This window comes from Collinsella tanakaei, from assembly GCF_016900375.1.
In the GTDB taxonomy this organism is placed as follows: domain Bacteria; phylum Actinomycetota; class Coriobacteriia; order Coriobacteriales; family Coriobacteriaceae; genus Collinsella.
Map to the genome: position 1 here is coordinate 1 of NZ_JACJKB010000005.1, position 57,671 is coordinate 57,671.

Sequence of the window (57,671 nt, forward strand, 5' to 3'; positions counted from 1 at the left end):
CGTCCGCGGCCGGTACCGAGGCGGAATACCGGCGGTATCGAACGGGAATATCGGCGTGGGCGCGAGGCGGTATCGATTCGCGCTGCACCCGGTACCGAGAAGGACGATTACTCACTCACCCCCTTCAGCAGCTGACGCACGATCTCCTTCTTAGTGGCCATACGGGCCTCCTTCCAACGGGCGAGGGCGCCCGGATGGTGCCCTCCTCGCTGAAAGGTTATCGGGTTCACCGGCCGGTACCGCATATGCGGAACGGCGGTGCCGCCCTTGTGGAGCGCCGGTACTAACTAGGTGCAGTACTCACTCTCCGCAAAGGCAGTGGGGCGGCTTTTTGTCCCAAGTGATTCTGCCTTTGCGTTTTCCATGCTGGCCTTTTGGCGATTTGCGCCACCGGCTGGATTAGATAGTGCGGCGGCGCTGGCCCGCCGGGTGCGCGGGCTCGCGTTGCCGTCCTACCGATCTCCGCGCGAGCCCCCATGTGGTCTGGTGGCTATGTCTTCGGCGAGGCCTGCGATAGAGTCTCCTTGTCCAAGCAGGTATGGCTTCCAGTCCGTTTGCTTCGCCAGGTCGTATTCGGCGGCAGAGCGCTGCTTGAAGAGCAGGACCTTCCGTTCTTTCCATGCAAGCAGGGGATGGAGTATCTCACCGGTGCTTTCGATCGCGATTTCCGGCTTCAGCGTCGGGAGCTCGTAGTAGGAGCCCCGCGTCGCGCCTCTCAGGCTCTCAAAGTCGCGGCGCTCCTCCAGCGTGTCCGCTTCCCTCTCTAGACCTCGCCAGATCCTGAAGTAGGGCTGCGGGGCGAAGTCGGTCCCTTCGGTCTTCAGCAGCGTCCGGAGCCTTGTGCGGATCTCGTCCCTCCCTCTATATTTCACTTTCCGCTGCGCCTCGTGCTCGACCTGCACTTGCGCGATGTTCGATAGGCCGAGTCGTCCCGCCACGTAGTCGTCGTTGCCGAGGAAATACTCCTCGATGAGGTCCCAGCGCTCCTCCGTGCCCATGGTTGTCATGAAGAACCCCGTTATGACTCGCTCGGCATAGTCGTGCCTCTCGTTCTGTTCCTTTAAAACCGCATTGCTGTACCTCGGATTGTCCGAGAGGGCCTTCAGCTTGTTGGGATCGTTGAGACGGATGAAAATCTCAGGGTTCTCGCCCCCTCGCGCCTCGTACGTGGCGAGGTCGAGCGCCTGGAGCAGCTCGGCGAGGTCATAGCGCGCTCCTAGCGCATTGGGATCGAGATATCGCGTGCATGCCTTCGATTCGCCGGGGTTGAGGAGGTGGAGGGCCCGCATGGCCTCGTTGTAGAAGACGGATGCGTGCTTCGCATTGACCTGATAGCTATGGCGGGCTGTCGCGCTGCTCCCGCTCGGGGAGGTTTTCCGAAAGACGAATTTGAGGATCCCCTTCCGGTTGCTTTGCGTTGTTCCCGATGGCTTTACGAAAAGGTCCAGGAGCGCCTCGGCGCTCCTGATTTTGGGCGTTGATGCGTCGAGGCGCTCCTCAAATGCACGCGAGAAATCCCGTTTGCTGAACTCTCCGTCTCTGGCGAGAGAGAGCAAGGCGTCCCTGATGGCTGTCAGATAGGCGGCGAACCGCTTTTCCACCGTTGTGAAATCTTCGGTGTAAGTAACTTTCAGCACGAGGCGCGGGGACAGGGTGGGCACCCCCTCCATCGGGCTGATGTTTCCGGAAAACAGGTCGTGTTTGAACATGCCGAACGTCCTGTCGGAGAATTCCTCCTCCCACATCTTGTCAGCATGCAGGAGGTAGATGCTGCCGAGGTCTTGGATCCTGACGGCGTTCTGATTCGGGACGGTCTCGTATCGGACATGGGCGTCGTCAAGTTTCCTAACGTATTTCCCGTATCTTGAGAGGAACCAGCTCTCAGTCTCTGAGTTGATGCAGACATACGCTGTCGTGTAGGTCGGCTTTGGCCGAACGACCATGACCGGGAAATTGTAGGTCTCCTTGAGGTCTTGGGCGATCATCATGAGCGCCGCCTTGATCTTGTTGGGCTTGACCTCTTCCCGTTCATGCGCGAACAGGTAGGAGAAGGAGTCGGGGGACACCAAGATGTTCAGGCTGCGGTTGCCGCGCGGCTTTGACGCGTAGATCGAGTACAGCTTGCCCATGATTTCCCGAAGCTGCCATTGCGCAAAACGGGACATGGCGTAGAGGCGCCTGGCGTAAGAGCTGTCGTTTTTGAAGAAATCAATGGCGGCTATGCCGCGTAGCTTCTTGTCACGTGCTGCTCGTCCGATCTCCTGCACGTAATCGGCGAGGTTTCCGGTCGGAGCAAAGTGGTAGATCTTCGTGATGTCGCCTATGTCGACGCCCATTCCGAAAGCCTTGGTTGCAACCAGGACCCTACAGGATCCTTTTCTGAATGCAGAAGTCACAAGATTGCGGTACTCCCTGTCTTTGTCGCCGTGGAAGCCGAGGACCCGTCCGTCCTCTTTGCCGACGGCGTCCATGATCCTGTCCACATGGGATTTGTAGGGACAGTAGACAATCGCCTTGTCTCCGTTCGCCACCGCATCGTTGATCCAGTTGACGGCAAGCTCGCACTTCACCTCGTCCGTCAACCCCCGGAAATTGGCCTTGTTGCGAATTTGGATGGAGAAGGAGATGTTCTCGCGACGGGGATTTCCGAGGAAGGGCTTGCACGACCCAAGCTCCAGGTCCCCGATCGTCCGATTGACCATATCGTCTCTTCCGCCGTAGACGGCTGTGGCCGTGAGGCAGAAAACCGGGAAGAGCATCCCGTGCCGGCGCAACTTTGAAAGGTAGGGGCCTAGATACCAGTAGTCGGGCCTGAAATCTCTGCCCCAAGAGGTGACGGTGTGGACCTCGTCGATAACGACGAGCCCGAGTTTCCTGCCGCCCAAGATATCATCGATGTTCGAGGAGAGCAGAAGCTCCGGCGACAGGTAGATGATGGACACCTCGCCACGCCTTACGCGGTCGAGCTCGTGGCGGCGCTCATCGAAGGAGATGTCCGAATTTATCGCCGCGACAGATTTGACCCCCTTTGCCCTAAGGCCGCTCACCTGGTCGTCCATGAGCGCCTTGAGGGGCTCGATGACCAACGTGGCTACGCCATAGGTCTCTGCCAGGTAGAGGGCGGCGAGCTGGAATAGCAGTGATTTCCCGGCACCGGTGGGCGCCGTCACGAGGACGTTCGTGAAGTTCTCCGAGCCTTGGATTGCCAGCTCGGCCTGCTTGACCACATACTCGGAAATCAGGCCTTGGGAGACCTCCGTCATCTCGTTGTTCTTATCAGGGTTCTTGTAGAGGCTCAGCATGCGGAAAGACGCCCCGTCGCCCCAATAGCGCTCGAGGAGGGGGAGGAGCCTTTCGCCTCCATGGGGATCTTGCTCTCGGGTGCTTGGGCTAACGATGCTGCAGTCGGCTCCGCAATCCAAGAGCACGCCGGCAAGCGCCAGCAGCGTCTCCCCATCGGGGCCGAGCTCCCCCATGGATGCGTCCCCCAGATCGAAGGACATGCTCTCGATCGTTCTGTGTGAGACCGCGAGGCGGGCCGCGAGGTACTGGGGTCCGGGAACGCTAACGGGATCCGTGAGCGCTTCTCCGCCGTAGATGTCATCCACGCCCTCGATGAGGTCGATGGATTCGCAGGGAATCTCATCTTCGAAACGGATGGGGGACACGAGATAGTGCCCTCCGACCTCAGACACCTGGCCGTAGCATTGAGCGGAAGGGGGCTCTTCGCCTTGACCGCCGTCAAGATGGGACATGAGTTCCTCCATGTCCTGTCTGCCGCCCGGGCAAGGGTATCCTTCCGAGTCAAGGAACAGGTTGTTTCTGACGATGACAACTTTACCGTCATAAAGTTCGGCAAGCGAACCCCTGATGCCCCCCAGCTGCTCGTAAAGCAGAAGCTGGGGCCCGTCTGTCAGATTGAGCGAGCGGAAGGTGCGTTTTCTAGTTGAGGAGAGAGCGCGATAGTCAAGGTGCCCCTCGTCGTCGAGAAGTTCACGGACGGTTTCTACCGTTTGGTCGCATCCTGCTAGGAGCTTGGCTTGAGGTGCGCTCAAGCCAAGGAAAAAGATTGCAGCGTCTTCTTCCTCATATTTCCGGACGATGCTGCGGATCCTGTCCAGAAGCCAGATATCGAAAGGGCGGGGATTTGTCATGGCGCACCTCATCATTGTCGATTGGGACGAAATAAAGTCTACACCCCAGAACCCATAGAGCCGATGTGCCGCCCATATGGGGCTCTGAATCGCCTAGCGGAATTACCGGCATACGGAAGGGTGCGCATCGTCTAGTCGCAAATTGGGGGACGAGGGATTCGAAAGCGGCGGGGCAGACAGAAAAGCCCTGCAAAAACTGCATTATGTTCGGCATTCGCCGGAAGCTACCTCCCCCCGCAACCGGGTGGCCCCTCCGCTGCGCGGCGTCAAGGGGGCCCACGAGACCTCGCACAAATCTCCGCTGCGCTCCGATTGGTGGAGGTCGTCGCGGACTTCCCTTGACCCCGCTTCGCTCCGGGGCGGCTTTGCAGAGAGCAAAGCCAAGGCGGCGCGGGGCGTCGCCTAGGGCTTTGCCCGCAAGGGCGAGATGATGGACCGAGAGGCCCGGAAGGGAGACGGAGATGCACGAGCTGATGCCGAGGGAGATCGCGGAGACGGTGCCGGCACTGTACGCTACCGAGGAGGAGGACGACCCCATCGCGCGCGCGAGGCTGTTCTCGTGCCTCGGCGGGTGGACGTGGCTCGTCACCGAGTACGACCCCGAGAGCGGCGAAGCGTTCGGCCTCGTGAGAGGGTTCGAGGAGGAGTGGGGCTACTTCTCCATCCGCGAGATGGAGGAGCTGAACCGCTCGAGGGGATTCAACGTCATCGAGCGCGATTTCCACTTCGAGCCCGTGCCGGTGAGCGAGGCGAGGTAGGCGCGGAAGGCGGGCGCCCCGGCCGGTTGGGGGCCGGAGCCGGGGCGCCCGCCTTCCCCATGGTAGACCAGAGAGAGGAGCAGAGGATGGCGACGTTCGGTGAACATGGCAGGCTGACGGAAGGCGGCGCGCCCGAGTGCGCGGGCGAGATGCCCGTCGTCGAGTACGTGACGGGCTGGGGCGAGCGCGTAATGCTGGCGGTGTGCGCGGACGGGTACGAGCGCGGAGGCGGGCTGGCGCTCGTCGCCCTGAACGTGACAGACCCGGACGACGAGGAGGGGTATCTGGAGATCTGGAACGTCGTCACCGTGAACCTGCCGGGCGACTCCGTTGCCGCCGCATGGTGCTCGCGGCCCGGGCACGTGGTCGTGGACGCCAACAACGTCCCTGCCGCGCTCGTCGATGCCCTCGTCGATGCGGGTGTCCTCGAGCTTTCGGGGCGCTCGGTGCGTTCGGGGTTCTGCTCGTATCCCCTCGCGGCTGTACCATCCCGCGTTTTCGGGAGATTGGTTCCCCTCTCCGCCGCTATGGCGTTATCCGAGCGGGTGTGGGCTTGGTCCGCATAAAGGACGCACAAGGAAGGCGCCCGGCCGCATGGCCGGGCGCCTTCCTTGTGCGTCGGCATCCAAATCGTTTGCCCGCTAGTTTCCCTCCACTCGCGGGGGCTGCGCGCCGGGTTCGTCTTGGTCCAGAACGATCAATGCGCTCTCGATGAGGCCGTCGATGTAGCCGGCGTCCCACATGCCGTTCATCCCCGCCTCGATGTGCCTTTGCGCCTCCTCCAGAAGCCTGATCGCCACTGCCTTCTCGTTCACGGGACTCTCCTCTCTCGCTTGTTTCCCCACGGCGCTCGTTGCCGTCGGGCCATTCTAGCTAGGGTAGCGGAGGCCCCGGTCCTTCGGCTTGACGCGGTACAGGTCGAGTTCGACCCCCTTCTCATGCAAGAGGTCGCGGATGCACGACCGGTGCCGCCCGTCGGCGGCACCGACGATGTGCAAGTATCCGTCAACGCCCTCACGTCCGTTTTCGCGCTCGCGCAGCAGGGCTGCGGCGAGTCCAAGACAGTACGCGGGCCTCGCCCTCGGGCCGCCGAGGTCTGGAATCTGCATCCTCTCGAGGTCGCGCGGGAGGTACTCCTCCAGCGGGCAGTACCCGTAATCGACTTTGCAGCACTCCCTCGGCCCGAAGGGCCCATGCTGCACTGCGCGCCTCCTGACGGGTGGAACGATTTTCTTGCGAATCTTCATCTTCAGTTTCCTTTCGATAGCTTGCCTATGCTGCATGCGGCTGATGGGTGGGACATGCGAAGTGGCTTAGAGGAGGAGAGCAGGATAAGGCGCGACTACGCCGCGCCGGGGATACGGTGCAACCCGGCGGGCCGGGTTCGGGTCCGCGCAGGCGGCGGGCGGTGCCGCCGCCTGCGCGGCGGTGCCCGGTGCCGTAAACGCTCGGGGCCGGGGCGACTACGGATCGGTCTTTCCTGCAGATAGCGGGCGCTTACGGGGCGCCTTGAAGCCCTCCGGCACCCTGCCGCGCGGCGCTTCCCTGTCTTCTGGGGTAGGCACCTGTCCGGTGTCCTTCCCCTTTTCCGGGGCACGCCCTGCCCCTTTCTTCTTGGGCTTCGGTTTCGGCTCGGGCTCCGGCGGCTGCCACAGTTCGGGCGGCTCCCCGTTGCGGTCGGGGCGGTCGGCGAGGGTGCTCACCATCATCGCTCGCTCGGCTTCCGGCGACGTCATGCCGAGCATGCGCCCGACGAACGTCTCTGAGACGTCGGCGCTGGGCACCGCGATCACGCGCGAGCCGGCGATGCAGAGCGCGCCGACCGTTCTGCCGGTCCAGCGCATGAGCTCGGCGGGCGCGATGAGCGGGCGGCGGATCAGGCTCTCGCCGGTGTTGGTCGACCCGGAGTTCGCCCCTCGGGTGACGCTTCTCGACTCGGCGACGGCGGTGTAGTCGCCCATGGCTGCCGACAGCATGCGGGCGGTGTCGGCGTTGGAGCAAGAGAGGACGATCTTATCTTTGAGGAGGTCCAGAATCGTGCTCGCCTCGTCCCTCGAGTAGCCCGCGACCGACTGTAGCTGTAATAACGACTGGCATACCAAGAGCAGATGGAGGCCCTCGCTCCTCATCTCACCGAGATCCTGGACGAGGCGCTCCGATCGACCGAGGGAGGCCGCCTCGTCGAGCACGAGGACGGTCTCGACAGGGAGCCTGCCTGCGTTGCGCGCCGCACACGACCGCAGCGCCGAGAGCGACTGGGACACGAACGTCTGCACGAGCCGGGCATATGAACCGGTGGCGGAGCTCGAGGAGACGAAGACCGCGGTCGGCACCTCGCCGACCGAGTCTAGGTCAACTTCGTCGTCCCGCAGCATGCGGCAGACGTTGCGGTCGGCGTACTCGACGAGGTACGTCGCCAGCGTCGTGATGACGCTGGCCCCGCCGCCGCCCTCCGTGGTGGACGCAAGGAACTCGAGCGCGGGGTCGCCCGCCGGAATCGTCTCCGCGAGCGCGGAGACGCGCGCTGCCGGCCCCTTGCCCCCGCGTGCCGCGAGGAGGCCCATCACCGTCGACACTGTCCGCTGACCGTCGGGGACCTCGGGGCTCGAGATCACGAACAAGCACAAGCCGACCAGCAGGTTCCGGGCGGCGTCGGCGAAGAAGGGCTGGGATTCGTTGGTGCCCTCGGGCACGACGCAGCGGGCGAGCTCGCGCAGCTCCCTCGTGGCGCCGCCGGCGCCCTCGGAGGCGTACGCGGCCCTCGCCCTCGCGAGCGGGTCGAAGCGGATCGAAGCGGCGGGGGCGTCGAAGCTCACGCGGACGACGCGGTGGGTCCCGAGGGACTCGATCCACGGGCCGGTGAACGCGTAGAGCTCGCCCTTGATGTCGTTGACGACCAGAGAGCGGCCCTGCAACGCGTTGGCGCAGATCGTGGGGATGGCGACGCGCCGGCTCTTGCCCTCGCCCGATTCGGCCAGCACGACGGCGTGCACCGAGTCGAGGAGCCTGACCGAGCCCCCGAGGACCCCGACGGCGACGGTGCCGCCCTCGGGGGCGGCGCTCTCCTCCCAGCCGCGGGTGAGCGCCCGGACGCGGGCGGGCGATGCCTCGAGGCGGGCGTCGCCGTGGACCGGCCGCCCGGGAGCGCGCGAGCCGCCCACCCACGTCCCGTCGTACAGCGAGGCACGCCACCTCAGGTGCGTGACCGCGGCGGCGACGAGGCAGGCGACAAGGGCGGCGACGCACCATGTGGCGAGCTCGGCGGCCCTGCCCTCGGAAACGGCGCCAGCGACCGCCTCCCAAGGCGTCTCGAAGGCCGCGGCGGGCTCCGGGCCGGGGTTCGGCGGTGCCGGGAGCCCCAGCCCCTCGAAGGCGGCGGATATCGACCAGGCCGTGTCCGCCAGCCACCACGAGGCGCTCCGCCAGACGGCTGGGACCGCCACGGCTGATGCGGCCGCGCCCCAGACTGCCCCCGCGGCGAGGTCTGACCTCAGCCGCTCATCGGGTTCGATGTTGAACGACTTCTCCATCTCCGATGCTCCTTTCGGTTGAGTGCTTGCTTTTGACTGGATGCTCTAGTGCCTCTTCGGGCCGACGGGATCTCCGCTCGATCGCCGCTGCGAGTGCGGACCCGCCGACCGCGGCGATGAGCCTGAGCGTCTCGCGGCCGACCTCGTCCGAGAGCTGTCTCGATTCGTCTGAGGCGGCGGTGAGCGCTCTTGCCGCCTTCCGAAGTGCGGCAGATGCATACCCGCTACGCCCATGCGTATCCCCCGGTCCGCTTTCTCGGGGCATTGGCGCGGGAATCCTCATCCTGAGCGACCCCGGGCCGTGATCCGGCGCGGGCTCCAAGCGCCGTTGCGGGGCGCCTCCCTCCCGCGGCAGCCTCGTCCTGTCGGGCGCGACGACACGGAGGAGTGCGTTGGCGAGCCTCGCGTCGAGGTCGCGAGCGGCCTTCTCCGCGACCCGCTCGGCGGCATCGCCCTCGAGGCCTCGGAGCCACGCGCATCGCAGCACGGCCTCCCGGAACGACGACCTGACATCCTCGATCTCCGGGCGGGCAGCGGACAGCCGGTCGAGCTCGGAGGCGACTCTGGCTGCCGCGTCCGGGTGCCAGCGTCTCAGGTGCCCGTACGAGATCCTGCCGTCTGGCGGCAGGCCGAGGTCCCGGACATCCGCCGCGGTGACCTCGCGCATCGCGGCGATCGCGGCGTCGCGGGCGGCGTCACGGTCCGCCAGCGCCGCGGGCATCGCGGGCGCGAGCGCCGCGGCGGCGAGTGCGCGTCTGCCCTCGGCAAGATCGCGCCGGCCGACGAGGGCGGCGAAGCGGCCGGACGCCGACCACGCGATGACGTGCACGTGCTCGCCCGCGGTGAGGTCCCCGCCGGCGCCCCTCTGGCCGCCGTGCTCGGCAGCGACCCACCGGACGTCCGACTCGGGGACGCCCATCATCCGCGCGAGCGCCGGGTCGAGCTCGCTGCGGAGGTAGCGCTCCCAGTCGCGCTTGCACGCGAGTCGGAGCTCATCTGCCTCCTCGCGCCTCACGCTCATGACGAGCGTGAGCAGCGCCCCGTCCGCCTGCGCGACGGCGCGTTCGGCTGCGGCGACCGCTACCGCGCCGTCGCGGTCGAACAGCGCGGTGGACCCGGGCCGAGCGCCCGCGTAGCCAGCGAGGCCGGCGCGGGCCTCGTCCTCGGGCGTCGGCCCGCGGTCGGCTCCCTCGCGCGTCGCGATGTAGCCGACGCCGCCCGCCGAGGCTGAGGCGCGGCCGGGAGAGCCCGGGAGGTGCACCCGGGCGCTCATGAAGAAGCTGCCCCTACCCGGACGCACGCTCGATCGCCTCCTCGAGTGTCATGCCCGCCTGCACCATGCGCGCCCGCTCGTCGTAGGCGGCGTACACGTCCGCGAGCGGCACGTCCGCGAGGCCGGGGTACGCCTCCTTGAGCAGCTCACAGGATGCGATCGCCGCTGCGACCGAGCCGCGCGTCGCGCGGTGCACGACGCGCGCGATCCTGTCTTCCTGCTCGGCGTTGCGCCGCTCGAGCGACCCGTCGATCTCCTCGATCAGGGGGCGCATCACGCCACGCAGGTAGGCACCGAGTTCGGTGGAGTAGAGCTCGAGCCCGTCGCGGGCTAGGCCCGCTGACAGCAGTTCGCGCGCGGCGGCGCTATCGGCGATTCCCCTCGACGAGGCGTATGCGCGCAGGCGGCGGTGGGCGTCCTCGTCGAGCCTCAGGCTCATGACGCGCTTCTTGGTTCCCATAACGAACTCCTTTCATGTAAAGGGTTCTAGCGGTAGGTCGCCCGCCGCTAGAAGGGAATGTCGTCGAATACGATGGGATAGCCCTCCGGTGCCGCGTCTGCGGGCAGCGCCCGAATCACCTCGAAGGAGTTCGTGTTGCGCTCGATTTCCGAGCCGAACGCGGCGAGGTACTTGTCCGGTTGCTCTTCCGCGCCGTAAGCCGTGCGGGCGAGCTTCGTGAACTTGTCAAGCAGGAAGGGGACGAGCTCCGCGTCGGGAATGCGGAGGTGACTCGTGATCCGTCGCAGCAGACCGCTGTCGACCGTCCCGTGCCAGTTGTCGCCGGGGTCGATGAGCATCACGACCGCGCCGGGACCGCTCGAGAGCGGCCGGACCGGGCGGATCATTACCGCTCGGTTCGGCGTGTACTTAGAGTTCTCGGGGTCGTATTCGATCACCTTTGCATCGCCCTTGGCGACATATGTGCGAATGGCGTCGCCTACGGTGAGCGTGATCTCGGTATTGCTGTCGCCGGTAATGTGAACCTTGTAATCCATAGCGTATATCCTTTCAATCTGAGACAAGGGATGCTTGGTTGGAGCTGTGGTGGCTTGGTTTGGTGAAAGGAGCCGGATGCCTGCCTACTTTTTTGCCGGCTCAGATCGCCGAAAGCCGATTGGGCAACGAATGGGTGCCGGTTGGGTGCCGATGTCGGGCCCTGCGGCTCCCCGTCTTCACCTGCTTTCGTGCGCTGTTTTTCCGGGTGCCCATGGTGCCGATGTTTTTCGAGGAGTTGGATACGTTGCTCCTTGCTGAGATGCGAGGAAAAGACCGGCGCTATCGGCACCCTGATGAAAGGCGCCTGATAAAAGGGGCTACGAGGGTGCCGCACGGACAGCCGAGCGGCACCCTCTGCGGCACCTAATCCCTATCTTGATGTTGATGGGACCAGCACCTTTGCTTTCCGTAGCCGAGGCAGAGCCTCTTGCCGCTCGCGACCCATCCCGGGGCGTCGTTGGTGAGGATCCGTGCAACGTGCTTGCACAGCGCCAAGGTCGGTGTTGTTTTCAGCCCTCGCTCGATGACCTCTCGAGTGCAGATCGGATGGTCTGTATTTCGCGCGAGGTACCCCAAGACGGGGTGTACGAGTGGGTCTTCCTCCCGGAAATTATCGCGCTGCCTGGCCGCCTCCATCTCCATTTTTGGAGATAGGGTCAATCGAAAGCGCTCGTCGCCCGATTTCATCCAGTACACGACCTCGGCCCACACCTGCTCGGCGACATGGTGGGAGTTGGGCGCGAACAAAGAAGAGGTCGGACGGTTGATTCCGCATGCGACCGGTAGGAACCTTCGTGCTCCGCTGGTTTTGTCGCTGATGAAATCGATATCATTGGTCGTTGCGAGAAAAACCGCTCGACGCGGGAAGATGTTCGTACGACGGCAGTATGCGCCACGATACTCATCCGCCTGCCGGGTCAGTCCGGCTTTCACGCCTTCGAGAGCCCGCCCGGAGATTCCAGAGAGCTCGGCGAGCTCGACGATCCACTTGCTTCTGATCAGCTCCCCGCAGCGTTTGACGTCGCTGAGATCGTTAACCGAGTCACAGTAGAGTTGGTCCTCAAGAGCCATCAGCCGAGCGAAAGTGCTTTTCCCGATTCCACCGGGTCCTGCGAGGACTGGCGTGTAGTCGCATTTCGCACCGGGATGGTATGCGCGCGCAACTGCTTCGCATAGCCATAGCCGCTCAACTTCCACATTGTATTCTGACTCATGAGCGCCAAGGTACATTGAAAAAAGGGAGCCTGCGCGCTCCGCCCCATCCCAGTGCAGCGAGTCTAAAAGATTGACGAGTGGGTCATAGCTTCGATTGTCCGCGTAGATTCGGACGGCGTGCTCGTAGTTCCGGTCTGAGCGAAGGCCGATGTCGGACTGAAGCGCTGCGTACAGACGGGAATCGTCTGTGTCGGTCCAGGGCCTCTGTAGATTGCTTGGGGCCCATGGCAGCGGACCTGTCTTGAACGGCTCCCGGACCAGCATGTTGAATCCGAGTTCGATGCCCATGTCCTCAAGGTGGCCGACGATGTCAATGATTGAGGGATTGCGGCTTGGGCCCATCTCGTCGTCCTGCCGCTTCATTGCAGAGCTCCTGACGCTTGATGCTGCATAACTGCGCGCTTCTCGAGCTCCTCGATTCGAAGTTCCAGGACGAGGAGCTTGAGGGCCAACTCCCTCCCATGGACTTGCGCGTCGTCCGCAAGTCCATGCTCCTTCAGGACGCTCTCGAGATGTAGCCGGTTGATAGTGGTAATATCAATCATGGCGTCTCCCATCTATATATTCGTTTGTCAACAATTGGGTGGCGATTGCCGGGCCGCTAAGTCCCTGCCAGGAGATCGCTAGCGGCCCTTCTCTGCGCCTGCCGCGGTCGGCTTGAGTCCAAGCGCTTCGCAAAGCTTGGACTCGGAAATCATCCAAGTCGAGCCGACCTTCAGAAACGGCAGCTCCCCGCTGCGTGCAAGCCGATACATTTTTGCCGGCGAGCAACGGGCGATAGGTGCGGATTCACCGAGAGTAAGCATCTTGTCCATACATATCACCTCCTGACTATGTTTAAAGTAATCTCATAAGACTAAGAACATTATAGGCATACTTGATCCATAAAGGCAAGAAATGTTCAAAGTCATAGTACAGCTCCATAAACATAAGCAGCTATAATACTAGTAGTACGAAATCGATAAGGGAGGATCCAATGAGTTTGGCGGCAATCGCTACCAATGAGATTGGTATGCACGTGCTCGTGCGGGCATGGCCAAAGGGCGAGGAGTGGTCGGCGGGCAACGCCCCGCTGACCATGAATGCAATCAACAGCTTGCTCGCCGCGAAGAAGCCGCGTGAGCTCGCTGCCGCGGTGTCTGCATTCCCGCCGCTGCTTCCAATGGGGGTCAATCTCGAGGGCGGTCGAGGGCCGAGGTGCGCTTCCATAAGCGACGCCCTGTCGGAGCCGGGGTCTCTCAGGCTGGGCCCCGTTAATCCAGAGCTTCTCCAGTATGAGTCCCATTTCGATGTTGGCGCGACACCGAAGAACGGGTTGTCTGCGGCGAGGAACGCGCAAAAGGCGTGTTCGTTTGGCTCTGAATGGCTGCGCTCGATATCCGATTCGCGCGAGGTCAATGGGTGTGAATTGGTGATTGAGCCTTTTGCTGATTGGGCCTTTGTAAGGAACGTTGCAGGCTTGGTCTCCAAACTGCTCGCTCTGATTTCTTCGGGCAGCGATTCTCCGATGATCTCGGCGGGGTTTACGAAGAGGGACAACGAAACGTTTGGCGGCGAGGTATGGATGATCCCCTTTGCCTACAACCCATTCTTTGCACCTTTGAAGGCCAATCTCTCGTCTCTTGCCGCGAAGCTCGGCGACTATTCCGATTATCAAGTTCTGATGTCTGCGATTACGCGAGGGGAGAGGGTGGCGGCTCGTTCAAGCTGGATTGCTCAGATTGCAGAAAAGGTAATCGCGAGGTGCTTTGGACCTGAGTGCCTCGACGGCGGTAAAGCGGTGTTTCTCCTGACGGCTCCGGTGGCATCAGGAGACTATATCTCACTTCTCGGCGGATGGAGAACCGCAGACGAGAGGAGGTACATGCTCTGCACCATGGCGAATGAGGGGGAGGAGGCCGTCGCGAAACGAGTGGCATCCGCTTTGGTTGATGCCGTGGCGGGGTGTCGCCTGCAATCAGAGGATGGGGCCATAGCGAATCTTGGATGGTCTGAATGTGCTGAGACAAGATTCGATATTCCTCCGACCCTATCCATGCAGAGGCATTCCGTTTTTGCTGATATCGTTTATCAAATCGTTTATCGAGGAAGCAACAGGATTGCGATTTGCGCGAATTGCGGCTGTGCGGTTATCCAGTCAAACATGGGTCCATTGAAAGAGTGGTGCGGCCCGGCATGTCGGATGAGCATGATCAGGCGAGCGGAAAAAGCTTCGAGATAAGGTGGCGAAGGAAGCCATGACGCGTGTTCCGAATTGCAAGGGCTCCTACTACCGAAGAAAAGATGGAAGCTGTCAGATAAAGTACCCTTTGGGGTACAGCGAGAGTCTGCACAGATATGACAGCCATATCGAGACGTTTGGAACGGAAGCCGAGGCCATCGCCGCGATCAAAGAGATCAACGCGTTCGTCTATCACGGCGGAGCGATCTCCGAGATTCGGGAGCACCGTAAAACAGTTACCGGAAGAGACTCGGCTTCAACGATGACGTTTGCGGAGTTTGCCGAGAAGTTTGTCGCGGACAGGGCGGCTCAGGGCAACGTTGCCAACCGTACGCTTGAAGACTATCGCGTCCATATCAAAAGAATCAGCCCTTATTTTGGGGATGTGGCCGTATCTTCCATCGATCCGATGCTCGTGAACGAGCTCTATACGGGACTTAGGAGCAACGACTCTCGCAACGGAGGGGCTGCCCCCATCGGCGGAACGTATCTCCAGCATATCCACAGCACCCTCTCGCTTATCCTCGACCGTGCGGTTGCATACGGCATGCTCAAGGCAAATCCGTGCAATAAGGTGGATAAGCCAAAGAGGGATACGAAAGAGCGTGAGGCGCTGACTGTGGCCCAGTGCAGGAACTTTCTCGAATGGGTGCTCGCTGATGAGCTCGAGGCGAAAACCGTAGGCTTGCTCATCTGCTTGTTTACCGCTTCGCGTTTGTCGGAGATGCTGGCGCTGACGTGGGCGGATGTCCGTGACGAGGGGCTGTATATCACGAAGTCGATGGTGAAAGATACGCAACAGGTCAAGTCGACCAAAACCTGCGACGAACGTGTAGAACCGTGCCCCGCCATCTTGATTGAGGCCTTAGGGAAGTGGAAGGCAATTCAGCGAAAGGAATTCGCGGAGAAGGGTCTCAAATGGGGGCCCGATACCCCGATCGTGAGTAATCGCAAAGGGACCCATACCCTGAAGACAACGTATGAGAAGTGGTTTAGGAGGAGTAAAGCTAAATACGGCCTACCTGCCGACTTCACGATCCATGGCTTTCGTCATACGGTAACGACGATACTGCAGAAGGACGTCGGCACGGACATCGCCACAACCATGAGCATCACCGGTCACAAGACGATGCAGATGCTCAAGCGATATTCCCATACGGATCATCAGGCTAGGCGCGAGGCCCTTGATGCGCTCGGCAGGCTTTTGTCCCCTGACGACGAGGAGATGAGGTGCCGCAATTGCGCTCTCTGGTCTGCATCCCCGAGCAATGGCGCCATTGGAGCTTGCTGGGCCAGGATGGATGAGGGGTTTGTGGCGGTCGTCTCAGGGGCATCGAGATGCGAGACGAACGAGTTTAGGGCTAAAAACGGTGGGTGAGAGGTCGAAAGGACTGCGAAGAAACCGCGATGAATCTTCCGTCAAGGGCGGTGCGACGAATTCGCGATGAAGAATCTGAGCGAAGTTTATCAGCGTCTGCCTTGGATAACTTGCTATACCCACCATCGATTATGCTAGGCAAACCCGGGAGCAGGGCTCATAACCCGGAGGTCGTAGGTTCAAATCCTGCCCCCGCGACCAAGAACTTGCAGCTCGGAGGTCTTACGGCCTCTGAGCTTTTTCTTTGTGAAAGTTCGGGGACAGGCACCAAACTTTCATCGAGCGAGCTCCGGGATGCGCGGCAAGGGGGGCGGTACCAAAAACGCGACTTTTGAGAGGGTTATCAACTAAGCAACGCAGTGTAACTTAACTGAATGGATAAGCAAGTAGCTTTACCTGCTGCGATGCTGTTCGTCGTGCATAAAAACAGCCCGATTCAGCTTCCGATAAACCCACTAATATGATGAGATATCTCAAAAGTCGCGTATTTGGTCCCGAGCTATCTGCAATGGGCGGGAAAGCCGAAAGCCCTATACATGAAAGCCCGGGGACAGGCCCCAAACTTTCATTAGGGGTGGCAGCGCCCACAGGGATCGTACCCAAGGGCGATGGCTTCGTCTCGGGTGCCAGTGAACTCCTGCTTGTTGTGGTCGGCCATCTGGTCCACCGATGAGCATGACGGCAGGTGGAACTTGCCGGTATTGGTGTTGAGGATGTATGTGACGCTCGGGCTTTCGGGTTCCGTCGTGCCGGCGTCCCGTGCGGGCGTCTGCTCCTGCACGGGTTCTGCCGGCGCCGCCTTGACGGTCGTCGAGCTGTAGCCGACGGCCGATGCGCCCGTATAGTCAATTTGGTACCCATTCGCCGCATTGAACACGAAAACGCGCTGGTCGATCGACGCGTCATCGGAGCGCATGTCGATCCAAAGACCGCGGCAGATGGGTTCTGACCCCTCGTATGCGGGCGTGACCGCGTAGTACAGCCAGCCGTTCGGATGGCTGTCGAGGTAATCGCGTGCCCGGGACTCGCAGTACGCCATGCCGCCCCGATTATCGCGCTGGCCGACGTTCATGCATCGCGTGCCGGCGACGATGTTCTCCCGGGCGGCGTTTCCGCCGAGGGAGTGGGCGAGCAGATGCGAGCGGTTCCACAGGTATCCCTTGTAATCTCGCTCGGTGATGCCGGGAACCACGGCGATCAGATTGTCCTGCGGCCAGCCGACGGGGTCATCTTCCACGGCGTCGTCATCGTCGCGAGTGTCGTCGCGGGCGGCAGCACGCTGGGCGCCCGTGATGCAGGCGACAACGCCGGCGGCGCGACCCAAACGATCGAGCGGCAGGTAGGCCACGGTTCCAGGTACGACTGCGGGATCATAGGCGGCCGCACCGGTGACGGTGTAGTAGTCGGGGTACTGCGCTGCATCCCACGTAAGGTATGCGACGCCCTGTGGCTGCGGTTGCTCTTCTTGAGGCTGCTCGGAAGCAGGTTCGGGCAAGGGTTCTTGCGGTTCAGGGCCCGATTCGGAGATCTCGGGCGGTTGCTCGACAGCGTCAGTCTCCTCGACTACCTCCGCGCCGTCCGATTCTTCGACAGGCGTTTCCTCAGGCTCAGCTACCTGCGCGCTTTCATACGAAATCTCAGGAGCGGCATCTTTGTCCGAGTCGCCACAGCCGGTAAGCGCAAGCGCCAGGGCAAGCGCAAGCATGGCTATGAGTCGGGCGCACAACATGGGGCTCTCCTGAGGAGTGACGTCTTACCGAAAGCTTACACCCCAGGTTGTATATCGTGGCGCGCGGGTCCTTTTCGGAACGCGAACGGTCGATCGGCTGCCGGCCAAGGTTCTCGCGCGCTGTGCCGGAGGCGACCTAAAACAGCGGCAACTCGCCGGTCAGCGGATCGGCCTGCTCGGGGTAGAGCGGCTCCAGAGCCAGGCAGGTGTAGGTGGGCTCGCCGTGGAACTCGGTGTAGCCGGCGTCGCGCACGAGCGCCGAGATGAAGCCGGCCTCGCGGGCGCGACGGTCGAGATCGAGCAGCTCCTCCTCGGAGTCGACGTACACGCACACCTTCGCGACGCCCGCAGAAAACCACGCCTCGAGCGGCGATATAGCGGCCGCCGGCGCACCGATCTCGCCTGTCGTGGCGTCGAACACGGCATCTTCCATAGCCATGGGCGTCGGCGCGAGCTCGATCCAGTCGTCGCCCGCAATGCGGATGTCGTCGAGCCGCCCATCGCGCACGAGCGCCAGCAGCACTGCCTCCACGCAGGCATGACCCGCCTGAGCAGCAATCTTGCCCTTGCGCATCTTGAGGTCGCGGCGCATCACGATCATCTGCTTCGCTTTGTACATAGCGGGTCTCCTCGGGACTCGATCTTGCGCGCGGCGGCTGCCGCGCAGGGTCGCATTCTAGCGCATCTGCTCGACGAGCGCGTCAATTCTGGATAAGTCAGATTGCGCCTCCGGTTCTGCAATCGCTCGAAGCCAGAATATATCCGGCAAGGGATGAAGGGCCCCGCTTCTGCCGGCCGTTCATCCTCCAGGGTGTTCAACCGGCGCGACGCGCATGATACCCTGAGGGATGACCTTATGTTTTATTGTATGAGGGGAGGCAGGCGGACTTTTGGCCCTAAAGGGCTGGGCGACAGTTCCGTCTGAGGGAAATGCGTAGCGCTGCATATCGAATCGCCATGGCTTTCATCACGGTGTGGATGGGCGCGCTCCTATCCGCCTGCGCCCAAAGCGCCCCGCAAGCGGATGGCTCAACTGCTCCCGGCGCGGATTCCGCGCAGCCATCGCCGACGGCGGCCGCCTCTGCTGTCGCCGACTACGCGCAGTCCGCCAACTGGGCGTATCTCGAGGCCGATGCGCCTGCGACCGACGCCAACGTCGACATCTTCTTCGTTTGTCCTTCGGCATACGATGCTCAGGACGGTGCCCTCAACATGCCGCTCGACAAGGAGGAAACCAAGGACCGCTTCCTCGGCGCGGTCAACATGGAGAAGGGCATCTACGATCAGGACGCCGCCGAGAGCGACAATCGCTTCTTTGCGCCGTACTACCAGCAGATCAGCTTCCAGGTGTACGAGATGCCCGAGGCCGAGCGCGAGCCGTATCTCCAGATCGCCTACGCGGATGTCGAGGCAGCCTTCGAGTACTACCTGGCGCACTACAACGACGGCCGTCCCTTCATCTTGGCAGGCTTCTCGCAGGGTGCCGATATGCTCTTGCGCCTTATGAAGGAGCATTTCGACGATCCGGCGCTCCAGGAGCAGCTCGTCGCCTGCTACGCCATCGGCTGGCGCATAACGCAGGACGACATCGACGCATATCCGCAGCTCAAGATGGCGCAGAGCGAGAGCGACACGGGCACGATCATCTCGTTTAACAGCGAGTCGCCCGAAACAACCGGCTCGCTGCTTGTGCCCGAGGGTGTGAAGACATTCGCCATCAACCCGCTCAATTGGAAAACGGACAGCACCCCGGCCAACAGGAGCGAGAACAAGGGGGCGTGCTTCACCGACCGCACCGGGGCGATCACCGAGGAGATTCCCGGACTCACCGGCGGCTACATCGACGAAGTCCGCGGCACGCTCAAGGTGACCGACGTCACGTCCGACGAGTACACGCCAGGCCTATCCATCTTCCAGGACGGCGTGTTCCACCGCTTCGACTTCCAGTTCTTCTACCGCAACCTGCAGGAGAACGTGGCGGTGCGCACCGAGGCCTACATGGAGGAGCGAGCCACTCTGGCCGAAGCGGCGTAAATCCTGCGTGCGGCCATCCGCGCTCCAATCTCGCGATTCGTGCCGACGTTTTCGCGCGCGGCGGCATATCCGCTACCCTGTGAAGCGGTTCAGCTGTTGCTGTGTTGTCGCGCGAAAGGAGCGGGGCAGCTGCAGGCCTGCTATCGCGGGGCCCGTGGTCGCCCAAACGGATATGTGCATGAAAGTTCGTCGTCTGGCATCGACCCTAATCGTCCTCTGCCTGGGGCTTGCTCTTTGCGGATGCGCGCAGGAGCAAGACGGCCCGCAGGCCTCCGGCTCGGCCATCGCGTCGGCCGTGGGCTCCGCGTCGCCAGAGCCGCCCGCAGCCCCCGCCGCTACCGACTACGCGCAGACCGCGAGCTGGGCGTACCTCGAAACGGACGCCCCGGCAACCGACACCAACGCCGACGTCTTCTTCATCTGCCCCTCCGTCTACGGCGGTACGGACGACGCCTGCAACATGTCGCTTGCCGACGAGGAAACCAAGGAGAGCTTCGTCGGGGCCATCAACATGGAGAAGGGCATCTACGACCAGGACGCCGCCGAGAGCGACAACCGGTTCTTCGCGCCGTACTACCAGCAGATTGGCCTGAATGTCTACGAGCTGCCCGAGGCCGAGCGCGAGCCGTATCTCAAGATCGCTTACGCCGACGTCAAAGCCGCCTTCGAGTACTACCTGGCGTGCTACAACGACGGCCGGCCTATCATCCTGGCCGGTTTCTCGCAGGGCGCCGACCTGTGCATCCGCCTCATGAAAGACCTGTTCGACGACCCGGTGCTGCAGGAGCGGCTCGTCGCCTGCTACGCCATCGGCTGGCGCGTCACGGCCGACGAGGTCGAGCAGCATCCGCAGCTCAAGATGGCGCAGGGCGAGAGCGACGCCGGCGTGATCGTGTCCTTTAACAGCGAGTCGCCCGACACGGACGATTCCCTGGTCGTGCCCGAGGGCGAAAAGACCCTCGCCATCAACCCGCTCAATTGGAAGACCGACGATACCCCGGCCGACAGGAGCGAAAACGAGGGCGCGTGCTTCACGGATTACAGCGGTAGCATCACGAGCGAAATCCCCGAGCTCACCGGCGCCTACATCGATGACGCCCGCGGCACGCTCAAGGCGTCCGATGTCACGCCCGATGACTACCCGGCCGGCCTCTCCATCTTCGAGGACGGCGTCTACCACCTGTACGACTACCAGTTCTTCTACCGCAACCTGCAGGAGAACGTGCAGGTGCGCCTCGATACCTATCTGGACGAGGCGGCCTAAGACGCCCCGGGGCGAGCCGGACGGTCTTACGCCGCCAGCCGCCGACCCCCTATGCGCTCACATCCGGGCACACGGCGCCCACGATATCGAGCGTCCACGTGGGGCTGTCGATGCCCTCCGCTGACACGCTGCCCCAGGTCGCATAGGCAAAATCCATGCCCGCATTGCGCGCCGCTTCGTAATCGGAGCGCGCATCGCCAACGTACAGGGCGTCGCCCGGCGCGATGTCCAGCTGGTCTGCGCACATGAGCAGGGGAGTCGGATCGGGCTTGTGGCGGTCGGTGTCATCGGCGAGCACGGCGGCGGCCATGTAGCGGTCGAGGCCTTTCGCCACCATGTCCAGCTCATACTGGCGGCGCGTCTTGGCCGACACGACTGCCTGCAGCACGTCCCGCTCCCGCAGCGCCTCGAACACGCGGTCAAAGCCCTTGTAGAGCGTGGCGCCTTCCTCGTATTCGTTGGCGTAGCGCACCCAGCGCGCGTAGGTGCCCTGCGGGTCGGCCACGCCGAGCTCCTCCATGACCTTCATGCCCGGATAGGCGGCAAATCGCAGCACCTGCTCGAAGGCCCAGTCCTCGCCGGTCTCCTCCTTGATGATGCGCATCAGGGGATACATATTCATGTTCAGCGTGTTCAGCACGGTGCCGTCGATATCGTAGATGACGGCGCGGTAGCGGTTCATGGGCGCCTCCGAGTGAAAGTTTGGGACCTGTCCCCTAACTTTCATGGTCTCATGGTGCGTGTGGGGCAGCACGGTGGTTTTACTGCCGGCTGTGTCAATCCCGGGGCTAGGACGTCTTGATGCGTTAACCGATGACATGTCACCGATTGCCGGAAAATGATGTCCTAATATGCCTGCGGAAACACACCTGTCACACAATTTCAGTACGCTTTTATGCACGCGTCGGTCTTGGCGCAAAGGGAAAGGGCCTGTAGCGTGAAGCTGCAGGTAAATCGGTATACAAATAGGAGGGCTTATGGCTGCAACCGAGAAAGCTGCGGCAACGGCAACGCCTGCGGGCGGCGCCGAAACCAAGAAGCGCAAATTCAAGGTTCCGCACACCTTCGTGATCATCACTGTCATCATCCTGGCGGTCACGGCGCTGACGTGGATCGTCCCGGCCGGTCAGTACGTGCGCTACGAGGACCCCGTGAGCGGCCAGATGCTGGTCGACCCCGAGCAGTTCTCGTATATCGAGCAGACGCCGGTCAACCCGCTGCTCATCCCGCTCTACATCGTCGACGCCATGTGCAGCCGCATCGACCTGATGCTGCTCATCATGTTCTCGGGCGGCGCGTTCATCTTCATCACGAAGTCCGGCGCGCTCCAGTCGCTCGTCGCAAAGGTCGCGAAGGCGTTCCAGAACCGCCTGTTCCTGTTCATTCCCATCATGACCACCGTGTTCGCGCTCATCTGCACGACGCAGGGCGTCAACCAGTTCATCGCGTTCGCGCCGATCGTCGTCATGATCGCGATGGCGATGGGCCTGGACTCCATCACGGGCGTGGCGATCATCCTGCTCGGAGGCTCTGTGGGCTTCTCAACCGGTACGTTCAACCCGTCGACGACCCTCATCGCACAGGAGATCGCCGGCCTCGCGCCGTACTCCGGCCTGTGGTACCGCGCCATCAACCTCGTGGTGTTCCTGGTCGTCGTCAACGTCTACCTCGTGCACTATGCGAACAAGATCCGCAAGGACCCCACGAAGAGCCCCATGTACGAGCTCGATAAGGACAACGAGTTCAAGCACCTCGACATCGAGTCGTTCGGCTCGATGACGCTCCGCAAAACGCTCATCATCCTCGCGCTCGTGGCAGCGCTCGCCGCCATGGTCGTCGGCAGCGTGAGCTTCGGTTGGGATACCCCTGAGCTCGCCGCGGTGTTCCTCGCGCTCGCTGTTGTCGAGGGCTTCCTTGCGGGCGAGACCCCTTCGTCGCTGTCCTCCGAGTTCCTGACCGGCTGCAAGGGCATGCTCTCCGCCGCCATGGTCATCGGTCTGGCGACGTCCATCTCCTCGATCATGACCGCCGGCAACATCACCGACACGGTCATCCATTTCATGGCCGGCGTCATGGAGGGCACGCCTTCCTTCCTCATCGGCCCGGTCATGTTCCTGGCCAACGTGCTCGTCAGCTTCGTCATCGTGTCCGGTTCCGGCATGGCCTCGGCCGTCATCCCGATCACCGCGCCGCTGGGCGACCTGCTCGGGCTCACGCGCCAGTCCACCGTCCTCGCGTTCAACTTCTCCGACGGCTTCTCCAACTACGTGCAGCCGCACTCCACGGCCCTCATGGGCATGCTCGGCGCGGTCAACATCCCGTACGACCGCTGGATGGCCTTCATGTGGAAGCTGTATCTCATCATCCTTGCGGTCAGCTGCGTGATGATGGTGATCGCCCAGGCCATCGGCTACGTGTAATGAAAGTTTGGGGACAGGTCCCAAACTTTCACCGTTGACATCGGAAAGGAGTTTCACATGGCTATCACCAAAGACGAGCTGTTCTCGTATGTGGACGACCAGCGCGATGGCCTTGTTGCCATGGCCGATCACATCTTCGACAACCCCGAGTACGACGGTAAGGAGTACGAGGCTTCCGCGCTGATTTCCGGCGAGCTCGAGCGCCACGGCTTTACTGTGGAGCGCGGGATCGGCGGGTTCGAGACGGCCTTCCGCGCGGTTTACACCGTGGGCGAGGGCGGGCCTTCGATCGGCCTTCTGTGCGAGTACGACGCGCTGATCGGCCTGGGGCACGGCTGCGGCCACCACATGCAGGGCCCCGCGATCCTGGGCGCCGCGTTTGCGGTCCAGCGCGCGCTGACCGATGGCGCGCAGCCCTACAAGCTCGTGGTGTACGGCACGCCTGCCGAGGAGACGCAGGGCGCCAAGGCGACCATGATCAAGAACGGCTGCTTCCACGACATCGACGTGGCACTCATGATGCACGGCTCGCCCACGACCTGCACCGATGTGCGCTGCCTGGCCGACCAGACCTTCGTGGCGCGCTTCCATGGCCACCGTGCGCATGCCGCGCTCGCTCCCGACCAAGGCCGCAGCGCCTTCGACGCGCTGCTCGTGGCCTTCAACGGCATCGAGTTTTTGCGCGAGCACGTGAGCGACGACACGCGCATGCACTACACGGTGAGCAAACTGCCCGGACCGTCCAACGTGGTTCCCGCCGAGGCGGAGGGCGTGTTCTCGCTGCGTTCGTTCTCGAAGGAGAACCTCGAGGGCGTCGTCGCGCGCTTCAAGGACATCGTGAAGGGCGCCGCGCTCATCGCGGGCGTCGATTACGATGTCGAGCTCAAGCACGACTTCTATAACAAGATCCCCGTGCTCAAGCTGAACGAGCTGCTGATGGAGAACGCCAAGCTCGCGGGCGCACCGCGCCTATCCGCCCCGCGCGAGAAGACCGGTTCGACCGACTTCGGCAACGTCATGTACGAGGTTCCGGGTTCGTGCATCCGCGTGGCATTCGTGCCCGTGGGCACGTCGTCGCACTCGCAGGAGTTCATCGACGCAGGCAAGACCGAGGATGCGCACAACGCCGTGATCTACGGCGCCAAGGCGATTGCCGGCACCGCCTATGACCTCGTGACCACGCCCGAGCTCATGGACGCCGTGCGCGAGGAGTTCGCCCAGAACAAGAAGACGAACGCATAGGGATCGCCGCTGCATTCGATGCGCGAACTGCCCGGTCTCGGCCCTCCGCCGAGACCGGGCAGTACATATTCTGGGATGCAATTCCGGGGGCGGTGCAGCCCTCCGGGGCGAGGCCCGTGCAAATTCGGGGACAGGCCCCAAACTTTCATTGCTAGGCTCCCTTGCTCCAAGCTTGAACCCACCAGCAATGAAAGTTTGGGGCCTGTCCCCGAATTTGCACCTCACAGCTGGGCGCGGGCCTCTTCTACGTAGAGCTGGGCGTTTGCCAGGTTGTGCTCGCGCTCCTCGGGGGTGACGGCGCGCACTGTCCGCGCCGGGCTGCCGATGACGAGCGTCCCCGCCGGGATGTGCTTGCCCTGCGTGACGAGGGCGCCTGCGCCCACGATGCAGCCCTCGCCGATGACGGCGCCGTTCAGGATGATGGCGCCCATGCCGACGAGCGTGCCGTCGCCGATCGTGCAGCCGTGTACGATGGCGCCGTGGCCCACGGTCACGTTCCTGCCGATACGTACCGGGCAGCCGTGGTCGACATGCACCACGCAGCCGTCCTGGATGTTCGAGCCTTCGCCGACGGCGATGCTGTCGACATCGCCGCGCAGAACCGCGTTGTACCAGATGCTCGCGTTGCGCTCGATGCGCACGTCGCCGCGGACGACGGCTCCCTCGGCGATGAAGGCTTCGGGATCGATGGCGGGCTGCGTGTTCTCGGCGCTCATGGCGGCTCCTTTCGACGGTAAGGGTATTATCGCCCAGCCGGGGCGCACGGCGTTGCCAACAAACGAGGGCCTGTCACCGCGTGGCGACAGGCCCTCGTTGTCATGTGAGATAAGGTCGACAGCCCTTAGAACTGGCCGCCACCCAGGAACGGGGCGAACCACTCCAGCTGGCCGACGGATGCGGGCACGCCCTCGCGGCGTGCGCCGAAGACCTGGCCGTTGCCCACGTAGAACGCCACGTGGCCCTCGAAGAACACGAGGTCGCCGTACTGCAGGTCGGCCACGTTCGTCACGAAGCGGCCGCCTGACTGCTGGAGCACCTTCATCTGCTCGCCGGCGCTGTGCGGCAGCGAGATGCCGAGCTGGCTATACACGTACATAACAAGGCCGGAGCAGTCGAAGCCGGTCTCGGGGGACGCGCCGCCGTACTTGTAGGGATAACCCTCGTAGCGCAGAGCGATCTCGACCGCAGCCGAGCCAATGCCGCCGACGACGCCATCGTTGCTGCTGTTGCCGCCATTCGACCCGCCGTTCGACCCGCCGTCGCTCGCACCATCGCCCACCATGTCGTTGAACACGACGAGCATCTTGGCCGCCTCGGCGCGCGTGGCGGGAGCGCCGGGCGAAAGAACGGTGTTGCCGCCCATGATCTCGCTCGCGACCGCCCATGCCATCGCGGGACGCGCCCAGCTCGAGATGAGGATGTTGTCAGGATACGCGGCAAGCAGCGAGTCATCGCCCGTTGCCTGCAGGCTGAGGACGTTCGACAGGTAGTTCGTCAGCATGACCGCGAGCTCCTCGCGGGTCAGGACATCCTCGGGGCGCACACGGCCGTTGCTGCCGTTCATGATGCCCGCCTCATAGGCCCAGTTGATGGCCTCGACGTACCACACGCCGTCGGCAACGTCGACGAACGGGGTCTCGTTGGTCCAGGTCTCAGCGGAGCCATCGGCGACGTTCATAAGCATTTGTGCTGCCTCAGCGCGGGTTACGTGGTGGTCGGGACGGAAGCTAAACGTACCGTCCGCATTCTGGCTGCCCCCGACGATCCCCGCCGCGACCGCGCGGTCGATGATGCCGGAGGTCTCGGCCCAATGGCCTGAGACATCGATGAAATTGCTCGCCCACGCGGGCAGGGCGCAGGCGCTGCCGAGGGCGATTGCGAAAGCGGCAGCCGTCGAGAAGATGGCGGCGTGCCGACGAAGTGACGTCATACGGGTGCTCCTTTCAGTCTCGGCAACTCTACCACGGCATACACGCAATCCATCGCGTTTCCAGACCGCTTCCAAGGATGGCTGAGGCGGCGCGGCGCCTCTCAGCGGGCTTGTTCGGCGGAGGGCAGCTTGCGCGCGCAGCTCCGAACCAAATGGCCATCCAGTACCAAATGACCATCTTGGCTCCCTGTCGGGACCCGATTCCGGACACTTGGTACCGGATGGCCATTTGATCCGGCAAGCCGGTATCGGTTAGCTGCCCAAATGCCGCCAATCAGCGCAGCTCTGGCGTGCAGGCGCAGCGGGCGAGGGATTGGCGGAATCGTTCGGGAGGTCATCGGAAAAGCAGCGTTTGAGCGGACAGGGGGTCAATGCGCGATGCCCCTGGCAACTTTTGTAACTTGAGCATTGTTGAGAGCCCGATTTCGGGTGTTTCAACCCTCTAATTCGCTTGCGTAGGGCGAATTCCGGCCCCGATCGGAGCGGATAGGGCCCGAAACGCCAAATGAACGGGTCTACAAAAAAGCTCAAGTTACAAAAGTTGCCAGGGGGATGCGTTTTCGCGCCGCTGCACCCCAATTCCGACCCGGGCGCGGGCGCCGCCGCCTGAAGTTTCAGCCTGCGACCGCGCCCGTTCGCGCCAAATCGCCCCCATCCGCTCCCATGCGTCCAACCCTGGCGCGGCGTCGTGCATGCTGAATCGTGTGTTCAACCGCTCGGCAAGGGAAGACGCGCGGAAGAAAGGGGGTTCCCATGGGTCTGAACAACCGTACCTGGCGCAACCGCACGAGGGCACTCATCCGCCGCGGCGCGGTCGCGCTCGGCATCGCCACGACGGCGATCGGCGCGGCGGCGTCGCCCGCGCTCGCCCTCGAGGCGAGCGATATCGGCAGCGCCAAGGCATGCGCCGCCTACAACTTCTCGTCCGAGGGCGACGCCGTTCGCCTGCAGACGGCCTCCGAGGTTCTGCCCGCGCAGTACGACCTGCGCGACAGCGGCGTCGTGACGCCGGTCAAGTTCCAGAACCCCTGGGGCACCTGCTGGGGCTTCTCGGCCATCGCCGCCAGCGAGTCGAGCATTCTCTCCGAGAAGGGCCAGACCTACGCCGAGACCGGTCTGGACCTCTCCGAGCGTCAGCTCGCCTACTTCGCGGCCAGGCACCTGCCGTTCGGCGAGGAGGGCGACTCCTACAACAACCAGGCAGGCGAGGGGTCTACAACGCCCTGACCGAGACCGACTGCCTCGAAGATCCCGAGATTTCCGAGGACCTGCTCGGTTATCCGCTCGAGAACGCCATCTTCAACCAGGGCGGCCTGCCGTCCTATGCGACCTCGGTCTTCTCCGACGGCATCGGCCCCCTGCCGGAGTCCATGGCGCTCTACCAGAACGACGAGGGCTATCTCGGGGAGGACGGAACGTACTGGTCGCCCGACGGCACGTGGTCGCTATCCGAGGAGCTGCGCGCCAAGTCGACGGCTGCGCTCGAGGAGTCGTTCGTCCTGCCCACGCCTGCGACGTTCGACGAGGACGGCAGCTACGTGTATAACGAGCTCGCGACGGCTGCTATGAAGGAGCAGATCTACCAGGGTCGCGCCCTGTCGATCGCGTTCTGTGCGGACCAGTCGATGCCGGGCCAGCTTTCCGAGAACGCCTACATGAATCCCGACACGTGGTCGCACTATACCTACGAGCCGGCGTCGGCCAACCATGCCGTGACCATCGTAGGTTGGGACGACAGCTATCCCAAGGAGAACTTCAACAGCGAGCACCAGCCGCCGGCCGACGGCGCCTGGATCGTGAAGAACAGCTGGGGCGCCGCGAGCAACGAGTTCCCCAACCAGCGGGATTGGGGCGATGAGGGCTACTTCTATATGTCGTATTACGACCAGTCGCTCGTTATCGTCGAGGCCTTCGACTACGACATCAATGGTCGCGAGACCGACAAGAACGGCGAGTTCATCGCCAACCAGTACGACTACATGACCATCGATTATTCCACCTGCGACGCGTACGATGAGCTCGCGAGCGCGGCGAACGTCTTCGTTGCCGAGGACGCCCAGGAGCTCACGAGCCTGTCCTGCGAGACCTCCCAGCCGGGTACGACGGTGACCTACGAGGTCTACCGCCTGGCCGACGACGCCGCGAGCCCGACCGACGGCGAGCTCGTGACCTCGATCGAGGAGACCTACGAGTACGGCGGCTACCACCTGGTGAGCATCCCCGAGGCCGACCGCGCGAAGGCGCAGTTTGCGAAGGGCGAGCGCCTCTCGGTCGTCGTGACGCAGCAGGGTGCCTCGGGTGAGTATCTCGTTCTTGCCCAGGGCGGAACCAATGAGGCCTACCATGAGTGGGCGATCGGCGTTCTCACCGAGTCCGAGAACGAAAACCACAATGTGGAGGCCGCGATTATCGAGGGGCTTCGCACCCGGTACCGCAACGAGAATCTCGATGCGACCGATGAAGAGGTCGACGCGTACATCGCGTCGCAGGCGGACCTCATCGAGAAGATGGTCGAGACCTATATCCAGGTTGCCCTGCCGCTGTTCGGGCGCTCGGTCGTGAACCCCGGCGAGAGCTTCCTGCTGGCCGATGGCGCGTGGACCGACTGGTCCGATGTCATCGCTTCCGGCACGCTGCCCGACGCTGAGCTCATCGACGACGGCGCCTTCGGCCCGGCCGACGGGCTCACCCGCGAGCAGTTCTGCGCCGTGATCGCCAACGCCGCCGGCGCCGGCCTCGAGGGGCAGGACGAGTCCGCGCTCGGCGCCTTCGCGGACGCTCCGGGCATCTCGGCCTGGGCGCGCCCGGCCGTGGCCTGGGCCGTCAAGCGCGGCGTCATCAGCGGCGTCGAGCAGGCGGACGGCAGCCGCACCCTGGACGCGACCCGCGTCCTCACCCGCGCCGAGATGGCGGCCATGATGGTCAACGCCGTCGACGCCGTCGACGCCGGCGTGATCTCCTTCGGCTAGCGGCGGCTGCCCGGAAAGGTCGGGCACGCTTCGAAACCGTGGCCGATGCCAGCGCGCAAACAAAAGCGGCCGGGATGGAAACCTTTCCATCCCGGCCGCTTGCCATGCCGATATTCGTGCGAGTCCGCGCAGCTAGCGCCACAGGCCCTTGCGCTTGAAGATATACGCCGCGACGATGCAGGCGACGGCCGCCAGCAGGGTCGGGAACACCCAGGTGCCCACGAACGGTAGTCCCTCGAACGGCAGGCTCACGTTCATGCCGTAGAAGCCGAACACGATGTTGGGGATGGCCATGACGATGGTGATCACCGTCAGCACCTTCATGACGATGTTCAGGTTGTTCGAGATTACGCTGGCGTAGGCGTCCATGGTGCCGGAAAGGATGTTGCTGTAGATGTTGCACATCTCCTGCGCCTGATGGACCTCGACCATGACGTCCTCCATAAGGTCCTGATCCTCCTCGTAGAGGGTGATCATATGGCCGTGCATGATCTTGTTGAGCGTCATCTCGGCGCTCTTGAGCGACGTCGAGAAGTACACGAGCGACTTTTCGAGCGAGAGCATCTGCAGCAGCTCCTCGTTGCGCATGGAGCCGTACAGACGCTGCTCGGTCTTGGTGGACAGCCGGTCGATGCGGCGCAGGCACACCAGGTAGCTCTGGGATATCCGCAGCAGCATCTGCAGCAAAAAGCGCGTGCGCATGCGCGTGTTCACCTGGCGCACGCGGCCGCTCGCCATGTCCTGCACGATGGGGCTCTCCTGCAGGCTCACCGTGACGATGATGTTGCGGTCGCGCAAGAAGATGATGGAGATGGGCAGCGTCGTGTACTGCAGCATGGAGGGGTCCTGCATGTCCTCCACGTCCTCGGCGCTCGGGTAGTCGACGATGACGAGGGTCTGGTTGACGTCCTCGTCGTAGTCGATATGAGAGGTCTCCTCCTCGTCGAGGGCGGAGCGCACGAACTCCGGGGCGATGCCCACGGTCTGTTCGAGCCAGGTACTCTCTTCTCTTGTGGGTTCAACGACGTTGATCCAGCATCCGGCTTCAGGCGCGTCGATCTTCGACATGGTGCCATCGAGCCCGGTCATGTAGCACTCGACCATGGGTGCCCCCTTTCGATTTCGCGTACCGGTGCGCGCCGGCGCCCCGGGGCGGCAGTCCGTCTGCAGCCGGGGTCACGATACCCTATGGGCAGGGGTCGCGGGCGCGTGGCCCCCGAGTATCAGGAAGACCTTACGCGACCTTCACAGCCCTCAAACAAGAGGTGAAAACAAGACAGAGGTTTTTTCACCTGTCAAGCGTGTGAAAAAACCTCTGTCCTTTTTTCACCTACGCTTAGGGCGCCATGGATGTAGGGCGTGGCACACTCGTCGACCTCGTGGGCGCCGCGGTTCTTTAGCACATCGAGCAGCTTGGGGGAGAGCTCGACGCCCTGCCCGTCGGGCGTGCGACGGCAACCATCGATGCGCGCGAGCCGGCAAAGGTCCTCGGGTGCCGCCGACACGCGGGCGCGGCCCTCCTCCAGACGCACGCGGACCTGCTCGAGTCCCAGCCCGCGCAGGTAGTCCTCGCAGGCGCGCACGACCTCGAGCTTCTTGGCAGAAAGCCGCTCGCCGTTAGGAATGCGCGTGGCAAGGCAGGCGCCGGCGGGCATGCTCCACACGTCGAAGCCCCACAAGCGCAGCAGTTCCCGCTCCTCTTGCTTGGAGAAGCCGGCCTCCATGAGCGGCGATCGCACGCCGAGCTCCGCGAGCGCCCGCATGCCGGGCCGGTAGTCATCCTGGTCGTCGGCATTGCTGCCATCGACCACGGCGTCGCACCCGCGCTCGCGCGCCGCATCGACAAGCAGCCTGAAGCCCGCGCACTTGCAGTAGTAGCAGCGGTCGGGCGGGTTCGCGGCGACCTCCGGCTCGCCAAGCGCATCGAAGGGGATGCGCACGACGGGCAGGCCGAAGCGCTCGGCATCGCGCGCGAACGCCTCGCGCTCGGGTGTCGTTGCAAGCGGGTTCTCGAGATGCAGAAGCACGGCGCGGCCGCGCAGATGGCGGGCGCATGCCGCGGCGAGAAACGTGCTGTCCACACCGCCCGAGTAGCCGATGCCGACGGCGCCCATCGAGTTGAGCAGCTTCATCAGCGCTGCGAGCCTGCTATCCATTATCAGGCCGCCAATCGCTTACAGGAAGGTGCCCAGGTTGAGCGAGATAGCGTCGGTTGCCTGCAGCGGGGCGGCGCCAACGGTGCTTGCGCGCGTGAGCATGAAGGGGCGCACCAGCTCCTGATGGTTCTCGCCGACGAGCTCCGCACGGCTCGTGCCCGCCTTGATCGCCTCGATCTGGGTGATGAGGCACTGCACACCGCGGCGGCCGATCTCGTAGCCGATCGGTGCGCAGGTGGTGAGCGGCACGTCGCCGCCCCAGGCCAGCGGGTTGCCGTCGCAGCCCGCCACGGCGATGTCGCCGGGCACGGAGAGGCCCTCCTGGGTAATGCCCGCGATGGCGCCCACCGCGAGCACGTCAGTAAGCCCGATGACGGCGTCCGCGCGCTCGCTATCGGGCTGGGCGGCGATGCGTCGGCCGATCTCGAAGCCCTCTGCCGCAAGGTCGGGTGTGCCCTCGTCGATCACGGTGAGCTCGATTTCGGGATGCAGCTCCATCACGGAGCGGATGCCGGCGAGGCGCGCCGCCTCGCGCGGGCCGGCGGTGCTGCCGATGACGGTCAGGCACTCGATGCCGAGGGAGGCCAGGTGGGTGGCGATGAGTCCGCCCTGGGCATGCGCGTCGGCAGCCACGAAGAAGCCGGGGGCGTCGCTTGCGGTGTCGAGATAGGCCACGGGGATGCGGCCCGTCTGGGCGGGGCGCGACATGTCGGCTGCTGCCGTCACCTGCACCAGGATGCCCGCGACCTGCGTGCCGGCGAAGTACCTGAGGTAGCGCGCCTCGGTGTCGGCGTCGTTGTTGGCGGCGGCGATGAGCATGCCGTAGCCCTGTCGGTTGGCCTCAACGCTGGCACCGCTTGCAACCTGCAGGCTGAGACCATGGTTGAGCTGCGGCACCACGAGGCCGAACGTGGGGTTCGACCCTCCGGCGAGCAGGCGCGCGCTCTGGTTGGGCGCGTATCCCAGCTTGCGGATGGCCTCGTTGACGACGGCGAGCGTCTCGGCGCGCACCTTCTCGGGATGGTTGAGCGCATTCGACACCGTGCCGAGGGCCACGCCCGCCTCGCGCGCCACATCGCCGATCGTCACCTTGCCCATCGTGCCTCCTCGCTGCGGGGATGCGTATCTGATGGCTATTGTACCGTTTCAATTGCGCTCAGCGCGGCAGGGGCTGCGGCTTCGGCCCAAAAGCCGAATGTTTCGAGTTCCTTACATAGTTTTGGGCATCATGTGGTATCGCAAATCGCATACCAGTTTGGAGAGCGGTCAAGTACAATGGGCAATCGTCGGCGCGGCGTCCGCGCCCGTGCCGCACAGCGTTACCACTTAAGCGAAAGGAGGCGCCTATGTGCGGAATTGTCGGCTACACGGGAGCCGATACTGCGAAGCGCATCCTTATCGAAGGTCTGAAGCGCCTGGAATACCGCGGCTACGACTCGGCGGGCGTCGCGCTCGAGCGCACCTCCGCCGCAGGCTCCTGCGAGCTCGACATCGTGCGCCGTACCGGCAAGGTCGCGGGGCTCGAAAGCGAGCTTGCGCACATGGACCCCGACAGCACCTGCGGCATCGGTCACACCCGCTGGGCGACCCACGGCCGCCCCTCGCAGGCGAACGCGCATCCCCATGTGAGCTGCGACGGGCGCATCGCCGTGGTGCACAACGGCATCATCGAGAATTTCGCCGAGCTCCGCACGGAGCTCGAGGGCCGCGGGCACCGCTTTGCGAGCGAGACGGACACCGAGGTCCTCGCCCATCTGATCGAGGAGGCCTATGCCGAGGCGGGCGACCTCATGGCTGCCGTCCGCGTGGCCTGCACGCAGGTGGTCGGCGCCTACGGCATCGCTGCGGTCTGCGCCGACGAGCCGGGTGTGATCGCCGTCGCGCGCAAGGACAGCCCCATCGTCGTGGGCACGGGCGCAAGCGGCAGCTACGTGGCCTCCGACGTCATCGCCCTCATCGATGCCACGCGCGATGTCGTCGTGCTCGAGGACGGTCAGTTCGCGCGCCTCGCGCCCGAGGGCATCACCTATACGGATGCCGACGGCGCGCCGATCGAGCCCGCCATCACCCATATCGACTGGGATATCGACACCGCCGAGAAGGGCGGCTACCCCGACTTCATGCTCAAGGAGATCTGCGAGCAGCCGCGCGTCGTGCGCGACACGCTGGTAGGCCGCCTCGGCCCGAACGGCGAGCTCGACATCGACGAGCTCGGCCTGACGTTCGAGGAGCTGAACCTCATCGACCGCGTCTACGTGATCGCCTGCGGCACGAGCTACCACGCGGGGCTGATCGCCAAGAACCTCATCGAGGCCTGGGCGCGCATCCCATGCGAGGTGGAGGCGGCCAGCGAGTTCCGCTACCGCAACCCCATCATCACCCCGTCCACGCTCGTGGTCGCCGTCTCGCAGTCCGGAGAGACGGCCGATACGCTCGCCGCCATCCGCGACGCGCGCATCAAGGGCGCCAAGGTGTTCGGCATCACGAACGTGGTGGGATCGCCCGTCGCGCGCGAGTCGGACGGCGTCATCTACACCAAGGCCAACAAGGAGATCGCCGTCGCCTCCACCAAGAGCTTCATCGGGCAGATCGTGAGCCTCACGCTGCTGGCGATGCTCCTCGGCCAGGCGAAGGGCAAGCTCACGACCGGGCAGATTCGCATGCTCTTCCACGAGCTCGGCGACACCGCGGCGCAGATCCAGTGGATCCTCGACACCCAGCGCGAGGCCGTGCATCGGGCGGCGCTCGCGTGCAAGGACGCGCAGTCGGCCCTGTTCGTGGGGCGCGGCATGGGCGCCGCCATCAGCTACGAGGGCGCACTCAAGCTCAAAGAGGTCAGCTACCTGCACGCCGAGGCCTATGCTGCCGGCGAGATGAAGCACGGGCCCATCGCGCTGATCGACCCGGGCTTCCCGGTGATCGCCGTCACCACGAAGAGCCCCACCTACGACAAGGTCGTGTCGAACCTGAAGGAGTGCGAGGCGCGCGGGGCGATGATCGTGGCCATCGCCACCGAGGGTGACGAAGACATCAAGCAGATCGCTGACCACGTGGTGTACATCCCGCCGGTGCGCGACGCGTTCTCGGCCATCACGGCGAGCGTGCCGCTGCAGCTGCTGGCGCGCGAGGTCGCCGTGATGCGCGGGTGCGATGTCGACCAGCCGCGCAACCTCGCGAAGAGCGTGACGGTCGAGTAAACCTGCCGGGGTTGTCCCCGGATTACAGGTTCTACCTGTGTCGGAGCTCCCGACATGTGCAGATTGGGGCGCGGAAGAGCTTGCAACCCTCTTTCGCGCCCCGCTTTTTTGCGATGCCGGTATCCGCCTACGCCAGCGAGCGGACGCTCTCGCGCTCGACGAAGGTCGTGCTCATGTGCGTGACGCAGGTGTAGGGCATGGGGTGCTCCACCTGCTCGATGAGCTTGCGCACGGCGATGCGGCCCAGGTCGGTACGCGGCACGTGCACGGTGGTGAGCGCCGGGTGCACGATGCTCGCGAACTCGACGTCGTCGAAGCCCACCATGGAGACGTCGCCCGGGATATCGAAGCCCGCCTCGGCCAGCGCCTTCATGGCGCCGACGGCCAAGGCGTCGTTTTCGGCGAAGAACGCCGTGGGCATCTCCGGATCGGCTTTCAGCCATGCGAGCATATCGCGGTAGGCGCTCTCCATCTTGTCGGTGCCGAGCGACACGTGGAACTTCGGCTGCGGGCGCACGCCGACCTCGGCCAGGGCGCGCTCGTAGCCGCGCTCGCGCAGCGGGAAGTTGCGGATGCGCAGCTTGCCGGCCAGGTAGCCGATGTCACGGTGGCCCTGGCGCACCAGATGGCGCACGGCGCGGTAGGCGGAGCCCTCGTTGGAGAAAAGGATCGACTCGAAGAAGTGGTTGTCGCTCTGGCCGTCGACGAGCACGAGCGGCACGGGGCACTTGGCGAACAGGTCGTAGTCGCGTTGGGTCATCTCGGTGCCCAGCAGGATTATGCCGGCCGACGGGTCGCTCATGATGGCGGCGAGCTCACGCTGGCAGGTCTCGCTGTCGGACAGCTCGACGGTTATATAGGATACGGTGAGCCCGTTGGCGCGGGCCTCCTCCTCGACGCCGTTGACCACGGCCAGGCGGAACGAGCCCTCGTCCAGCATGCGGCCGGAGTTGCGGCCCATGACGAACTGGACCTGTCGGAGCTTGTTGGACCGCCTGTAGCCCATGTCCGCGGCAACGCGGCGGATCTCGTTGGCGGTCTCGTCACTTACGCCCCGCTTGTTGTTGAGGGCGTTGGATACGGTTGCGGGGGAGTAGCCGGTGCGCCTGCTGATCTCGCGAACGCTCACCTTGGAGTTCGGCATGGTCCCCTCCAATCACTAAACATTTACTAAACAATTGAAGTGTAGCGTGGATTTTCTTTGTTCGGCGGAAAATCAGCTGAACAATCCATGAACGGTAGCTAAACGCAATGTAAACGAAAAACGTGCTGGTAGATGCTATGGGCATATCTAGCTGGGACTTTTACGGATAAATAATGCAACTGAAATGGTGGTAAAAAATAACCGACCGTTCGCCAGCGAATTGCTGCCGTTCATGGTTTGGAACACCACAGGACACCCATATCGTCATATAAATGTTTTGTCGATGTTTGGCGAAGTGTTTAGTGAATGTTTACACGGCTGCCAGACAAAAGCGTGGATGTTCGCATCCACACCGCAAGGGCTTATCGGCCTTAAGGTTTTCGGGGAGCGGGAGAGCTCCCCGGGAGTATGGAAGGGGTATCCCATGAAAGAGGTATCGAGGCGCAATTTCGTTAAGCTGAGCGCTGCGACCGCCGGTCTCGGTCTGACCGCCGGTGCGCTCGCCGGCTGCAGCGACGGCGGTGCCGGCGGCGGCTCCGGTGCTGCTGGCGGTTCGGGCGAGAAGATCAAGATCGGCGTCTCCATCTGGAGCTCCACCGACGCCCTCGGCTCCCTGTCCAAGAACATTCTGGACAAGGCCGCTGGCATCCTCGGCATCGAGCTGTCCTACGTCGACCAGGGCCACGTCTCCGAGCAGGTTACCGCCTCCATCGAGACCCTCTGCGCCGCTAGCTGCCAGGGCATCGTCGTCTGCAACTCCGCTGACTCCGAGATGCAGGCCGCTATCTCCACCTGCGATCAGAACCAGGTCTACCTGGCCCAGTTCTACCGCATCATCAGCGAGGAGAACAGCCCCGAGGTCTACGCCACCGCTGAGAACTCCCAGTACTACGTCGGCGCTGTCCACGAGGACGAGGTCGGCAACGGCGAGAAGCTCATCGAGCTCCTCACCATGGACAACCCCGATGCCTTCGAGGGCATCCAGAAGGGCGCCCGCAACATCTGCCTCGAGGCTTGGACCGTCGGCGACGCCACCTTCCAGCAGCGCTGGATCGGCTACCAGAACGGCGTTGACGCCTGGAACGAGGCTCACCCCGATGATCCCGTGACCATGACCGAGCCGGTTTACGCCAACACCTCCTCCTCCGAGGGTGCTAAGGTCACGCAGCAGTTCGTGAACAACAACCCCGACATGGACGCCCTGATCGTCGCCGGCGGCGGCGGCGACCCGCTGGTCGGCTCCATCGGCCAGCTCGCCAACATGGGCCTCACCGGCACCATCCGCGTCGCCTCCACCGACTTCCTCGAGGACCTCAAGGAGCAGCTCGAGACCGGCGGTATGTACTGCGAGTCCGGCGGTCACTTCTGCGACCCGCTGTACGCGCTGCTGCTTGTCTACAACGCGATCCGCGGCAAGGAGGACTACGTCCCCAAGCAGGGCGAGTTCGGCAAGGACATCCAGTTCCCGTACGTCTTCGTGTCCTCCGTGGCCGAGTACGAGAACTACGAGAAGTACTTCGTCGACGACGACCCGTACAACGACGACGAGATCAAGGAGCTCGCTGACATGAGCTACGACGACCTCAACGCCGCCGCCACTTCGCTGTCCATCGAGGACGTTATGGAGCGTCACGGCTAATAGCACACCGTGCCATCTTCCTGAAGCGGGGGGCAAGTTCCCTTACCGGAGCTTGTCCTCCGTTTTCTAGCTAGCCATCACCATTGGAAGGAGAGGTGTATGGACGCAATCAAAAAGCTTCAGCAAAGCCAGTGGTTCGGCGTGGGCTTCCTCGTTATCCTGACGGTCATTTGCTGGGCCATCTTCAAGGTGCTGCGCCCCGATACTTTCGGCTCGCCTGAGCAGATCCTGACGTATCTGCAGAGCGCGCTGATCTACGCCGTCGGCGGCTGCGGCATGTACTTCATCGTCACCCAGGGCCTGTGGGACTTCTCGATCGGCTCCGTGCTGGTCCTGTCCTGCCTGCTCTCCATCGGCTTCAGCCAGATGTTCGGCTTCGTTGGCCTCGTCGCTGCCCCGATCATCTGCGGTATCCTGCTCGGTTTCTTCAACGGTCTCGCCTACACGGTCCTGCGCATTCCGTCGCTGATCGTCACCACGGGCCTGTCGCTCATCTACGAGAGCTTCAGCGTCTTCGCCTCCAACTGGGCGGGCACCCGTCTGGACTCCGACTTCAACATGTTCGGCTCCTATCCGTACAACCTGATCCTCGCGCTCATCGCGTTCTTCCTGTGCGGTTTCATCCTCAAGTACACCAAGGTCGGCACCTACATCAACGCCATCGGCACCAACGAGCTGACCGCTAAGAACATGGGTGTGGACGTCGACAAGTACAAGTTCATCGCGTTCATCCTGTGCTCCGGCTTCGTGGGCATCATGGCCGTGCTCTACATCGGCTACGGCACCGCCCAGACGCCCATGACCAACATGCTGTCCCAGTCCCTGAACTTCACCCCGCTCATGGGCGCGTTCTTCGGCCTGGCCTTCAAGAAGTACGGTCACCCCGTCGTCGCCATCGTCATCGGCGAGCTCATCATCTCCATGATGTTCGCCGGCTTCGTTGCGCTCGGCATGCCCACGACCATCAACAACGTCGTCACCGGCGCTACGCTGCTGATCGTCGTCACCCTGACCGTCAAGCGCGTCAAGGGCGCTGTCGTCAAGTAAAGGAGGGATACGCAAATGTCAGATAAACTGTTGCTTCACGCTGAGAAGATCGACAAGAAGTTCGGTCCCACGCACGCAGTCAAAGAGGTGTCCCTCGACTTCTATGCCGGTGAGATCCACGCCCTGATCGGCGAGAACGGCTCCGGTAAGTCCACGTTCACCAACATGCTCACGGGCATCCTGCCCATCGGCAGCGGCACGTTCACCCTGGACGGCGAGCAGATCGCCCCGAAGAACCAGGTCGACGGCAACCACCATGGCGTCGCCGTCATCGTTCAGGAGCTCGGCACCCTGAACGGCCTGACCGTGGCCGAGAACCTGTTCCTCGGCGACGAGGGCCGCTTCATGAAGCACGGCATCAAGAACACCGCCGCCATGAACAAGAAGGCCCAGGAGCTGCTCGACGGCTTCGGCCTCGAGAAGGTCCGCGCCACCGCGCCCATCGAGAACTACAACTTCGAGGAGCGCAAGATCATCGAGATCCTGAAGTCCACGTGGTTCGATCCGAAGATCCTCGTCGTCGACGAGACCACGACCGCCCTTTCGCAGGACGGCCGCGACAAGCTCTTCGAGGTCATGCGCGACGTGCGCGCCAAGGGCCACTGCGTGATCTTCATCAGCCACGACATGGCTGAGGTCCTGAGCATGTCCGACCGCATCTCTATTTTGCGCGACGGTGACTTCATCACCACCATCAACGCCGCCGACGTGGACGAGGATCGTCTGAAGACCCTCATGGTCGGCCGTGAGATGGGCGATAACTACTATCGTACCGACTACCCGAACTACGCGACCGAGCCGCAGGGCGAGATCGCCATCATGATGCAGAACGTCTCGGTCCCCGGCTCGCTGAACGATGTTTCGCTCGAGCTCCACAAGGGCGAGATCCTCGGCATCGGCGGCCTGTCCGAGTGCGGTATGCACGAGGTCGGCAAGGCTTTGTTCGGCGCCTCCTACGATCGCAAGGGCACGGTGAAGCTGGGCGACGGCACCCCGATCGACGACATCAACGCCGCCATCAACAACTCCATCGCCTACGCCTCCAAGGACCGCGATAACGAGAGCCTGCTCATCAACGACACCATCCAGGACAACATCACGCTGCCCTCGATGCGCGACATGGGCTTCATCCTGAAGCAGAAGGACCTCAAGGCCTTCGCCAAGAAGTACGCCGACATCATGTCGACCAAGATGGTCGGTGTCGACCAGTACGTCTCGGCGCTGTCCGGCGGTAACAAGCAGAAGGTCGTTCTGGCCCGCTGGCTGGGCAAGCAGTCCAACATCCTGCTGCTCGACTCCCCGACCCGTGGTATTGACATCGGCGTCAAGGCCGACATCTACCAGCTGCTCGCGGAGATGCGCAACCAGGGCAAGGCGATCCTCATCATCTCCGAGGAGATCATGGAGCTCATCGGTATGTGCGACCGCATTCTGGTCATGAAGGACGGCAAGATCAACGGGCAGCTGTTCCGCAGCCCCGAGCTTACCGAGCAAGACATCATCGCGAAGATGATTTAAGGAGGCGAAACAGATGGCTTCTAGTAATACGAAGGCTGCGGCCGAGGTCCAGGAGAAGAAATTCGACTGGCACCAGATCAAGAGCTACTTGCCCATTATCAGCTTCGTGGCGATCGTCGCGATCTTCGCCATCCTGACGGGCGGTGCGCTGATCACGCCGCGTAACATCACCCTGATCATCTCCGGTGGCTTCACCCTCATGATCGCCACCGTGGGCGTCTACATGATCATGTCCATGGGCTGCCTGGACTTCTCCCAGGGTTCCATGATGGGTCTGTCCTGCGCCGTGGTCTGCTTCCTGTCGCAGTACAACCCGATCCTCGCCATCGTCGGCGGCATGGCCACCGGCGCGGCCATCGGCCTGATCAACGCGATTTTCCACGTCAAGGGCCAGGTTCAGTCGTTCGTGGTCACGATGTGCATGATGTTCCTGCTTCGCGGCATCATCGCCTACATCACCACCTCGAGCCCGGTGTACGCCGCCACCTACCTGACGGCGCTCGCCACCAACACCCCGCTGCTGATCGGTATCGTCGTCGTGGTGCTCGTCATCGCCTACCTGGTGCTGCACTTCACGGCGCTCGGCTCGAACCTCAAGGCTATCGGCGCCTCTGAGACCGGTGCCCGCTTCGCCGGCATCAACGTCCAGCGCACCAAGATCATCATCTATGTCGTCGCTGGCGCCATCACCGGCTTTGCCGCGCTCATCAACGCCATCCGCATCGGTTCGGTTACATCGCAGGCCGGCAACATGCTCGAGACCCAGATCCTTATCGCCCTGGTTCTCGGCGGCATGCCCATCAACGGCGGCGCCCGCTCCCGCTTCTCCAGCGTGGTCACCGGCGTCCTGTCCTACCTCGTGCTCCAGCGCGGCCTGGTCATGCTTGGCTTCACCACCGAGATCCAGCAGCTGATCCTCGGTATCGTGTTCGTCATCATGGTCGCCGTCTTCTCCGAGCGCGCGGCTAACCAAGTCATCAAATAGCGTCGTGGCGGGGGCCGGGCACGCCCGGCTCCCGCTTCCCTCGCCGAGCATGACAGTTAGGACGGGGTCCACTGTCATACTTTGGCGGCAGCGCCCCGCGGCATAGCCGCTGTTGCGCGCTGCCGCACACCAGGCGGGGAATTGTGACAGCTGGAACCGTCCTAACTGTCACGATCTGTTCTATACATCTCTAGAGCAAGGAGAACCAACACTATGCTCGAGATCAAGAAGTACAAGTTCTATTTCTGCCCCTGCACCCAGGACCTGTACGGTGACGAGGTTCTGCAGCACGTTGCCGAGCACTCCGCCGAGGTCGTCGCCGCGCTGAACGCCAGCCCGCTCATCCCCTTCGAGGTCGTGCTCAAGCCCAACCTGCTGACCGCCGACGTCATCCAGGCCACCTTCAACGAGGCCAACATGGATCCCGAGTGCGCCGGTATCATCACCTGGGCCCACACCTTCTCGCCCTCCAAGAACTACATCGCCGGCCTGCGTGACCTCCGCAAGCCGCTGTGCCAGTTCGCGACGCAGTACAACGAGGAGATCCCGTACGACACCATCGACATGGACTTCATGAACGAGAATCAGGCAGCCCATGGCGAGCGTGAGTTCGGCCACATCTTCGCCCGTATGCGCTGGGACCACAAGGTCGTCTTCGGCTACTGGAAGGACGAGGCCGCCCTGGCCGAGCTCGGTCAGTGGCAGCGCGTCGCGGTCGGCATCAACGAGAGCCGCAACATCCGCGTGTGCCGCTTCGCCGACACCATGCGCAACGTTGCCGTGACCGACGGCGACAAGATCGAGGCCCAGCAGGTCTTCGGCTGGACCGTCGACGCTTGGCCCATCAACGACCTGGTGCCCTACGTCGAGGCCGTCACGCCCGACGAGGTCCGTGCCCTCACCGACGAGTACTACGACACTTACGAGCTCGTTCTCGACGGCCGTGACCCGGAGGAGTTCCGTCGTCACGTCGAGGTCCAGGCCCAGCAGGAGATCGGTATCGAGCGCTTCCTGGTCGACCACAACTACAACGCCTTCTCCGATCACTTCGGCGATCTGGGCGGCCTGAAGCAGCTTCCGTCGCTCGCCATCCAGCGCCTCATGCAGAAGGGCTACGGCTTCGGCCCCGAGGGCGACTGGAAGACCCCGGCTATGGTCCGCCTCATGAAGGTCATGACCGCCGGCGACCCCAACGCCAAGGGTTCCGCCCTCATGGAGGACTACACCTACAACTTGGTTCCGGGCAAGGAGGGCATCCTCGAGTCCCACATGTCCGAGGTCGATCCGTCCGTGGCCGAGGGCCCCATCGCCATCCGCGCCACGCCGCTGTCCATGGGCGACCGCGAGGATCCGGCGCGCCTGATCTTCACCGCCAAGACCGGCCCGGCCATCGCCACCTCCCTTGTCGACCTGGGCAACCGCTTCCGCCTGATTATCCAGGACGTCGACTGCAAGAAGGTCGAGAAGCCCATGCCGATGCTCCCCACCGGCACCGTGTTCTGGACCCCGCGCCCCAACCTCAAGGTTGGCACCGAGGCCTGGATCTACGCGGGCGGCGCGCATCACACCGCGTTCTCCTATGACCTCACCGCCGATCAGATGATCGACTGGGCCGACGCCATGGGCATCGAGAGCGTGGTCATCGACGCCAACACCAACATCCGTGACTTCAAGCGCGACCTGAAGCTCGGCGAGGTGTATTACCGCTAATCGCAAGCTCGTACCGCCCGACAACTTGGGGCCAGGTACAAACTTGTCAGGTATCATCGGCCGCGTCCCGCCCCGTCGGGGCGCGGCCTTCTTCTTAAAAAGGAGAGGCTCATGGCCATGACGAAAGAACAGATCGTAGCCGACATCGAATCCGGTGCTACCGCGCTGGGCATCGAGTACGGTTCGACCCGCATCAAGGCGGTGCTCGTGGCGTCCGACAACGAGCCCATCGCCATCGGTGCGTTCGATTGGGAGAACTCCCTGGTCGACGGCTACTGGACCTACAGCGAGGACGAGATCTTCGCCGGTCTCGCCGCTGCCTACGCCGCGTGCAAGGCCGATGTGGCCGAGAAGTACGGCGTGACGCTGACCAAGGTCGGCGCGCTGGGCATCTCTGCCATGATGCACGGCTACCTGCCGTTCGACGCCGAGGGCAACCTGCTCGTGCCGTTCCGCACCTGGCGCAACACCACCACGACCGAGGCCGCTCACGAGCTGTCCGACCTCTTCGCGTTCCACACCCCGGAGCGCTGGAGCGTCTCCCACATCTACCAGGCCGTGCTCGGCGGCGAGGAGCATGTGGACAAGATCGACTTCTTCACCACGCTCGCCGGCTTCGCGCACTGGCGCCTCACGGGCGAGAAGGTGCTCTCGATCGGCGACGCCTCCGGCATGTTCCCCATCGACTCCGAGACGCACGACTACGACGCCGCCATGCTCGCCAAGTTCGACGAGCTCGTGGCTTCCAAGGGCGTTGCCTGGAAGGTCGAGGACCTGCTGCCCAGAATTCTGGTCGCGGGCGAGTGCGCCGGCCATCTGACCGCTGAGGGCGCCAAGCTCCTCGACCCCGATGGCGACCTCGAGCCCGGCTGCCCCGTCTGCCCGCCCGAGGGCGACGCCGGCACCGGCATGATCGCCACCAACTCCATCGCGCCGCGCACCGGTAACGTGTCCGCCGGCACCTCGGTGTTCTCGATGATCGTCCTCGAGCATGCGCTCAAGGACGCCACGGCTCCCGAGATCGACCTCGTGACCACCCCGGTGGGCGACCCCGTCGCCATGGTGCACTGCAACAACTGCACCTCCGACATCAACGGCTGGGTCAACCTGCTGTGCGACTTCGCGTCGCTCATGGGTGCCGACGTGGACAAGGGCGACGCCTTCGTGAAGCTCTTCAACGCCGCGCTCGAGGGCGATAAGGACGCGGGCGGCCTCGTGTCCATCCCGTTCATCTCCGGCGAGACCGTCATGGGCGTCCAGACCGGCTACCCCATGGTCCTGCGCGGCCAGAATTCCAAGTTCAGCATCGCCAACTTCATGCGTATGAACATCATGGCCGCCTTCGGCGCGCTGGCCGCCGGCAACGAGGCGCTGCGCGCTGAGGACGTCAAGATCGACAAGCTCTACGGCCACGGCGGCATCTTCAAGACCCCGAAGGTCGCCCAGAGCCTGCTTGCCGCCGCACTCGAGGCCCCGGTGACCGTTATGGCCACCGCTGGCGAGGGCGGCGCCTGGGGCCAGGCCGTCGCCGCCGCCTACATGGCGTGGCACGAGGATGGCGAGAGCCTTGCCGACTACCTGAACAACAAGGTGTTCGCCGATATGGAGGGCACGACGCTCGAGCCCGATCCGGCCGACGTCGAGGGCTACCGCGCGTTCCTCGCGACCTTCAAGAAGGCCAACGAGGCCGAGAAGGCTGCCGAGAAGGCGTTCGCGTAAGCGCTGCCACCCCTTCCGCGGCCGCCGGGCGCCTATACTAGACGCTTTCCCGCCCGGCGGCCGCCTCACTATCCGACAAGATGGTGCCAGGTACAAACTTGTCGCCAGAAAGGATTTCCGCTCATGATGCTGAAAGAGCTTCGCGAGAAGGTATACGAGGCCAATATGGACCTTCCCAAGCACGGCCTCGTCGTGTTCACCTGGGGCAATGCCTCTGAGTTCGATCGCGAGAGCGGCCTGTTCGTCATCAAGCCGTCCGGCGTCGATTACGACGAGCTGTCGCCCGAGAACATGGTCGTGTGCGACCTCGAGGGCAAGGTCGTCGAGGGCGATCTCAATCCTTCTTCCGATACCGCAACCCACGCCTACCTCTATCAGAAGTGGGGCGATAAGATCGGCGGCGTGGTGCACACGCACTCCTCGTGGGCCGTTTCGTGGGCCCAGGCCGGCCGCGACGTGCCCGCCTACGGCACCACCCATGCCGACTACTTCTACGGCCCCATCCCGTGTATGCGCGGCCTGACCGAGGCCGAGATCGAGGAGGCCTACGAGCTCAACACCGGCAAGGTGATCTATGAGGGCTTCACCGAGCGCGACATCGACCCGGTCGCCGTGCCCGCGGTGCTCGTGCGCAACCATGGCCCCTTCAGCTGGGGTAAGGACGCCGCGCAGGCCGTCTACCACGCGGTCGTGCTCGACGAGGTCTGCAAGATGGCCACCCGCACCGAGATGCTCAAGCCCGGCGTGGAGCCCGCTCCGCAGTACCTGCAGGACAAGCACTACATGCGCAAGCATGGCCCCAACGCCTACTACGGCCAGGGCGGCGCCCACTAGTGAAAGTTAGGGGACAGGCCCCAAACTTTCATCGATAGCCTTTAGCGCCCCGCCTCGCTCGTTTTGCGAGGCGGGGCGTATCTGTGCGAAAGTTTGGAACCTGTCCCCTAACTTTCATTAGGCTTCGAGCTGGATGCTGAGTTCGCGGCAGAGGATGCGGGCCGCCTCGGTGGCCGCGAACGCGCAGTGGTCCTGGCATTGGGCGATGCGCTCGGGACTCGTCCACTCCATGCCGCGGGTGAGGACGCGGCAGCACGGCGTGCGCCTGCCGGTGCCGGCGCAAAACGCGTCGTGCAGCTCGGCGGCGACGGGCTTGGTGCGCTCTTTGGTCTCCAACATGAGGCCGAGGAAGGCCACGCCCCCGGCAAGCGCGCCGCAGATGCAGCCCGAGCCTCCGATGCCCGCGCCCATGCCGGCGCCCGCGGCCACGACGGCGCGCGGGAAGTCGGGCTCGAAGGCATCCCACAGGGCGGCGATGACCGACTCGCCGCAGTTCATGTGATTCGGCCCCGGTTGGTTGTTATGGCGCGCCGCGCTCTCGATGGCGCTGATGCTTACCTGGTCGCGCATTGGTTCTCCTATTCTGAGCTGTATGCCTGCAGGTGATGTCTGTAGTACACGATACCTGTTTGGCGGCGAATCGGCAGGCGACATACGCTCGCGGGTTTGCGACGCCGCGGCGCTTAAGCCTTCCAAGCGCGCAGGAGGGCGCGATGGCGCTCGGCGTAGCGGCTTCCGCGCTGCCAGATGAGGGCGAAGTCGTGCTCGATCGCAAAGTCCTCAGGCGTGATGTCGACGAGCTCTCCTGCGGCGAGCTCTTGCTCGACGGCGGCGCGATAGAGGAAGCTGATGCCCGCTCCTGCGGCGACGCATGCCTTGATGGCGGGGATGCTTGCAAGCTCGATGGTGCCGGCGAAGTCGCTCGTCAGAAGGTCGCGTGCGGCCAGGTGCTTCTCGAGGATCTCACGGGTTCCGGAGCCTGGCTCGCGCAGGATGAGCCGCCGTCCGAGCAGGTCGCGAATGGTCGCAGGCCGTTCAGGGGGCGTCGCGGCGGGTGCCATCACGGCGATATATGGCTCGCGTGAAAAGACCGCGCTGTCGAACGCCTTCCGGTCAAACGACCCCTCCACCAGCGCGAAATCGATGGTCCCGCGATCGATGAGCGACACGAGCTCCGCTGTGTTGCCCGTGTGCATGAGGATGTGCTCATCGGGATGGCGGCCCAGATGCGTGGCCAGAAGGCGGGGCGCGACGAAGTCGGCCACCGTACGCGTGCAGCCGAAGCGCAGGGGCGGCCGCGCGGCACCGGCAGAGGCGAGTGCATCAAGCTCGGCTTGCAGCCGCGTCCCGTCGTTTTCCATGGCGTCGAGCGCCCGATAGAGGGTCTCGCCTGCGGCTGTCGGCTCGACGCCGCGGCCCGTCTTGGCAAACAGCGTGCAGCCGTAGTGCCGCTCGAGCTGCCGCACATGCTGCGAGACTGCGGGTTGCGTGATGTGGAGCGCCCCCGCTGCGCGCGTGTAGCTGCGCTGCCGGTAAACCTCCAGAAACGTATGCGCCCGAAAGTCCAGCATCCCGCCTCCCGTGAAATAAGGCTCGAGGTTTTTTCACATCACGAATACTTATCAGTCTATAAGTAAACGGTTAGGAATCATTATAACCACAGCGTATAGCATATGGGCAGCAGATACGTCGCCAACGAAAGGATGCGCGATATGGAATTGGTCAAAAACTTCGGCTCGATGTGGAAGGGTGTGCTGTTTGCGCTGGTCATCGCGGTGCCGGCGTGGCTGCTCGGCAAGCAGTTCGAGGTGATCGGCGGCCCGGTGTTCGCCATCCTCATCGGCATGGTGCTTGCGCTCGTGGTGCCCGAGCGCGCCGGCGCGCCGCTTCAGTCGGGCATCAAGTTCACGTCGAAGAAGGTCCTCCAGTACGCGGTGATCCTGCTCGGCTTCGGCCTCAACCTGGCGCAGATCGCCCAGGTCGGCACAATGTCGCTGCCGATCATCATCTCGACCATCACCACGTCGCTCGTCGTGTCGTTCGTCTTGTGCCGCGCGCTCAACATCCCGAGCAAGATCTCGACGCTCATCGGCGTGGGCTCCTCCATCTGCGGCGGCTCGGCCATCGCGGCGACGGCTCCGGTCATCGACGCCGACGACGAGGAGATCGCGCAGGCCATCAGCGTCATCTTCCTGTTCAACGTCATCGCGGCGCTCGTCTTCCCGACGCTCGGCGGCATGCTCGGTCTATCCAACGAGGGCTTCGGCCTGTTCGCGGGCACGGCGGTGAACGACACCTCTTCGGTGACGGCGGCCGCCGCTGCGTGGGACGGCATGCACGCCGGTGCCAACACGCTCGACTCCGCGACCATCGTCAAGCTTACGCGCACGTTGGCCATCATCCCCATCACGCTTGCGCTCGCCTTCTGGCAGGTGCGCCAGGCCAAGCGCGCAGCGGAGGCAGGGAAGGGCAGCGGCCAGGCGGCCGGTACCTTCGACCTCAAGAAGATCTTCCCGTTCTTCATCATCTTCTTCGTGCTGGCGAGCGTCATCACCACGGTGTTCGCCCTGCCGTCCGCGGTGACCGCGCCCATCAAGGAGCTCTCGAAGTTCTTCATCATCATGGCCATGGCCGCCATCGGTTTCAACACGAACATCGTGAAGCTTGTGCGCACGGGCGGCAAGCCGATCCTCATGGGCCTCATCTGCTGGGTGGCCATCACGCTCGTGAGCCTGGGCATGCAGCACGTCCTGGGAATCTGGTAGGGCTCGCCAACGAGGAAGCCACATCTGCGCACAGTCGTATGACTCAATTGATACACGACGCCCGGCGCCTCGCGATCGAGGTTCCGGGCGTCGGTCTAACTGGGGGAGTTTCTGCTGGTCATACGGTATGCGTTGACTTTTAGGAAAAAAAGGAAAGAATAGGAAAAAAAGGAAAAGCGAGAGGAGTTGGATATGCGAGATACGGTCTTTTCTCCATCGTTTGGCAACCGGCCTACCTATCTTGTGGGTCGTGAGGACACAGTCAGGGAACTTCTTGAAGGCTTGGAGAGCAGACCGGGGAGCAGGGAGCGCTCTGTTGTCCTGTTGGGCCAGCGAGGAAGTGGAAAGACGGTCTTGCTTTGGGAGCTTGCAGGGCGAGCGACGGAGCTTGGATACGCCGTGGCATCGCCAACGATCGCCTCGGAAGCTATGCTCGGCCGTATCGTAGAGAAAATCCAGGACAGCGGGAAGCGGTTCGTGCCGAGTGCTTCCGCAAAAATCACCGGTGGAAGCATCGGTGCGCTTGGGTTTTCGGTCGGCCTGGAGTTCACGCGTGAGGTTCAGGAAGGCAAATCGTTTCAATACAAACTGACGCAACTGGCTCGCAGGTTAACGCAACAAGGTCACGGAACGCTCATTCTGGTCGACGAGCTTCAAGCCAACTCGCCCGAAGTGCGTCAGCTCGTTGCCGTGTATCAGGAAATGATCGGGGAGGGCCTCAATGTGTCGCTGGTTTTGGCGGGCTTGCCAGGGGCAGTTTCCGAGACGTTGAATGACAAGGTCCTGACGTTTCTCAACCGTGCGCAGCGCTTGCACCTTGGTCCGCTTCATCTGAGCGATGTGGATTCGTATTTCGCGCGGGTGTTTAGCCAGCTTGGCATCAGCATAGACGGCGACACAAGGCACCTGCTTGCCGAAAAGACAGGCGGATCTCCTTATATGCTCCAGCTTGTAGGTCATAACGTAGTGACAAGGGCTGATGAGGACGGCGCCATCGACGACGATTCCGTAAGGGATGCCCTCGAAATGGCGCAGCGGGATTACGAGTGTGACGTGTGTTCAACGACGCTTTCCGCGCTGTCGGATCGCGATCGGGATTTTCTGGAGTGCATGGTGGATGATGAAGGCGAGAGCAGGATCGCAAACATCGCTGCGCGCATGGGCGTGACGCAGGATTATGCCCAAAAATACCGTCGTCGCCTGTTGGACGCGGGAGTAATAGAGCAGGTTCGACGTGGATACGTACGGTATGCGGTCCCGTATCTCGATTCGTATCTCCGGCGCGGATGATGCTCGCACGCGGTGTACGGTAAGGCGCGTCTCCGAAATGGCCCCGCCGTCTGTAACAGCTATGTCTACCTGCGAAAAGCAACCATCAGGCGCCTGGCGGTTGCCTGCGTTTTGCCCCAAATTGCAGCCCTGCGGTTGGTAGAATGAGGTTCGCGGCGCCCGCATACTGGAGGTGCCGGCAAGCAAGACAGCACCAACCGAAAGGCCTCGCCATGAGCTTCCGCGATAACCTCCAGCACCTGCGCGCCACGCGCAACATGACGCAAGAGCAGCTTGCCATGCTGCTCGGCGTGTCCCGCCAGTCCGTAACCAAGTGGGAGGCCGAGAAGAGCTATCCCGAGATGGACAAGCTCCTCAAGCTCTGCCAGATCTTCGAGTGCACGCTCGACGACCTCGTGCAGGGCGACCTGACCGGCCGCGCGCCCGAGCCCGAGGCGGCGTCTATCCCCGCCGGTCCGCCGACCGACGTCTGCGGCTACGACGAGCACCAGCGCATGATGGCGTGGAAGGTTCCCACGGGTGTGGCGATCATCCTTCTGGGCATTGCGATCGGCCTGTTCTTCGAGGGCGCCATCGAGCTCGCGTCCTGGAACGGACGCGACGGCCTGTTCGTCATCATCGTGCTCGCGAGCATCCTCGGCGGCCTTGCGTTTCTGATCCCCGCCGGGATGGAGCACGCCGCCTTTCAGAAAGCACACCCGTTCATCGAGGATTTCTACACCGACGACGACCGCCTGCGCGCACGCAAGTCGTTTTCGGGCGGCGTCATAGCGGGAATCGCGTGCATCTTCGCGGGCATCGGCTGCATGCTCATGCTTGAAAAGACGGCGGAAAACATTGCCCTGTTCTTCCTGCTGTTCTTCATCGCGCTCGGCGTGTGGAACATCGTGCACTACGGTATGCTGCTCGGCCGCGTGAACGTGGCGGAATACAACCGCTCGGTCGCAGAGGAGCTCGAGGTCGAGGATATCGCCAACGCGCAGTTGGACGACGAGCACCGTGAGGCTCTGCTTGCCGCCAAGAGCCGCGACCAGAAGATCGGCGCGGTGTGTGGCGCCATCATGATCGTGGCGACCATCGTCGCCTTCGTCCTGCTGTTCGCCCCGGTGCTCGCATCGCCGAATCCGGATGAGTTCAACCCGCTGGGCACCTCGTCGGCGTGGTTCTGGGTCGCGTGGCCCATCGGCGGCATGCTCTGCGGCATCGTTTCCATTCTCATGAAGGCATTCGGCGGGCAGGAGTAGGCCGCTTCGCCTCGGGGCGCCCGCATGGTGTGGCGCCCCGGGGCGCGAGGATGCCGTTTTCCCGCGTCGTTCCCTGTTTCGACGCTGGTACCCGGCAGCTTTTGAGCACCGCTTGGCAAGAAATGTAACTTGAGCATTTTTGAGGGGCGCCAATCTGGGCGGATTCAGGCGCGGAGAGCTTCCGAGGGGCTGACTGAGACTGTCGTTTTGACCGTATGGTAAGAAATCTGTCGAAAATGGCCGCTTTAGAGGGTCAGTAAACTGCTCCCAAAAATGCTCAAGTTACATTTCTTGCCACGACCAAGATCGAATTGCCCAAATGGCGCGCGGGCGAGGCTTGCGCGAGGCGTCGCGAGGTCTTTCGCGCGGGATGGCAGGGGGCGGGCGCCCACCTGCGGTGCCGAAGTAGCTCGGCGGGCAGTCGACCGCCGCGGCACATCGGCGTGTGCGCAAAACGTGCAGAACGGCCGCTGCTCCAAAGTTCTCCACCGCCTACCTATTTCATCGTATAGATATGCACGAGTGCGGGTTTACTGGTTGTAACGGTAAGTAAACCGCGCCGATAAGGCGCCCGACAGCTAGGAGGCCATCATGGGACTGAAGGCTGACGAGACGATATCCCTGAGCTTCGAGGAGCTCCTCGGTTACCTGCGCTCCAAGACTCGTGTGTTTATGGATATTGACGGCGATCAGTACTATATCACGCACACCGATGGTTATTGGCGCGTACAGGACTGCTCGAAGCTGAACGAGAAGGGTCGCTTCACCGACTGCTCTGAGCTGGTTACCACCCTGTCCGAGCTCGTGGAGCTTCCTTGGCGCGACGGCAAGAGCCTGCACGACCTGTGCGACTCCGCCGTGTTCTACGAGTCCATCCAGGAGGGATGGCAGCAGTAGCGAACGACGCACGAGCGTCTGATATCGCCTTTCCCCCAAGCACCCGCCGGATCTATCGCGCCGGCGGGTGCTTTCTTGTCTCGAGCAGTCGGCGGATTAGCCCCACGTTGACCTTTATCCGAAATCGGACTAACATAGCCTGCTGATACACGGAAGTGCAAGGTTTCGGGAGGTGTCATGGGGGAGATGTCCAGCGGCGGCAACGCGTCCGAGTGCGCGAATGCGCCAGAGGCTATGCTGCTCGATTCGAATGCGGTGCCCGATGACCCGCGGGAGTTCGACTACCTCTACAAGCAGGCAGATCGCATCTACTACGAGTTCGCGCGGCGCTGCGGCCTTTCGAGCTGCGCGTACTGGATGATGTACGACATCGAGCGCGCGGGTGGCTCGCTGGCCCTGCGCGCGCTCACCGATTCGTGGGCCTACAGCAAGCAGACGATCAACTCGGCCATCAAGTCGCTCGAGGCGCGCGGCCTGATCGTGCTCGCCTTTGCCGAGGGTAGCCGGAAGAACAAGGTGGTGCACCTCACCGAAGCCGGCAGGGCCTTTACAGATTGCTATATCAGGCCCGGGCAGGAGGCGGAGCGCCGCGCGTTCTGCACGCTGGCGCCGAACGACCGCGCCATGTTGCTCAACCTGGCGCGCGCCTACACCGATGCGCTCGTCGCCGAGCTGGGCAATCTTGAGGGCGAGTTCGCGCAGGCGGGTCACGTGCTGGCCGATACGGAAATCGCGGAGAACGGGAAAGGGGAGATGGCATGAGGTTGCTGCTGAGGTTCTTGGCGCCCCATAAGGCGCTGGTCGCGGTAACGCTTCTGGTGCTTCTGCTCGACAACACGGGCACGCTGCTTGTGCCGACCATGCTGGCCAATATGGTCAACGAGGGCATCGGTTCCGGCAGCATGGACCACATCGTGAGCGGAGGCCTGTTCATGCTGGGCGCCTCGGTGCTTGCGAGCGGCGGCGCGCTGACTGGCGCGTACCTGGCCGCCCGTCTGGCGAGCACCGTGGGCCGCGACATCCGAAACGCGATCTACGACAGCTCGCTCAAGTTCTCGAGCAGCGATTTCGAGCGGTTCGGCACCGGCTCGATGATCACGCGCTCGCTGAACGACATCAACGTGGTGCAGCAATCGATCATCGCGACGATCCAGATGGTGCTGCCGCTGCCGTTTTTGTGCGTGGTGGGCATCATCATGGCCTGCATGATCGACTGGCAGATGGGCCTGCTGCTCGCTGCGGTCACCGCGGTCGTTTTGGTTATCGCGGGCATCACCATCAAGAACGCCGCTCCCATCTTCATGCGCCTGCAGGAGCTGATCGACCGCATGAACGTCGTGTTGCGCGAGAGCATCATCGGCGTGCGCGTGATCCGCGCCTTCACGAAGGAGCGCCACGAGGAGCGCCGCCTGGACGAGGTGTTTTCCGATTACGCGTCGTCGGCCATCAAGGTGAACATGATGTTCGCGGGCGTGGACGCGGCGAGCTTCTTTCTCATGAACATCACCGAGGTCGCCGTGTTGTGGCTCGGCGGCGACCGCGTGGGCGTTCACGCCATGGAGATCGCGAGCATCTCGGCGGTGCTCGAGTACGCCATGCTCATCCTGTTTTACATCATGGCGGCGCAGATGGTGGCGCTCACCCTGCCGCGCGCCAAGGCATGCCTGGACCGCGCGGCCGAGGTCATCAACCTGACGCCCGAGATCGCCGACCCGGAGGGCCGGGCGGCGCGCGCGGACGCCGCACAAGCCGAGGGCGCCGACGCATCCGACATCGTGGCAGCCTTCGACCACGCGTCGTTTCGCTTCTCCGATGCCGATGAGGACACCCTGCACGACCTCGACTTCGTGTGCCGCCGCGGTCAGACCACGGCCATCATCGGCTCCACGGGATCGGGCAAGTCGACCGTGGCCAAGCTGCTGCTGCGCTTCCACGACGTCACGCAGGGATCGGTTCGCTTCTGCGGGCGCGACGTACGCGACATGACCCAGGCGGAGCTGCGCGGGCGCATCGCCTACGTGCCGCAGAAGGCCTGGCTGTTCAGCGGCACCATCGCGAGCAACCTGCGCTTTGGTAACGAGGACGCCACCGAGGTCGAGATGCGTCATGCCCTGGACGTCGCTCAGGCCGAGTTCGTCTACGAGCAGACCGATCGCCTCGATGCCAAGGTGGCGCAGGGCGGCACGAACTTCTCGGGCGGCCAGCGCCAGCGCCTGTCGATCGCGCGTGCCATCATGAAGCGCGCCGACCTGTATATCTTCGACGACAGCTTCTCGGCGCTCGACTTCAAGACCGATGCGGCGCTGCGCCGCGCGCTCAAGCCCGAGACGCGCAACGCCGCGGTGCTCATCATCGCGCAGCGCATCTCCACCATCCTGCACGCCGGCCAGATTGTCGTGCTCAAAGACGGCGTGATCCAGGGCCTCGGCACGCACGAGGAGCTCATGGAGACGTGCGAGGTGTACCGCGCCATCGCGGATTCGCAGATGAAGGGAGGCGAGAACGATGGCCGATAACAAGCTCGATGCCAACAAGATGGATGCCCCCGAGGCCCCCGAGGCCGCCGGCATGTCGGAGTTCGACGAGAACGACCGCCTCGAGGCCGAGCACGAGGCCCGTGCCCGCGAGGCGCTGGGCCTGGGCGGCGATGACGACGATCAGCCTGAGGTCCCGCGCGACACGGTCGCGACCGTGCGGCGCCTGTGGGCCGAGGCCGCCGGTCAGCGCTGGCGCTTCGCCATCGTGCTCGTGTCGGTGGTGTGCTACACCGTGTTCAGCGTGGCGGCGCCGGCGTTCTCGGCGCACGTGATCGACGCGCTGTGGACCGAGATCCAGGCGGCCTTCGCGCAGGGTCGCGATTTCGCGGTGACCTGGGAGCACGGCGGGTACGAGATCGCCGTGTACCTGGGCGTGTGGACGGCTGCTTTCGCCTTCTACGCCACGCAGACCTTCACGATGGCCGGCTTCGCCGAAAAGCTGAACCTCGCGCTGCGCAACCGCATCGCAAGCAAGCTCAACCGCCTGCCGCTGGCGTTTTTCGACGCCCATAAGCCGGGCGAGATCGTGAGCCGCGCCACGAACGACCTCGACAAGATGTCCGAGGTTCTCCAGACCGGCCTTCTGCGCCTGTTCACGGCGGTTGGCAGCATCATCGGCGCCATCATCATGATGTTCGTGTACAGCCCGCTGCTCGCCTGCATCTTCCTGGTGTTCTCGGCCGTGGCCATCGGCCTTACGCGCTTTGCCGCCGGCAAGAACCTCAAGCTTGCGGCCGAGCGCCAGATGTGGGTCGGTCATCTCACCGGCGCGGTGGAGGAGGCCTACAGCGGCCGCATCATCATTCGCTCGTTCAACCGCGAACAGGCGAGCTCGGCCGACATCCACCGGCTTTCCGACAAGCTGGCCGACGCGAGCCGCAAGGCGGACTTCTTCACGAACGCCGCCGGTCCGGGCATCCGCTTCGTCGGGCGCGTGGCCCAGGTGGTCATCGCCATGATCGGCTGCGCCATGCTCATCGGCGGGCGTCTGACGGTCGGCACGTTCCAGGCGTTCTTCCAGTACATCATGCAGGCGTCCGAGCCCATGACGCAGATGTCGATGACGGTGAACACGCTGCAGAGCGCGCTGGCCTCGGTGGAGCGCGTGTTCGACATCCTGGATGAGCCCGAGATCGAGTCCGATCCGTCGCCCGAGCTCGCACAGCATGTGATTCAGCCCGTGCACGGCCGCGTCGCGTTCGAGCACGTGCGCTTCGGTTACACGACCGAAAAGCCGCTCATGTACGACGTGTCGTTCAAGGCGGAGCCCGGTCAGAAGATCGCCATCGTGGGCGCGACGGGCGCCGGCAAGACGACGCTCATCAACCTGCTCATGCGCTTCTACGAGATCGATGGCGGGCGCATCACGCTCGACGGCGTGGACACGCATGCGATGAGCCGCGCCGAGCTGCGCCAGAACTTCGGCATGGTGCTGCAGGATGCCTGGCTGTTCGACGGCACGATCGCCGAGAACATCGCCTATGGCAAGCCCGACGCCACGCGCGAGGAGATCATCGAGGCGGCCAAGATGGCCCACGTGGACTTCTTCGTGCGCACCATGCCGGCGGGCTATGACACGCATGTGGCAAACGATGCGGAGAACATCAGCCAGGGTCAGCGGCAGTTGCTCACCATCGCGCGCACGATTCTGACCGACCCCAAGATCCTCATCTTGGACGAGGCGACCTCGAGCGTCGACACGCGCACCGAGCACGCCATCGTGCACGCGATGGAAAACCTCATGGCCGGCCGCACGAGTTTCGTGATCGCGCATCGCCTGTCGACGATCGTCGACGCCGACCTCATCCTGGTGATGAATGCGGGCACGATCATCGAGCAGGGCACGCACGCGGAGCTGCTCGCCGAGGGCGGTGCCTACGCCACCCTCTACAACTCCCAGTTCATGTGACATCTAGGACGGTTCCCACTGGCATGAAAACGGCCGCCCCGCGGGGCGGCCGTTTTCATGCGACAAGATGGTGCCAGGTACAAACTTGTCCTAGATGTCACAGTGCACGCAGCCACTCCACATAGGCCGTCGTGTTCGCCTCGAGCTCCTCGTCGGTCAAGCCGTTTTCGGTGCCGGAGAGCACGAACGGCTCGGGGTCGCAGGTGGCGCCCACGTAGTTGGCCGTGGCGCGGAAGGGGATGATGATCTGGCTGTAGGTGAAGCCCACGGTGCCCGCCTCGCAATAGTTGGCCTCGATATCGCCTGCACTTAGCGCGAGGGCGAAGTGCTTACCCGCGAGCTTGCGCCCCAGCTCGCCCGGAGCCGCCTGATCGCCACCGTAGGCCCAGCCGAAGCCGTAGACCGCATCGGTCCAGGTGCGCAGCAGCGCCGGCGAGCTGTACCAGTACACGGGGAACTGGAACACGATGGTGTCGTGCTCGTCCAGCAGGGCGTGCTCCGCCTCGATGGCCGCCTCGTCGAGCGTGCCGTCGGGGTAGAGAGCGTACAGGTCGCGCACCACGAACTCGTCGGGGTGCTTCGCGAGCTCGGCGACCCAGCGCTTGTGCACGCGGCTCGTGCCGGCAAGATCGGGGTGGGCGACGATTACGAGAACGCGGTTGTCCATGGGTTGCTCCTTTGCGGGCGATGCGGGGCGTGTCGAAGGTGGGCTACAGTTTATCAGCGCGTTGGCCCCGCCGGCATCCAATGCCCAGCGGCAACCGTTCCGTTAACAGCGCGCCGCGCCGCTTGCCCGCGACAGCTCCAAAGCAAAAGGGCGACCCCGTAGGGCCGCCCTTGTCGCTACTCTTCGTCCTTCAGCACGAACGTGCCCTCATCGGGTGGACGCAGGGTCGTGAGCCCCGAGTAGTCCACATCCGCCGAGCTCGGCTTCATCTCGCCGGGCGCGTACCAATCGAGCGCGCAGTCGATCCACGCGTTCCAGAACGGCCACTCGTGGCTGCCGATCTCGGGCTCCCAGTACGTCACGTCGAAGTCGGCCTCCTTCAGCAGCTCGACGACCTCGCGGTTGTTTTCGCACAGGTTGTCGTGCTCGCCGCACGCGCCGTAGAACTTGGGCTTGGGCAGGCTCGGGTCCTCCTTGAAGCGGTCGATCAACGCGACGTAATCCTTCTCGCTGCCGATGACCGTGTCGAGGTCGCCAAACCAGCGCGCGTAGTACTTGCGCTTGCGGGGGCTATGAGACTCGACGGCGTCCATGATGCGGTCGCGCATGAACGCGCCGGACAGCGCCACGATGCTGCCGAAGCGGTCCGGGCGCAAAAGGCCGTTCACGAGCGCGGTGTACGCGCCGATGGAGATGCCGGCCAGGCAGGTGTCCTCGCGCTTGCGCGAAAGCGGGAACAGATGGCGCGTCACGTCCACGAGCTCCTCGCTGATGAACTTGCCGTGCCACTCGTTGATCTCGGGCTTGTCGAGGTACAGGCCGTCCTCGCCGGAAGGCATGATGACCACGACGTCGCGCGCCTCGGCGGTCTCCACGACATGGGTCTTGTCGATCCAGTCGTAGTCGCGGCCGAACAGGCCGTGCAGCAGGTACATGGTGCGGTACGGCCCCTGACGGCGCTTGGCACGCTTGTTGCCGTCCATCTTGTCGACCGGGACGACGGCAGTGAGCAGAACGTTACGCTGGAGGTAGTTGGAGTAGAAATCGACTTTGAGCAAGGCCATTACAGATCTCTCCCTCACAGACAGCTCGTGGAGTCGAACATTCCCTTTTATACCCGATGATGTTCTCGCGGTGCGCGGCGTTTCGGCGAAGCTACCCCCTCGGCAGCCAATCGAGCGCTTGGGGTAGCGCCTGGTTCCAGAAGTCCCAGTCGTGGCCGCCGGCGAACTCGCGCTGCTCGACCTCGATGCCCGTGCCGCGCAGGCGCGCCGCCAGCACGCGGTTGGGCTGCGCCAG

At 63.5% G+C, this 57,671-nt stretch carries 49 protein-coding genes (1 of these 49 running past the window's edge); 26 read left to right on the forward strand and 23 right to left on the reverse strand.

Translation table 11 applies throughout. The features are described from left to right. Positions 1-452: 452 nt before the first annotated feature. Complete coding sequence (locus H6A16_RS04425; RefSeq protein ID WP_204616491.1) at positions 453-4,154, reverse strand: helicase-related protein; 3,702 nt, start codon at positions 4,152-4,154, stop codon at positions 453-455. A 461-nt stretch (positions 4,155-4,615) separates the two neighbouring features. Here H6A16_RS04425 and H6A16_RS04430 point away from each other — a divergent pair, with 461 nt between their 5' ends. Beyond that, on the forward strand, positions 4,616-4,912 hold the full coding sequence (locus H6A16_RS04430) for a DUF2958 domain-containing protein (RefSeq protein ID WP_204616493.1): 297 nt from the start codon (positions 4,616-4,618) through the stop codon (positions 4,910-4,912). An 86-nt stretch (positions 4,913-4,998) separates the two neighbouring features. Then, positions 4,999-5,478 carry a DUF4313 domain-containing protein gene (locus H6A16_RS04435; RefSeq protein ID WP_204616495.1) on the forward strand — a complete coding sequence of 160 codons (480 nt, stop codon included), beginning with the start codon at positions 4,999-5,001 and terminating at the stop codon, positions 5,476-5,478. A 75-nt stretch (positions 5,479-5,553) separates the two neighbouring features. Here H6A16_RS04435 and H6A16_RS04440 read toward each other — a convergent pair whose 3' ends face one another. From H6A16_RS04440 to H6A16_RS04470, 7 genes are all read right to left on the reverse strand, one after another. Then, entirely contained in the window at positions 5,554-5,727 is a 174-nt protein-coding gene (locus H6A16_RS04440) for a hypothetical protein (protein ID WP_204616497.1), read from the reverse strand. Positions 5,728-5,781: 54 nt separating this feature from the next. Next, on the reverse strand, positions 5,782-6,159 hold the full coding sequence (locus H6A16_RS04445) for a hypothetical protein (protein WP_204616499.1): 378 nt from the start codon (positions 6,157-6,159) through the stop codon (positions 5,782-5,784). A 216-nt stretch (positions 6,160-6,375) separates the two neighbouring features. Next, on the reverse strand, positions 6,376-8,355 hold the full coding sequence (locus H6A16_RS04450; protein WP_204616500.1) for a type IV secretory system conjugative DNA transfer family protein: 1,980 nt from the start codon (positions 8,353-8,355) through the stop codon (positions 6,376-6,378). Positions 8,356-8,410: 55 nt separating this feature from the next. After that, a complete protein-coding gene (locus H6A16_RS04455) occupies positions 8,411-9,742 on the reverse strand; it encodes a hypothetical protein (protein ID WP_204616501.1) in 1,332 nt (443 codons plus the stop codon). Next, positions 9,729-10,175, reverse strand: coding sequence for a hypothetical protein (locus H6A16_RS04460; protein WP_204616502.1), 447 nt, complete (start codon positions 10,173-10,175; stop codon positions 9,729-9,731). The genes H6A16_RS04455 and H6A16_RS04460 overlap by 14 nt, the downstream gene beginning before the upstream one ends. 47 nt (positions 10,176-10,222) lie before the next feature. After that, positions 10,223-10,711, reverse strand: a complete 489-nt coding sequence (locus tag H6A16_RS04465; RefSeq protein WP_204616503.1) for a hypothetical protein — start codon at positions 10,709-10,711, stop codon at positions 10,223-10,225. Positions 10,712-11,075: 364 nt separating this feature from the next. Beyond that, positions 11,076-12,290 (reverse strand): VapE domain-containing protein, encoded by a 1,215-nt coding sequence (locus H6A16_RS04470; RefSeq protein ID WP_204616504.1) that lies wholly within the window; start codon positions 12,288-12,290, stop codon positions 11,076-11,078. 17 nt (positions 12,291-12,307) lie between these two features. On the opposite strand from H6A16_RS04470, the gene H6A16_RS04475 reads away from it, so the two are divergent. After that, positions 12,308-12,445, forward strand: coding sequence for a hypothetical protein (locus tag H6A16_RS04475; protein ID WP_204616505.1), 138 nt, complete (start codon positions 12,308-12,310; stop codon positions 12,443-12,445). A gap of 105 nt (positions 12,446-12,550) precedes the next feature. Here the strand turns inward: H6A16_RS04475 and H6A16_RS04480 are convergent, their stop codons facing one another. Continuing rightward, positions 12,551-12,742, reverse strand: a complete 192-nt coding sequence (locus H6A16_RS04480) for a helix-turn-helix domain-containing protein (RefSeq protein WP_204616507.1) — start codon at positions 12,740-12,742, stop codon at positions 12,551-12,553. Positions 12,743-12,909: 167 nt separating this feature from the next. Here H6A16_RS04480 and H6A16_RS04485 point away from each other — a divergent pair, with 167 nt between their 5' ends. Beyond that, positions 12,910-14,148, forward strand: coding sequence for a hypothetical protein (locus H6A16_RS04485; protein WP_204616509.1), 1,239 nt, complete (start codon positions 12,910-12,912; stop codon positions 14,146-14,148). Between the two features lie 16 nt (positions 14,149-14,164). Then, positions 14,165-15,526, forward strand: a complete 1,362-nt coding sequence (locus H6A16_RS04490) for a tyrosine-type recombinase/integrase (protein WP_204616511.1) — start codon at positions 14,165-14,167, stop codon at positions 15,524-15,526. A 568-nt stretch (positions 15,527-16,094) separates the two neighbouring features. Here the strand turns inward: H6A16_RS04490 and H6A16_RS04495 are convergent. Together H6A16_RS04495 and H6A16_RS04500 are read right to left on the reverse strand one after the other, a co-directional pair. Continuing rightward, positions 16,095-17,255 (reverse strand): DNA/RNA non-specific endonuclease, encoded by a 1,161-nt coding sequence (locus H6A16_RS04495; RefSeq protein WP_204616513.1) that lies wholly within the window; start codon positions 17,253-17,255, stop codon positions 16,095-16,097. Between the two features lie 136 nt (positions 17,256-17,391). Continuing rightward, entirely contained in the window at positions 17,392-17,874 is a 483-nt protein-coding gene (locus H6A16_RS04500) for an aminoacyl-tRNA hydrolase (protein ID WP_204616515.1), read from the reverse strand. A gap of 338 nt (positions 17,875-18,212) precedes the next feature. Here H6A16_RS04500 and H6A16_RS04505 point away from each other — a divergent pair, with 338 nt between their 5' ends. Continuing rightward, the gene (locus H6A16_RS04505; protein ID WP_204616517.1) at positions 18,213-19,289 is read left to right on the forward strand and encodes a DUF3089 domain-containing protein; all 1,077 of its coding nucleotides are present in this window, start codon (positions 18,213-18,215) and stop codon (positions 19,287-19,289) included. A 178-nt stretch (positions 19,290-19,467) separates the two neighbouring features. Next, complete coding sequence (locus H6A16_RS04510) at positions 19,468-20,553, forward strand: DUF3089 domain-containing protein (protein WP_204616519.1); 1,086 nt, start codon at positions 19,468-19,470, stop codon at positions 20,551-20,553. A gap of 49 nt (positions 20,554-20,602) precedes the next feature. Here the strand turns inward: H6A16_RS04510 and H6A16_RS04515 are convergent, their stop codons facing one another. Next, complete coding sequence (locus H6A16_RS04515) at positions 20,603-21,235, reverse strand: HAD family hydrolase (RefSeq protein ID WP_204616520.1); 633 nt, start codon at positions 21,233-21,235, stop codon at positions 20,603-20,605. A 295-nt stretch (positions 21,236-21,530) separates the two neighbouring features. Between H6A16_RS04515 and H6A16_RS04520 the strand changes: the two genes are divergently transcribed. Together H6A16_RS04520 and H6A16_RS04525 are read left to right on the forward strand one after the other, a co-directional pair. After that, positions 21,531-22,973, forward strand: a complete 1,443-nt coding sequence (locus H6A16_RS04520) for a YfcC family protein (protein WP_204616521.1) — start codon at positions 21,531-21,533, stop codon at positions 22,971-22,973. 57 nt (positions 22,974-23,030) lie between these two features. Continuing rightward, entirely contained in the window at positions 23,031-24,215 is a 1,185-nt protein-coding gene (locus H6A16_RS04525) for a M20 family metallopeptidase (RefSeq protein WP_204616522.1), read from the forward strand. Between the two features lie 221 nt (positions 24,216-24,436). Here H6A16_RS04525 and H6A16_RS04530 read toward each other — a convergent pair whose 3' ends face one another. Further along, complete coding sequence (locus H6A16_RS04530; RefSeq protein WP_204616523.1) at positions 24,437-24,931, reverse strand: gamma carbonic anhydrase family protein; 495 nt, start codon at positions 24,929-24,931, stop codon at positions 24,437-24,439. A 125-nt stretch (positions 24,932-25,056) separates the two neighbouring features. After that, on the reverse strand, positions 25,057-26,145 hold the full coding sequence (locus H6A16_RS04535) for an S-layer homology domain-containing protein (RefSeq protein WP_204616524.1): 1,089 nt from the start codon (positions 26,143-26,145) through the stop codon (positions 25,057-25,059). Positions 26,146-26,898: 753 nt separating this feature from the next. Between H6A16_RS04535 and H6A16_RS04540 the strand changes: the two genes are divergently transcribed. After that, complete coding sequence (locus tag H6A16_RS04540; protein WP_204616526.1) at positions 26,899-27,372, forward strand: C1 family peptidase; 474 nt, start codon at positions 26,899-26,901, stop codon at positions 27,370-27,372. Between the two features lie 143 nt (positions 27,373-27,515). After that, positions 27,516-29,114, forward strand: a complete 1,599-nt coding sequence (locus tag H6A16_RS04545; protein ID WP_204616529.1) for a lectin like domain-containing protein — start codon at positions 27,516-27,518, stop codon at positions 29,112-29,114. Between the two features lie 132 nt (positions 29,115-29,246). Here the strand turns inward: H6A16_RS04545 and H6A16_RS04550 are convergent, their stop codons facing one another. The 3 genes from H6A16_RS04550 to H6A16_RS04560 form a co-directional block, all read right to left on the reverse strand. Then, on the reverse strand, positions 29,247-30,218 hold the full coding sequence (locus H6A16_RS04550) for a magnesium transporter CorA family protein (RefSeq protein WP_204616531.1): 972 nt from the start codon (positions 30,216-30,218) through the stop codon (positions 29,247-29,249). A 191-nt stretch (positions 30,219-30,409) separates the two neighbouring features. Continuing rightward, positions 30,410-31,270 (reverse strand): ATP-dependent sacrificial sulfur transferase LarE, encoded by an 861-nt coding sequence (gene larE / locus H6A16_RS04555; protein WP_204616537.1) that lies wholly within the window; start codon positions 31,268-31,270, stop codon positions 30,410-30,412. Positions 31,271-31,288: 18 nt separating this feature from the next. Beyond that, positions 31,289-32,368, reverse strand: a complete 1,080-nt coding sequence (locus H6A16_RS04560; protein WP_204616539.1) for a LacI family DNA-binding transcriptional regulator — start codon at positions 32,366-32,368, stop codon at positions 31,289-31,291. 248 nt (positions 32,369-32,616) lie between these two features. On the opposite strand from H6A16_RS04560, the gene glmS reads away from it, so the two are divergent. After that, positions 32,617-34,467 carry a glutamine--fructose-6-phosphate transaminase (isomerizing) gene (gene glmS / locus H6A16_RS04565; RefSeq protein WP_204616540.1) on the forward strand — a complete coding sequence of 617 codons (1,851 nt, stop codon included), beginning with the start codon at positions 32,617-32,619 and terminating at the stop codon, positions 34,465-34,467. Positions 34,468-34,594: 127 nt separating this feature from the next. Here glmS and H6A16_RS04570 read toward each other — a convergent pair whose 3' ends face one another. Then, on the reverse strand, positions 34,595-35,611 hold the full coding sequence (locus H6A16_RS04570) for a LacI family DNA-binding transcriptional regulator (RefSeq protein ID WP_204616541.1): 1,017 nt from the start codon (positions 35,609-35,611) through the stop codon (positions 34,595-34,597). A gap of 424 nt (positions 35,612-36,035) precedes the next feature. On the opposite strand from H6A16_RS04570, the gene H6A16_RS04575 reads away from it, so the two are divergent. From H6A16_RS04575 to H6A16_RS04605, 7 genes are all read left to right on the forward strand, one after another. Next, positions 36,036-37,250, forward strand: coding sequence for a sugar ABC transporter substrate-binding protein (locus H6A16_RS04575; RefSeq protein ID WP_204616542.1), 1,215 nt, complete (start codon positions 36,036-36,038; stop codon positions 37,248-37,250). Positions 37,251-37,349: 99 nt separating this feature from the next. Further along, on the forward strand, positions 37,350-38,297 hold the full coding sequence (locus H6A16_RS04580; RefSeq protein ID WP_204616543.1) for an ABC transporter permease: 948 nt from the start codon (positions 37,350-37,352) through the stop codon (positions 38,295-38,297). A gap of 15 nt (positions 38,298-38,312) precedes the next feature. Then, entirely contained in the window at positions 38,313-39,815 is a 1,503-nt protein-coding gene (locus H6A16_RS04585; protein WP_204616545.1) for a sugar ABC transporter ATP-binding protein, read from the forward strand. Between the two features lie 13 nt (positions 39,816-39,828). Next, positions 39,829-40,800 carry an ABC transporter permease gene (locus tag H6A16_RS04590; protein ID WP_204616547.1) on the forward strand — a complete coding sequence of 324 codons (972 nt, stop codon included), beginning with the start codon at positions 39,829-39,831 and terminating at the stop codon, positions 40,798-40,800. 213 nt (positions 40,801-41,013) lie between these two features. Continuing rightward, entirely contained in the window at positions 41,014-42,510 is a 1,497-nt protein-coding gene (gene araA / locus H6A16_RS04595; RefSeq protein ID WP_204616549.1) for an L-arabinose isomerase, read from the forward strand. A gap of 117 nt (positions 42,511-42,627) precedes the next feature. Then, the gene (locus H6A16_RS04600) at positions 42,628-44,229 is read left to right on the forward strand and encodes a xylulokinase (protein ID WP_239458208.1); all 1,602 of its coding nucleotides are present in this window, start codon (positions 42,628-42,630) and stop codon (positions 44,227-44,229) included. Between the two features lie 123 nt (positions 44,230-44,352). After that, entirely contained in the window at positions 44,353-45,063 is a 711-nt protein-coding gene (locus H6A16_RS04605) for an L-ribulose-5-phosphate 4-epimerase (RefSeq protein WP_275052351.1), read from the forward strand. Between the two features lie 117 nt (positions 45,064-45,180). Here the strand turns inward: H6A16_RS04605 and H6A16_RS04610 are convergent, their stop codons facing one another. Next, the gene (locus tag H6A16_RS04610; protein WP_204616553.1) at positions 45,181-45,633 is read right to left on the reverse strand and encodes a C-GCAxxG-C-C family protein; all 453 of its coding nucleotides are present in this window, start codon (positions 45,631-45,633) and stop codon (positions 45,181-45,183) included. 113 nt (positions 45,634-45,746) lie between these two features. After that, the gene (locus H6A16_RS04615; protein ID WP_204616556.1) at positions 45,747-46,634 is read right to left on the reverse strand and encodes a LysR family transcriptional regulator; all 888 of its coding nucleotides are present in this window, start codon (positions 46,632-46,634) and stop codon (positions 45,747-45,749) included. A 141-nt stretch (positions 46,635-46,775) separates the two neighbouring features. Between H6A16_RS04615 and H6A16_RS04620 the strand changes: the two genes are divergently transcribed. The 7 genes from H6A16_RS04620 to H6A16_RS04650 all read left to right on the forward strand — a co-directional run bounded on the left by H6A16_RS04620 (position 46,776) and on the right by H6A16_RS04650 (position 55,705). Beyond that, on the forward strand, positions 46,776-47,828 hold the full coding sequence (locus H6A16_RS04620) for a YeiH family protein (protein WP_204616558.1): 1,053 nt from the start codon (positions 46,776-46,778) through the stop codon (positions 47,826-47,828). A gap of 192 nt (positions 47,829-48,020) precedes the next feature. Next, positions 48,021-49,118: an ATP-binding protein gene (locus tag H6A16_RS04625; RefSeq protein ID WP_204616560.1), complete on the forward strand. Its 1,098-nt coding sequence runs from the start codon at positions 48,021-48,023 to the stop codon at positions 49,116-49,118. A gap of 212 nt (positions 49,119-49,330) precedes the next feature. Then, positions 49,331-50,362, forward strand: a complete 1,032-nt coding sequence (locus tag H6A16_RS04630) for a helix-turn-helix transcriptional regulator (RefSeq protein WP_204616562.1) — start codon at positions 49,331-49,333, stop codon at positions 50,360-50,362. Positions 50,363-50,953: 591 nt separating this feature from the next. Next, positions 50,954-51,259, forward strand: a complete 306-nt coding sequence (locus tag H6A16_RS04635) for a CDP-alcohol phosphatidyltransferase (RefSeq protein ID WP_204616563.1) — start codon at positions 50,954-50,956, stop codon at positions 51,257-51,259. Between the two features lie 177 nt (positions 51,260-51,436). Further along, positions 51,437-52,021: a MarR family winged helix-turn-helix transcriptional regulator gene (locus H6A16_RS04640; protein ID WP_204616564.1), complete on the forward strand. Its 585-nt coding sequence runs from the start codon at positions 51,437-51,439 to the stop codon at positions 52,019-52,021. Beyond that, a complete protein-coding gene (locus tag H6A16_RS04645) occupies positions 52,018-53,775 on the forward strand; it encodes an ABC transporter ATP-binding protein (protein WP_204616565.1) in 1,758 nt (585 codons plus the stop codon). The genes H6A16_RS04640 and H6A16_RS04645 overlap by 4 nt, the downstream gene beginning before the upstream one ends. Next, a complete protein-coding gene (locus tag H6A16_RS04650) occupies positions 53,765-55,705 on the forward strand; it encodes an ABC transporter ATP-binding protein (protein ID WP_239458209.1) in 1,941 nt (646 codons plus the stop codon). The genes H6A16_RS04645 and H6A16_RS04650 overlap by 11 nt, the downstream gene beginning before the upstream one ends. A gap of 97 nt (positions 55,706-55,802) precedes the next feature. On the opposite strand, the gene H6A16_RS04655 is transcribed toward H6A16_RS04650, so the two are convergent. The 3 genes from H6A16_RS04655 to H6A16_RS04665 form a co-directional block, all read right to left on the reverse strand. Next, positions 55,803-56,372 carry an NAD(P)H-dependent oxidoreductase gene (locus H6A16_RS04655; RefSeq protein WP_204616566.1) on the reverse strand — a complete coding sequence of 190 codons (570 nt, stop codon included), beginning with the start codon at positions 56,370-56,372 and terminating at the stop codon, positions 55,803-55,805. A 176-nt stretch (positions 56,373-56,548) separates the two neighbouring features. After that, positions 56,549-57,436 carry an alpha/beta hydrolase gene (locus tag H6A16_RS04660; RefSeq protein WP_204616567.1) on the reverse strand — a complete coding sequence of 296 codons (888 nt, stop codon included), beginning with the start codon at positions 57,434-57,436 and terminating at the stop codon, positions 56,549-56,551. Positions 57,437-57,527: 91 nt separating this feature from the next. Further along, positions 57,528-57,671 carry the end of an alpha/beta hydrolase gene (locus H6A16_RS04665; RefSeq protein WP_204616569.1) on the reverse strand. It continues 696 nt past the right edge of the window, so the window shows 144 of its 840 coding nt (coding positions 697-840); its start codon lies beyond the right edge, outside the window — the gene reads right to left on this strand; the stop codon is at positions 57,528-57,530.

Coding starts and splice junctions, on each gene's coding strand:
- H6A16_RS04425 (WP_204616491.1), bottom strand. CDS start 4,154: ATGACAAATCCCCGCCCTTTCGATATCTGGCTTCTGGACAGGATCCGC.
- H6A16_RS04430 (WP_204616493.1), top strand. CDS start 4,616: ATGCACGAGCTGATGCCGAGGGAGATCGCGGAGACGGTGCCGGCACTG.
- H6A16_RS04435 (WP_204616495.1), top strand. CDS start 4,999: ATGGCGACGTTCGGTGAACATGGCAGGCTGACGGAAGGCGGCGCGCCC.
- H6A16_RS04445 (WP_204616499.1), bottom strand. CDS start 6,159: ATGAAGATTCGCAAGAAAATCGTTCCACCCGTCAGGAGGCGCGCAGTG.
- H6A16_RS04460 (WP_204616502.1), bottom strand. CDS start 10,175: ATGGGAACCAAGAAGCGCGTCATGAGCCTGAGGCTCGACGAGGACGCC.
- H6A16_RS04465 (WP_204616503.1), bottom strand. CDS start 10,711: ATGGATTACAAGGTTCACATTACCGGCGACAGCAATACCGAGATCACG.
- H6A16_RS04470 (WP_204616504.1), bottom strand. CDS start 12,290: ATGAAGCGGCAGGACGACGAGATGGGCCCAAGCCGCAATCCCTCAATC.
- H6A16_RS04480 (WP_204616507.1), bottom strand. CDS start 12,742: ATGGACAAGATGCTTACTCTCGGTGAATCCGCACCTATCGCCCGTTGC.
- H6A16_RS04490 (WP_204616511.1), top strand. CDS start 14,165: ATGACGCGTGTTCCGAATTGCAAGGGCTCCTACTACCGAAGAAAAGAT.
- H6A16_RS04495 (WP_204616513.1), bottom strand. CDS start 17,255: ATGTTGTGCGCCCGACTCATAGCCATGCTTGCGCTTGCCCTGGCGCTT.
- H6A16_RS04500 (WP_204616515.1), bottom strand. CDS start 17,874: ATGTACAAAGCGAAGCAGATGATCGTGATGCGCCGCGACCTCAAGATG.
- H6A16_RS04505 (WP_204616517.1), top strand. CDS start 18,213: ATGGCTTTCATCACGGTGTGGATGGGCGCGCTCCTATCCGCCTGCGCC.
- H6A16_RS04510 (WP_204616519.1), top strand. CDS start 19,468: ATGAAAGTTCGTCGTCTGGCATCGACCCTAATCGTCCTCTGCCTGGGG.
- H6A16_RS04515 (WP_204616520.1), bottom strand. CDS start 21,235: ATGAACCGCTACCGCGCCGTCATCTACGATATCGACGGCACCGTGCTG.
- H6A16_RS04520 (WP_204616521.1), top strand. CDS start 21,531: ATGGCTGCAACCGAGAAAGCTGCGGCAACGGCAACGCCTGCGGGCGGC.
- H6A16_RS04525 (WP_204616522.1), top strand. CDS start 23,031: ATGGCTATCACCAAAGACGAGCTGTTCTCGTATGTGGACGACCAGCGC.
- H6A16_RS04530 (WP_204616523.1), bottom strand. CDS start 24,931: ATGAGCGCCGAGAACACGCAGCCCGCCATCGATCCCGAAGCCTTCATC.
- H6A16_RS04535 (WP_204616524.1), bottom strand. CDS start 26,145: ATGACGTCACTTCGTCGGCACGCCGCCATCTTCTCGACGGCTGCCGCT.
- H6A16_RS04540 (WP_204616526.1), top strand. CDS start 26,899: ATGGGTCTGAACAACCGTACCTGGCGCAACCGCACGAGGGCACTCATC.
- H6A16_RS04545 (WP_204616529.1), top strand. CDS start 27,516: ATGGCGCTCTACCAGAACGACGAGGGCTATCTCGGGGAGGACGGAACG.
- H6A16_RS04550 (WP_204616531.1), bottom strand. CDS start 30,218: ATGGTCGAGTGCTACATGACCGGGCTCGATGGCACCATGTCGAAGATC.
- larE (WP_204616537.1), bottom strand. CDS start 31,270: ATGGATAGCAGGCTCGCAGCGCTGATGAAGCTGCTCAACTCGATGGGC.
- H6A16_RS04560 (WP_204616539.1), bottom strand. CDS start 32,368: ATGGGCAAGGTGACGATCGGCGATGTGGCGCGCGAGGCGGGCGTGGCC.
- glmS (WP_204616540.1), top strand. CDS start 32,617: ATGTGCGGAATTGTCGGCTACACGGGAGCCGATACTGCGAAGCGCATC.
- H6A16_RS04570 (WP_204616541.1), bottom strand. CDS start 35,611: ATGCCGAACTCCAAGGTGAGCGTTCGCGAGATCAGCAGGCGCACCGGC.
- H6A16_RS04575 (WP_204616542.1), top strand. CDS start 36,036: ATGAAAGAGGTATCGAGGCGCAATTTCGTTAAGCTGAGCGCTGCGACC.
- H6A16_RS04580 (WP_204616543.1), top strand. CDS start 37,350: ATGGACGCAATCAAAAAGCTTCAGCAAAGCCAGTGGTTCGGCGTGGGC.
- H6A16_RS04585 (WP_204616545.1), top strand. CDS start 38,313: ATGTCAGATAAACTGTTGCTTCACGCTGAGAAGATCGACAAGAAGTTC.
- H6A16_RS04590 (WP_204616547.1), top strand. CDS start 39,829: ATGGCTTCTAGTAATACGAAGGCTGCGGCCGAGGTCCAGGAGAAGAAA.
- araA (WP_204616549.1), top strand. CDS start 41,014: ATGCTCGAGATCAAGAAGTACAAGTTCTATTTCTGCCCCTGCACCCAG.
- H6A16_RS04600 (WP_239458208.1), top strand. CDS start 42,628: ATGACGAAAGAACAGATCGTAGCCGACATCGAATCCGGTGCTACCGCG.
- H6A16_RS04605 (WP_275052351.1), top strand. CDS start 44,353: ATGATGCTGAAAGAGCTTCGCGAGAAGGTATACGAGGCCAATATGGAC.
- H6A16_RS04610 (WP_204616553.1), bottom strand. CDS start 45,633: ATGCGCGACCAGGTAAGCATCAGCGCCATCGAGAGCGCGGCGCGCCAT.
- H6A16_RS04615 (WP_204616556.1), bottom strand. CDS start 46,634: ATGCTGGACTTTCGGGCGCATACGTTTCTGGAGGTTTACCGGCAGCGC.
- H6A16_RS04620 (WP_204616558.1), top strand. CDS start 46,776: ATGGAATTGGTCAAAAACTTCGGCTCGATGTGGAAGGGTGTGCTGTTT.
- H6A16_RS04625 (WP_204616560.1), top strand. CDS start 48,021: ATGCGAGATACGGTCTTTTCTCCATCGTTTGGCAACCGGCCTACCTAT.
- H6A16_RS04630 (WP_204616562.1), top strand. CDS start 49,331: ATGAGCTTCCGCGATAACCTCCAGCACCTGCGCGCCACGCGCAACATG.
- H6A16_RS04635 (WP_204616563.1), top strand. CDS start 50,954: ATGGGACTGAAGGCTGACGAGACGATATCCCTGAGCTTCGAGGAGCTC.
- H6A16_RS04640 (WP_204616564.1), top strand. CDS start 51,437: ATGGGGGAGATGTCCAGCGGCGGCAACGCGTCCGAGTGCGCGAATGCG.
- H6A16_RS04645 (WP_204616565.1), top strand. CDS start 52,018: ATGAGGTTGCTGCTGAGGTTCTTGGCGCCCCATAAGGCGCTGGTCGCG.
- H6A16_RS04650 (WP_239458209.1), top strand. CDS start 53,765: ATGGCCGATAACAAGCTCGATGCCAACAAGATGGATGCCCCCGAGGCC.
- H6A16_RS04655 (WP_204616566.1), bottom strand. CDS start 56,372: ATGGACAACCGCGTTCTCGTAATCGTCGCCCACCCCGATCTTGCCGGC.
- H6A16_RS04660 (WP_204616567.1), bottom strand. CDS start 57,436: ATGGCCTTGCTCAAAGTCGATTTCTACTCCAACTACCTCCAGCGTAAC.